Origin of the sequence: Cryobacterium sp. M15 (assembly GCF_002929675.1) — a bacterium.
In the GTDB taxonomy this organism is placed as follows: Bacteria; Actinomycetota; Actinomycetes; order Actinomycetales; family Microbacteriaceae; genus Cryobacterium; species Cryobacterium lyxosi.
Window position 1 is genome coordinate 56764 of the sequence record NZ_PJJW01000030.1, and the last position, 47944, is coordinate 104707.

A 47944-nucleotide genomic window follows, 5' to 3' on the forward strand; every position below is an offset into this window, starting at 1 on the left:
CTCGGTAGTGCCGTCGAGTTCGGCGCGGTAGCGCACGGTGAACTCGTCCATGCGCTTCGGGTCGTGCTTCCACCAGGTGCGGAGCTGGGGTGACGGCGCGATCTCTTTCAGCCACTCATCGAGGTCGGCGCTCTCCTTGGAGACACCGCGCGGCCAGAGTCGATCAACCAGCACCCGGCATCCATCAGAAGCGGATGCCGCCTCATACGCCCTCTTGATCCGCACCATGAAAACAGACTACTTTCTGGAGCGTTCCAGCGGGCGCTCGCTTTTCTCCCAGCCCCGGTGGGGCGCCCGCGAACCGGCGCCCCGAGGGTCGTCGCGGGAACGGTAGACAACGTAGGGGCGCACGAGGTAGCCGAGTGGCGCCGAGAACACGTGCACCAGTCGGGTGAACGGCCAGAGCAGGAACAGCGTCGTGGCCGTCAGCACGTGCAGTTGAAAGAAGAACGGCACGTCGCTCATCAGCGACGGATCGGGCTGCAGGCTATACAACGAGCGGATCCAGGGCGAAATCGACCCGCGATAGTCGTAGCCGCCGCCGAAGATTTGATACAGCACGGTCGCCGTGGTGCCGAACGTAATCGTACTGGCCAGGAACACGTACATGACTTTGTCCATTACCGTTGTGACCAGCAGCACCCGTTTGGTCAGGCGGCGGCGGTAGATCAAAATGGCGAGCCCGGCAACGGTGAGTACGGCGGCGAAGCTGCCCAGCCAGGTCGCACCGAGGTGATACATGTGCTCGGTCACGCCGAAGAATTCCAGCCACGGCTTGGGAATGAACAAGCCGACGACATGCCCGCCGATCACCATGAGAATGCCATAGTGAAACATGGGGGAACCCCAGCGCAGCAGGCGGTTCTCGTAGGTCTGACTGGACCGCGAGGTCCAGCCGAACTGGTCATAGCGGTAGCGCAACAGGTGGCCCACCACGAACACGCCCGTCGCGGCGTAGGGAAAAGCGACCCAGAGCAGGTAATCCCAGGCGGTCATACTCTCACATCTTCATTCGCGTGCGCGGAAAACGGCTTCAAATTGCCGAGGTAGGTCATGCCGACCGTCTCGGTCGGCGGCCCCTCATTGACCAGGTTGAGGTAGCGTTCGCGGGTCTCGTCGTCGATCACGGGCAACGACAGGCACACCGCCTCAACCAGGTGGGCGTAGGGACTGTTGAATTTCTCGAGCGCCGAGCGCAAAACCTCGATGCCGTCGCGGTGCGCGGCGAGCAGTTCCTGCGCGATCGGCGAATCGGAAAGCGCTGAGAATTCCAGCACCATCGGCAGGTAGTCGGGCAGTTCGTCGGCATCCACCTGCCAGCCCGCCGCCCGGTAGGCCTCGACGAACCGCACGAGTGCCATACCGCGGCGGCGGGTATCGCCGGCGGCGTAGTAGGTGAGGTACGGGCAGCATTTGCGTTTCAGGTCGAAGGTCGCGGTGAAGTGCGTTTCGAGCTCCTGCTGGCTGAGCGCGTTGACCGCCGTGAAAAAAGCCTGGAAGCTGCGGCGCAGCTCACCGGGCAGATCCGCAACGGATTCCTCCACCAGCGAAAACTGCGCCCGCCGTTCCGGCGCGGGGTAGTCGAGCAGAATCGACGCCGCCATGTGCGCGATCACTCCTTGCTCGGGCGTCAGTGGAACTGCCGCAATCGCTCGCGGAGCCGTCTTGGGCGCCCGAAAGCCGAAGTTCATCCGTGCGCCGAGGGTGCCGACGTTCACGCGGGGCTCCCGGCATCCGCGATCGGCGGGAACATGCCCTGGGGCGCTCCGTTACCGTTCCAGTTGAGCAGGTTGACCCGGCCCGGGGTGGTCGGCGCGGTCGCACTCGGGCGCCCGGTCATCTGGTTGTAGTTGTCGACCGTGGCACCGAGCGGCATACCCACGGTGTTGCCGTATGGGCCACTGTGCCCGGCGGATCCGGGCCCACCCATGCCGGGGCCGCCGTCGGTGTCGAGCGAGCAACCGAGCTCTTCAAGCTCACGCGCGGTCTCGACGTGGGCCTTGGGAATGACATAGCGGTCTTCGTACTTGGCGATTGCGAGCAGCCGATACATGGCCTGAATCGTCTCACCGGTCATGCCGACCGCGTTCGGAATGCGCTCGTCGGGCTCGTTGCCGAGGTTGATATCGCGCATATAGGCGCGCATCGCGGCGAGCTTGCGCAGCGACAGCTCCACCGGAACCACGTCTCCGGCCGAGAACAGCCCGGCGAGGTATTCCACCGGGATGCGCAGCTTGTCGATCGCGGCGAACAGGGTGCGGGCGTCTTCCCCGTCGCTGCCCGAGTTGCTGACGACATCGACCACGGGCGAGAGCGGGGGGATGTACCAGACCATGGGCATGGTGCGGTATTCCGGGTGCAGCGGCAGGGCGATCTCGTACTCGGAGATGAGCTTGTAAATAGGGCTGTTCTGGGCCGCTTCGATCCAGTCGTCAGCCATGCCCTCCGCCTGGGCAGCGGCGATGACGTCGGGGTCGAACGGGTCGAGAAAGCAGGCGCGCTGGGCGTCAAGCAGGTCCTGATCGTTTTCGATCGAGGCCGCGGCAAGCACCGCGTCGGCGTCATAGAGCATGAGGCCGAGGTAACGCAGGCGTCCGACACAGGTTTCGGAGCAGATGGTGGGCTTACCCTGCTCGATCAGTGGGTAGCAGAGCGTGCACTTCTCGGCCTTGCCCGTTTTGTGGTTGAAGTACACCTTCTTATAGGGGCAGGCGGAGACGCACATGCGCCAGCCGCGGCATCCGTCTTCATCCACGAGCACGATGCCGTCTTCTTCACGCTTGTACATGGCGCCGGAGGGGCAGGCCGCGACACAGGCGGGGTTGAGGCAGTGCTCGCAGATGCGCGGCAGGTAGAACATGAAGGTCTCTTCGAACTCCATCTTCACGTGCTCGCTCATCGTGGCGAGAATCGGGTCCTGCGCGGCGGTTTCCTGCGAGCCGCCCAGGTTGTCGTCCCAGTTGCCCGACCATTTGATGTCCATGTCCTGGCCGGTCAAAAGCGATTTCGGGCGGGCGACCGGGCTTTGCGTGCCGGCCGGGGCGGTGGTGAGCATGTCGTAGTCGTAGGTCCACGGCTCGTAGTAGTCGTCGATTTGCGGCAGGTTGGGGTTGTTGAAGATCTGCGAGAGCTTCTTCAGCCTCCCGCCGGCCTTCAGCTGCAGCCGGCCGCGCTTGTTGCGTACCCAGCCGCCCTTCCACTTCTCCTGGTTTTCGTACTCGCGCGGGTAGCCGATGCCGGGCCGCGTCTCCACGTTGTTGAACCAGGCGTACTCCACACCGGTGCGGTTGGTCCACACCTGCTTGCAGGTGACGGAGCAGGTGTGACACCCGATGCACTTGTCGAGGTTCATAATCATCGACATCTGGGCCATGACACGCATTAGTAGTCCACTTTCTGGCTGCGACGACGAATCACGGTGACCTCGTCGCGTTGGTTGCCGGTCGGGCCGAGGTAGTTGAAGGCGAAGGACAGCTGGGCGTAGCCGCCGATCAGGTGGCTGGGTTTCAAGAGGATGCGGGTCAGCGCGTTGTTGGTGCCGCCGCGCATACCGCTGGTTTCGGCGACCGGCACGTTGATGGTGCGGTCCTTCGCGTGGTACATGTACACCGTGCCTTCCGGCATGCGGTGAGAGACGATCGCCCGCGCCACGACGACGCCGTTGCGGTTGTACGACTCGATCCACTCGTTGTCGCGCACTCCGATCTTGTCGGCGTCCTGCGGGCTCATCCAGATCGTCGGCCCGCCGCGGGAGAGCGAGAGCATGAGCAGGTTGTCCTGGTATTCGGAGTGGATCGACCACTTCGAGTGCGGGGTCAGATAGCGCACGGCGACCTCCGCGTGACCTGCGGCCCCGGTCACCCCGGCACTGGAGACGCTCGTCGCGCCGACGATCGAATCGTCGAACAGGCGGTGCATGTCCAGCGGCGGCCGAAAGATGGGGAGCTGCTCGCCGAGCTCGATCATCCAGTCGTGGTCGAGGTAGAAATGCTGGCGACCGGTGAGGGTGTGCCAGGGCTTCAGGTGCTCGACGTTGATGGTGAAAGCACTGTAGCGGCGACCACCGTGCTCGGAACCCGACCACTCCGGGGAGGTAAGCACCGGAACGGGCGCTCCCTGCACATCCGGGTAGCTGAATCGGCGGCCCTCGTTGTCGCTGGCCAGTTGGGCGAGCTTGACGCCCGTGCGTTCCTCGAGCTGGCGAAAACCCTGGGTGCCGAGGCGGCCGTTGGTGGTGCCGGAGAGGGCGAGCACCATTTCGCAGGCGTGGATCGCCGTCGACAGGCGCGGGCGGCCGGCGGCTGGCCCGCTGGGCACCAGGCCGTTCTTCTTGCCGAGGTAGGCGACCTCCACGTCGGGGTTGAATTTCACCCCCTTGGTGACCATGCCTTCCGCGGCGGTGAGCGGCCCGAGCGCGCCGAGCTGTGCGGCGAAGGCCGGGTAGTCGCGTTCGACAACGACGAGCCTTGGCATGGTGACCCCGGGAATGAGCGGCTGGTCGTTCAGCACAATGCCGTGCGGCGTGGCCATGCCGTCCGGGGTGTCGTGTTGCAGCGGAGCGGCGACGAGGTCTTTCCGCACGCCGAGGTGCTTCACCGACATTTCGGAGATTTTCGCGGCGAGCACGTGAAAGATGTCGAAGTCGGTCTTGGCCTGCCATGGCGGCGCGATCGCCGGATTGAACGAGTGAATGAACGGATGCATGTCCGTCGTGGAGAGATCATTCTTCTCGTACCAGGTGGCCGGGGGCAACACCACGTCACTGTAGATAGTCGTCGACGTCATGCGGAAGTCGCTCGTGACCATCAGGTCGAGCTTGCCCTCCGGCGCGCTCTCATGCCATTTCATGGTCTTCGGCCGGCGAGCCGGCATCGATTCGACGGCGCGCACAGCGGAGGGCGCCCCGAGCAGGTGCTTGAGAAAATACTCGTTGCCCTTGCCGGAGGAGCCGAGCACGTTGGCCCGCCACACTACGAGCACGCGGGGAAAGTTCTCGGGGGCGTCGGGGTCTTCGCAGGAGAACTCGAGCGAGCCGTCCCGGAGCGAATCGACCACGTATTCCGCTGGCTCCTGGCCCGCGGCTGCGGCGTCGTCGACGAGGTCGAGCGAGTTGCGGTTGAACGTGGGGTAGCTGGGCATCCAGCCGCGTTTGGACGAATCGACCATGGTGTCCGCGGTGGTGCGTCCCGTGAATATGCCGGCACCGAGCGGGCTTGCCAGGGTGTCGGCGCTGAGTCCGTCGTAGCGCCACTGGTCGGTGGCGAGGTAGAAGAAACCGGTGCCGATCATCTGGCGCGGCGGCCGCACCCAGTCCAGGCCGAAGGCGTATTGACCGTATCCGGTGAGCGGGCGCACCTTCTCCTGGCCGACATAGTGGGCCCAGCCGCCGCCGTTGACGCCCTGGCAGCCGGTCATGGTGGTGAGCGCGAGAAAGGCGCGGTAGATGGTGTCGGAGTGGAACCAGTGGTTGGTACCGGCGCCCATCAGAATCATCGAACGACCCTGTGAATCCTCGGCATTCTGCGCGAACTCGCGACCGATGCGCGCGGCGGCCTGCCACGGCACCGAGGTGATCTCTTCCTGCCAGGCGGGGGTGCCGGGCGTCGACGCGTCGTCGTACCCGGTGGGCCACACGCCCGGCAGGCCGGGACGACCGACGGCGTACTGGGCGAGCAGCAGGTCGAACACGGTCGTCACGAGCACGCCGGCGACGAGGCGTACCGGTACGCCGCGGCGCACGATGCCGGCCGCTCCGGCGTGCTGTTCACCGGCATTGTCCGCGCCCGGCGTGACGTCGAAGCGGGGCAGGTCGATTGCGACGGTGGCACCGTCGTAATCGGGGGCATCCGCTATCGAGAGCAGCGGATCGCGACCCTCGAGGTCGAGGTTCCAGGTGCCCTTGTCGGCCTCGCTGAACCGGTGGCCGATCGAACCGTTCGGCACGAACGGTTCGGCGTTTTCATCGAGCATGACGGTTTTGAAGGCAGCACTCGACACCGATGCGTCGGTGCCGGGCAGCGCGTCGGCCGTCAAAAACTTGCCGGGGACCCAGGCGTCCTGGCGCGGGGTGAGCGCGATCAGGTAGGAGGAGTCGCTGAACTTCTTCATATAGTCAACGAAACGCGGAGTGCGGCGGTCGACCAGGAATTCCTTCAGTACGACGTGCCCCATGGCGAGCGCGAGGGCTCCGTCGGTGCCGGGGTGCACGGCGAGCCACTCGTCGGCGAACTTGGAGTTGTCGGCATAGTCGGGCGAGACCGTGATGACTTTCTGGCCGCGGTAACGGGCTTCCACCATGAAATGGGCATCCGGGGTGCGGGTAACGGGAACGTTGGAGCCCCACATGATCAGGTAGCTCGAGTTCCACCAGTCGGCCGATTCGGGGACGTCGGTCTGGTCACCGAACACCTGTGGGCTCGCTACCGGCAGGTCGGCGTACCAGTCGTAGAACGAGAGCATGGTGCCGCCGAGCAGCGAGATGAAGCGGTTGCCAACGCCCTGGGACACGATCGACATGGCCGGGATCGGGCTGAAACCGGCGACCCGGTCCGGGCCGTATTTCTTGATGGTGTGTACGTGTGCGGCGGCGACGATTTCGGCGGCCTCATCCCAGCTGGCACGCACCAGTCCGCCCTGCCCGCGGGCACTCTTATACTGGCGGGCGGTCTCGGGGTTACCGGTGATCTCCGCCCAGGCGAGCACCGGGTCGCCCAGTCGCGCCTTCGCTTCGCGATAGAGGTTCAGCAGCACACCGCGCACGTAGGGGTAGCGCACCCGGGTGGGCGAGTAGGTGTACCAGCTGAAGGCGGCGCCGCGGGGGCAGCCGCGGGGCTCGTATTCGGGGCTGTCCGGGCCGACACTGGGATAGTCGGTCTGTTGGGTTTCCCAGGTGATGATGCCGTCTTTGACGTACACCTTCCAGGAGCAGCTGCCGGTGCAGTTCACGCCGTGGGTGCTGCGCACTTCCTTGTCGTGCGTCCAGCGGTCACGGTAGAACGTGTCGGCGCCGCGACCGCCATCCTTGAAGACGCTGCGCAGGTCTTCGCTGGTTTCGCCGCGGCGCAGAAAACGGCCGAGCTTGATCAAAGAGTCGGCGACCGGGCCGTCGGTGCCGGGCTTGGTCGCGGCGCTGGTGGAAACTCTGGTGCTGGTGTTTGTGCGCTTTTTCACGGCTGTCCCTTACCTGCCGGGGAATGCCGCTGCGGCACTCACCCTCGAAATAAGCTTTGCCGCTGGGTAAAACGGCTACAACCGCGAAATACCGTGAATAATGCTTTGCCCCAGCTCACACGAGCCTGCCTCCGCTTTTTGGGCACTCTTTTCGCTCTCGCGGGCATCGGAAATGGCCACTACGTCGATCACGCAGAGGTGCGGGGCATCGATGAGGTTCAAGCCGACCGCTCGGAGTGGGCCGTCGGCCTGCTCCAGCACACCCTGAATCAAGCGGTAGTGCACGCCGCAGACCTCGGGATGGTCCTTGACCATTTCCGAGTACGGGCAGTCACGCAGGTTGAGTTGTTCACGGTTCGCGGCGATGCTCGCGTCGAAACCGGCCTGGTCGAGGTGGTCGTCGAGCGCATCGAGCTGCCGTTGCGCAGCCGCACCGGAGCAACCGGCGAACCCCTGGCCGGCGGGCAGCAGCGGCAGAATCCGTCGCAGCTGGTCGGCACGCTCCTGCGCGGCCGCGATTTTGCGGCTGCGGATCGACCCGAGCTCGGTACTGACCCCGTCCGCAGCGCTATAGAGCATTTTGGGACGACCCTTACTGTCGCGCGACTCGGGCGCGCAGGTGACGAAGCCCTCGTTGATCAGGCGGTCAAGGTGTTCGCGTGCGGTGTTGTGATGCAGGCCCGCGGCTTCGGCGAGGTCGTTCACGGTCATTGTTCCGCGGCTTTGCAACTGGTACAGCAGGTTCATGCGGCTGAGACTGGCGAGCGTTTTGTAACTCGGGGGTTGGGCGGCCATGATTCCATTATGGCCGCCAATCATGTGCGGCAGCAGAATCGGTCAGTTTCTCTCTTTCTTCCCGCAGATCCTTCCGCTGCACGGTGGAAAAAGAAAATATTCAGCACACAGCATTAGTCTGGTCAAACGAAGCACGCAGGAAGTGGGATCACATGGCGGCAAAAGCCCGCACGCGACCGGAGTCAACAGTTGAGTCCACGGGTGGTGAGCCCGCCGACACCCTGCGTGAGTATTACGAACAGATGTCGTTGGTGCGTGCCTTCGAGTTGCGCTCCAGCGAGATGTATGCCCGGGCCAAAATCGGTGGCTACTGCCACCTGAACCTCGGCGAAGAAGCTACGGTGGTCGGCCTGATGGCCGCCATCGAGGCCCGTGATTATCTGTTCACCGGCTACCGCGACCACGGCTATGCACTGCTGCGCGGACTCTCGCCCGAGCGGGTAATGGCCGAACTGTTCGGCAAAGTTACCGGCGTCTCGGGCGGACGCGGCGGTTCCATGCACCTGTTCGACGCCGAAACGCGCCTGTTTGGCGGCTACGGCATCGTCGGCGGGCAGATTCCCCCGGCGACCGGCGCCGCACTCGCTTTGAAAAATCAGGAAGTGGCCGGCCCCGACGCTGCGGCAGTGATGTGTCTGCTCGGTGACGGCACCACCAACATCGGCGCGTTCCACGAATCGCTCAACCTGGCCGGGCTGTGGAAACTTCCGATCGTCTACGTGATCGTCAACAACGGGCTGGGTATGGGCACAACGGTGGAGAAAGCATCCGCTGAGCCGGACCTGTATAAGCGCGGCGCGTCGTACCGTATGCCCGGAGTACGGGTCGACGGCGACGACGTTCTTGCCGTGCGCGACGCCGCCCGCGATGCACTGCGGCAGGCCCGCGAGTCGCGCCAACCGGTGCTGCTCGAGGTCATGTGTTACCGGTTGCGCGGCCATTCCGTGGTCGACCCGGCCCGCTACCGCTCGAGCGAAGACACGACCATCGCCCAGCAGTCCGACCCGGTACCGAGCTTTCGTGCCAAGCTGATCAGCGCCGGAGTGCTCAGCGAAACGGATGCCGCCGCCATCGACGAGGCCGCCGACGTGCGCGTGTCCGAGGCGGTCGTTTTCGCCGATGAGAGCCCCGAGCCCGACGTTGACGACCTGTTCAAATATGTATACGCGACCGCGGTGGCAAATATGCCAACCGCTTTGCCCGGAGAACCCGTTATGGACGCACTGTGAACACCGAAGTAGCAACCACCCGCACGATCACCTACCGCCAGGCGCTCAACGAGACTCTGCGCGCTGAGCTCGAGCGTGACGACAAGGTCTTCCTCATCGGTGAAGAGATCGGCGTCTTCGAGGGGTCGTATAAGATTACCGCCGGACTGCTTGAAGACTTCGGACCCGACCGGGTGATCGACGCCCCGATCGCCGAAGAGGGTTTCGTGGGGGCAGCCCTCGGGGCCGCGATGCTCGGAATGCGCCCGGTGGTCGAGATCATGACCATCAACTTCAGCCTCATCGCGATCGACCAGATCGTGAACCACGCAGCCAAGATGCGGTCGATGTTCGCCGGTCAGGTTTCCATTCCCCTGGTCATTCGCATGCCCGGCGGCGGTGGCCAGCAGCTGGCCGCGACCCACTCGCAGAACCTCGAGGTCTGGTACGCGCACATTCCGGGGCTCAAGGTCGTCGCCCCGTCGACCCCGGCCGATGCCAAGGCGCTCCTCACCGCTGCCATTCGCGATGACGACCCGGTGATTTTTCTGGAGAACCTTTCCCTCTACAGCGCCAAGGGGGAAGTTCCCACCGACGAGCAGGTCGCCGAGATCGGCAAGGCTGCCGTTGTCAAGACCGGCACCGACCTCACTATCGTGAGCTACTCGCGCGGCACCACGACGGCTCTCGAAGTGGCTCGCCAGCTCGAGACCGAGGGCCTGTCGATCGAGGTCGTCGACCTGCGCAGCCTGCGGCCGCTCGACCGCGACACCATTTGCGCCTCGGTGAAGAAGACCGGCCACGCCGTCGTCTTCGAAGACGACTGGCTCAGCTACGGCATCGGCGCCGAGATATCGGCGACCATCGGCGAGGGAGTCTTCGACTTTCTCGACGCCCCGGTGCGTCGCGTCGCCGCCGCCGAGGTGCCGTTACCCTACGCCAAATCCCTCGAGAAGGCTGCGCTGCCCAGCGCCGCCGATCTCGCCAGGGTCGTGCGCGAGGTACTCAATATTTCATCTACCCCGAACGACAAGTAGGAGCCGGCCATGCCCGACGTCATTATGCCCCGTCTCTCCGACACCATGGAGGAGGGTGAACTCAGCCGCTGGATGAAGCAGGTCGGCGATGAGATTCACAAGGGTGATGTGCTCGCCGAAATCGAGACCGATAAGGCCACGATGGACCTGGAAGCCTTCGACAACGGCATACTCGAGCAGCTGCTCGTCGTCGCCGGCGCGCTCGTACCGATCGGTGAACCGGTTGCGCGCATCGGCGACGGGAGCAACATCGTCACGGAAGGCGCTGCCCCGGCAACCCCGGCAGCACCAGCCGCGGCTGCCCCGGCAGCACCAGCCGCGGCTGCCCCGGCAGCACCAGCCGCGGCTGCCCCGGCAGCTCCAGTCGCGGTCGCTGCAGCAGCAACTCCCATAGTCATCCCCCCGGCGGATACGCCCACGCCAGCCACGCCCACGGCAACCCAGACGGGCGAACTGCGCACCTCGCCGCTGGCTCGCAAAATCGGCCGAGAGCACGGCATCGACCTGCACACCGTCGCGGGCACCGGGCCGCAGGGCCGTATCACGCGCACCGACGTCGACAGGGCGATCCTGGCCCAAGAGGCGGCAGCATCCGCTGTCCCGACGGCGCCTCCAGCCGCAGCACCAGCGGCGGCCGCACCGGTCGCAGCAGCACCGGCCGCGGCAGCACCGGCCGTCGTTTCGGCCGATTCCGTCTCCGTGCCGGTCAGCCGTATTCGCGCCGTCACGGCCCGCCGACTCACCGAGAGTCAGGCCGTTCCGCACTTCTTCCTCACCAGCGTCGTCAACGTTGAACGCCTGGTCGCGTTCCGCGCCGACGTCAATGAGTCGCTCGCCGCCCTCGGCACCAAGATCAGTCTGAACGACCTGTTCGTGCGCGCCAGCGCGGTCGCGCTGCGCGCGCACCCCGAAGTCAACGCGTCCTGGGGCGACGGCGTCATTCTGCGCCATAACCATGTCAACGTCGGCGTGGCCGTCGCGACCGACGATGGACTCCTCGTTCCCGTCGTCGTCGATGCCGATCAGAAGTCGCTCGGTGCCATCGCCGCCGAAACCCGCGCCCTGGCCGGCCTCGCCCGCGCCGGCAGCCTGTCCCTCGCCCAGATGTCGGGGGGAACTTTCACCATCAGCAACCTCGGCATGTTCGGCATCGACTCCTTCACCGCCGTATTGAACCCACCAGAGGCCGGCATCCTGGCAATCGGCGCGGCGAGCGACGTTCCCGCGGTACGGGACGGCGTTCTCGTGACGGTACCAACGGTGAAGATCACCCTGACCGTCGACCATCGAGTACTCGACGGCGCCGTCGCGGCGGCGTTCCTGCGCGATCTCACTAGCCTGCTTGAAGAACCGCTGCGCATCGTTCTCTAGCTTGCCCGCCCGCAAGATTAAAAGTACGAGACTACTCATAATTCCGGGTTAGTCTTATACGGTGGATTTCGACGAACGCACTCCCGCCTGGCATGCCGCGCTGGCGTCGCCGATTCGGCGCAGCGTGCTCCAGCTTCTGGTCGCCTCCAGCGAACCGCTCGATGCGGCCGCCGTCGCCGACCGGATGAACCTGCACGTCACCACGGCCAGGTTTCACCTCGACCAGCTTCTGGCCGCCAGGCTCATCGAACGAGAGGCCGTACGGTCCGGCCAGCGGGGCCGGCCGCGCATCCGCTTTTGTGCCGTGGCCGCCACGCGCACCGACACGCGCGACCAGCTCAGCCACGCGCTCGCCAGCGTGCTTGCCGAAGACGACGACGGCGGCCGGGCCCGGGCTATTCGGGCCGGTGAGAAGTGGTCGGAGGCCTTCACCGGCGGCCTCGCAGCATCGACCGAAGCGGGCGCCGCCCCGCTGGTCGAATTACTCGACCAGCTCGAATTCGCCCCCGAACTCGATGAGTCCACGCAATCGATCGCGCTCACGGCCTGCCCGTTTCGCGAAGCCGCCCGTGAAAACCCGGGCGTGGTCTGCGCCGTGCACCTCGGGCTCATCCAGCGGGTGGCGCGCACACTCGGCCACGACGACAGTGTGATCGAGCTGCGCCCCTTCGTCGGCCCGCACCTCTGCGTCGTCAACCTCGGCAGCAACTGGAATGCCGTTCCGGTCGAGTTGAGTTAGTCGCGGCTCGATCGCGGCTCAGTCGTCGACGGGGGTACGGACTGTTCCCCGCTTAACCTGGATCCACCGCGCACGTGGGATAGCACGCCCTCACAGCGCGGCCGCCCCCAGTCCCGCGCCCTCCGGTGCAGGGGCGTTCACCCGGTCGAGGTGGTCGATTCCGTCGGCCGTGATCCAGATCACCCGCGCCGTGGAGAGGTCGTAGAAGACGCCGGCAAGATGCACGCGCCCGCTCGCGACCGCCGGGCCAACAAGCGGATGCCGCCGCAAATTCTGCAGCTGAACGGCCACGTTCACCATGCCCAGCTGGTCGACCTCGCTGAAACCAGCATCTCGTGCCGCCCGCCCAACGGGATGTCCGTTGCGAAGGGCTTCGCGGCTGGGGCGCACATGATCGAGCCAGGCATCGAGGGCTCCCCGTTCGCGGCCGGCGCTCTCCTCGGCAGCCGCATCCGTAGCATCCGTAGCGTCCGTAGCGTCCGAATCATCCGTCGCGTCCGTCGCGTCCCTCGCCTGCTCATTGTGCGCGGCCGCCATGGCACCGCAGCCGGAATGGCCACACACCACAATTGAATTTACCGAGAGTTCGTCAAGACCGAAAGCGAGCGCCGCGTCGATGGAGGGTTCTGTACCGTGCGCGCATACGACGTTGCCAATGTTGCGCACCGTGAACAGGTCACCGGGGCCGCTGCTCGTGATCAGGTTGGGAATGATGCGGGAGTCCGCGCAGGTCAGAAACAAGGTGTCGGGATTCTGGGAGTCGGCCACCTCCTGCATGTGCGCTCGCACGCGAGCCGCATGGCGACGGTGATAGTCGTCGATGCCGTGGATCACCGGGTTCAGCGGATGCGGGTGCGCGTAGCTGTTGACTCCGCCGCGGTCACGGCCCTGCCAGGCCTTCCAGGGCGCGAAACCGAGGCGCGTCGTGGACGGTGCCGAGTTTCTGCGGGGCGGGAGTGCCGCCGCCAATTCGAGGGTTGCGGCGCCGCCCTCGTCGATCTGCACCGTGCCGCCGGTGCTCTCGTGTTGACGCTGCCAGGCGCTGAGCGTCTCGTAGGCCGGATGATCGAAGAAATCGACCTCCAGATCGATCGTGACGTGGGAGCCCGCTGGCACGGAGCTCAGAACGGAATTCAAGCGCGGGAGCGACATGAAACTGCACGACCCCTCGATCACGACCCGCCACAATTTTGATTCCGGAGGACCCGCTGGTTCGGCGTGGATGGAGGCCCGGACCACGCGCCACAAAACGAGGGCGGCTGCCAAGGCGAGTCCGATCATGACCCCCTCAAGCAGGTTGAGAAACACGACCCCGATCAGAGTGACGCAGTACACCAGCAGGTCGCCGGTGCGTCGGGCGGTCTTGAAGTTGGCCAGGCTCGCTAGCCGCACGCCCACGACGATCAGAAGTCCCGCGAGCACCGCCTGCGGAATCTGCTGGATCAGACCGGCGAACAGCAACGAGAAGACCAAAATCCACACGCCGTGCAAAATGGTGGACGTGCGCGACCGTGCACCCGCTTCCACGTTGGTAGCACTGCGCACGATGACCCCGGTGACGGGCAAACCGCCGATCGCACCGGAGACCATGTTCGCCGCCCCCTGCCCCAGAAGTTCGCGGTTGAAGTTGGTGCGCGGGCCGGTGTGCATCTTGTCGAGTGCCACCGCAGAAAGCAACGATTCGATGCTCGCGATCAGGGCGATAGACAGAACGCCCATCATGATCGCCTGCCAATTTCCCTCGGGAACCTCGGGAAAAGACAGGGCGTCGAGAATTGACCCGTCGAAGGTAACGCGTTCCACGTTGGCACCGAGCAGGACCGACAGGATCGTGACGCCGACCACGGCAACGAGCTGTCCTGGAACCCGGCGCACGGCTGGCGGAAGTCGTTTCCAGAGCACCAGGATGGCGATAACCAGGGCACCGAGGAGTATGGCCGGAAGATTCGCGGCCGCGAGCGCTGCGGGGAGGCTGGTCATGTTCGCGAGGGCTGAGCTGCTCGATTCGGAGCCGATCATGACGTGCAACTGTTGCAGCACGATGGTGATTCCGATGCCAGCGAGCATGGCGTGCACGACCACCGGGGAGACGGCCAGTGCCGCTCGGCCGATGCGACAGGAGCCAAAGAGAATCTGCACAAACCCGGCGGCGACGGTGATCGCGCCGGTCGCCTGCCACCCGAACTGGTCGATGAGGCCGGCGACGATCACGGTCAGCCCAGCGGCGGGGCCGCTGACCTGCAGCGGAGAACCGCCGAGGCTGCCCGCGACGATCCCGCCGACGGCGGCGGCAATCAGACCGGCCATGACCGGCGCCCCCGACGCCGCTGCGATGCCCAGCGAGAGGGGTACGGCTACGAGAAAGACGACGAACGACGCGGGAAAATTGAAACGCAGGTCGTTCGTCAGGAAACCGCGGATGCGCCCGCTGCGCGAAGTTCCGGGGGGCGAGGACGCTGAATGGGTGAAGTGTGTGGTCATGAAATAGTCCTTCGTTCGGAGAATATGCGTGCTGCATGGGTCCGGAGACAAACCATCGCGCCAGGCGCCGAGTCTTGGGGCGCCGATAGGCGGGTGTCGATAGGTCTCCGTGGACGCGCTGGTCTCAGTGAGCGCGCAACCAACCCGCTCTTGGGGGGCACGTGACAGGCGTGCACTGTTTTTGGGCAGGAATTGCGTCGCGGGGTGCTCTGCCGTGGGGATCTGCTCGACTTCTAGGTCTGGCTAATGCACAGTGCGGTAAGCGTGACCGGGCGAGGTGGGGCCTCCGGGTAGCGTATTGCTACCGACTGGCGAATGCGCGGCGCGAAAGACAACACTGTGAGGGCGCTGGTCTGGCGAATCAGCGCCCGAGGCAGAACGATGCCTCGCCCGTGCTCTGCCGCCGCGCAGGGATCCGCGTCGTTGACCTGGAGTGCCGGCGCGGCCGACTCTGTTCCGACGACCTGCACGGAGCTGATCGCCGAAGTGGCAGCGCTGTTACCCGAATCGGCCAGGAGCGCCCCGTCGAGGGAGTGTCCGAAGATCAACGAGATGGTCGCGCCGATAATGGCCAGCATCATCGTCATAATGCGGCGCAGGTCACCCGCCGCCTGAAGCGCAGGGGTCATCGGGTACCTCCTTATCGGCACCTCAGGTCGTTGACGACCCGCGACCGCGAGCCTTCCGACCGCTGAAAACTCAGGTGATCTGGAAGGTAAAAAGTAGCAAGGCAATCTCTGTTTAACCTGACTAGACGGTAAATCAGCGCTAGATGTTCACGCACTCGTCACGAAACCTTCAGGAGGCACGTCGCACGCGCCACACACCTGATGGACGGGCCTGACGAAGGCTCAGCGCGGCCAGAAAAGCGCAGCGCGGCCAGAAAAGCGCAGCGTGGCCAGAAAAGCGCAGCGCGGTAGGCGTCGGGAGCGTCGTGGGCGCACGTTCTGGTTCAGATCCTCACGTCGACCGGTGGTTTCAGGCCCGGGCCCGGCGCGGTCTTTGTTCGGGCGCCGGCGGCACGAACTTCGCGGCCACCACGTCGGCCATCGCGAGTGTGACCAGTCCCCGCTTGGTCTCCACCGAAACGGATGCCGCGCTGCGGCTCCGCAGAAAGCCCAGCGCGTCCGTGTACCCACCCGGAATTCTGGTGCGCACGACGACCCGAGTGCCGAGCGGTGCATCCGCGAGAAAAACGAAGGGGGAACTCATCGCATCAGGCTGTATTCTTCGACTCGCGCAGATTCTCCGGCGATGAGAATGATGTCGCCATCTTCGATCACGGTGTCGAGCGAGGTGTAGCTCCAGCCTGCGCCGGGGCGGTGAAACGCGGTGACGGTGATGCCGTAGCGGGCACGCACCTTGGCCTGGCCGAGGGGTACGCCGATGAGCGCCCGCGGCGGTGCAGTCTTGACCAGCGCAAAATTCTCGCCGATCTCGATATAGTCCTGCATGGCGCCGCGCACCAGATGCGCAACCCGCTTGCCCATATCTTTCTCCGGGTAGATGACATGGTTGACGCCGAGCTGGGTGAGGATCTCGCCGTGCGGGTCGCTGACCGCTTTGGCCCAGATGTTCGCGATGCCCAGCTTGAGCAGCAGCGAAGCGGTGAGAATGTTTGCCTGGATATCGCCGCCGATCGCCACGACCACGCTGGAGAAGTCGGGTACCGAGAGCTCCCGCAGGGTCGCCTCCTTGGTGGAGTCGGCACGCACCACGTGGGTGAGCAGTCTGTTGTGCATCTGTACCACCTCTTCGTCCCCGTCGATGCCGAGCACCTCGGTGCCACTGTTCATGAGTTCGATAGCGAGCGCGCTGCCAAACCGGCCGAGACCGATGACGACGACCGATTCAGCTTCGGCGAGGCGGGCGGGGTCGCGGTGCCCGAACAGTGAATATTTAGCCAATGATCGGCCTTTCCTTGGGAAGTTCGTAGGTGGTGCGGCGTTCGCGCAGGGCAATGGCCGACGCGAAGGTGATCGGGCCGAGGCGGCCGATGAACATAAGCAGAATCAGGATGACCTGCCCTCCCCATGGCAGCCCCGCGGTGATCCCGGTCGACAGTCCCACCGTCGCAAAAGCGGAGATCGCCTCGAACAGCAGCGCGTCCAGAGAGATGTCGGTCAGGAGCATGAGCGCCGCCGTCGCGGCAATGATGACGCCGACGGCGAGCAGGGAGATCGTGATCGCCTCACGGTGCACCGCCCGGGAAAGCCGCTTGCCGAACACGTTGACGGCGACCTGGCCGCGCACCTCGGTCCAGATAATGAAGAACAGGACGGCGAACGTCGTGATTTTAATGCCTCCGGCGGTTCCGGCGGGGCCGCCACCGATCAGCATCAGAACGTCCATCCCGAGCAGGGTGGCGGAGTCGAGCTGGCCGATGTCGATGCTATTGAAACCGGCGGTGCGGGTCTGCACCGATTGAAAGAAACCGACCAGGAGTTTGCCCGACCAGTCCAACGGACCGAGAGTATTCGGATTCGACCATTCAACGGCGGTGATATATGCCGTTCCGAGAATGAGTAGCGCGAGCGTACCCGAGACCACGATGCGGGTATTCATGGTCCAGGTTCGAATCGACCAGGCCTGCTGTAACCAGTGCCGCGGATCCCGCCCCTGCCGCCGCAGCTGACGCCGTAGCTGCACGATCACCGGAAAGCCGAGTCCACCGAGAATGACGGCGGCGGCAATCGGCAGGCAGATCCAGGCATCCGTTGCATACCCCATGAGATTGTCGCTGAACAGGGCGAACCCGGCATTGTTGAAGCTCGATACCGAGTGGAATACCCCCAGCCAGATGGCCCGGCCAACGGGCTCGCCGTAGCCGAGCATAAAGCGCAGCGCGAGCATCATCGCCACGGTGACCTCGATCGCGAGCGAGATACGCACGACACCGACCACCAGCCCCTTCACGTCAGCGAGACCGACGCTTTTGGTTTCGGCTGCGGCTGTGATGCGCGAGCGCAGGGAGAGCTTGCGAGCGATCGCGAGCCCGACGACCGAGGCAAAAGACATGATCCCGAACCCGCCGATTTGAATCAGCATCAGAATCACGACCTGACCGAACGGTGTCCAGTACACCGCCGTATCGACGACGGTCAGCCCGGTGACGCACACCGCGCTCGTCGCGGTGAACAGCGCCTCCAGAAACGATGCGCCGCCCGGCCCGACCCGGGCGTTCGGCAGCATCAACAGCGCTGTGCCGCCGAAAATGGTCAGGGCGAATCCGGAAACGACGACCTGCGCCGGATGCAGCCGGTGCCGCTTCGTTGTGTTGCCGCGTTCGCGGATGGCCCGTGAGTGCACGGACCAACTCTACGCTGGGCGCACTCCCCGCGGGGTACCCCTGATTCCGCGATGACGGACGGTACTCGCTTCAGGCGACTTCGTCTACCCCCCTGAAATAGCAACGAGATACTGGGCTGATGTGCGGGATACTCACTTTGAGGGGTGAAACGGAACACATGATGCGCGAGGGGTTCGAGCCGGCAGTCAGGCACGTTTTGCGGCCGCGTCGCAAGCTGGTCAAGCGGTCGATTATCGCTGCACTGTCGTTGCTGGTCCCCGTTCTGATCGTGCTGTACTGGCTCACCATCCCGCGCAATACCTGGATCTTTGTCGCCGCCGTTCAGTTCGGCCTGACCCTTCTCGGCGTGATCGCTGTATTCGGGGCCCGCAGAGTGTGCGTGACCGTTGCGGCTGGGCGCTTGGAAAGCCGCAACCTGCTGGGCCGGGTGACCAACTTTGGCACGGCCGAAATTGCCAGCGTCGTGCTCGTCGAGCTGTATCAGAGCGAGATGGTCGAGACCCTCTCGCACCTGTACCTGCTGGACTCCGCCGGTGACGTGCTGCTTCGCCTGCGGGGCCAGGTATGGCCCCGCTCCGGGCTGGAGAACATTAGCGACGCACTCGGGGTGAGAGTCGTGCGGCCGCCCGACCCGCTCACCGTGTCCGAGCTGGGGCGACTCCGCCCACGGCTGGTGCACCGCTGGACTCGACACGCCGCTCGGCTGGGAAACTCATCCCCTCGCGCGTCTGCGCGGCGAGTGCCGGCTCCGTTCGGCCGTCTAGTGCCCCCGGTCGGACACGATGTCGGCCATGCGCGCAAACGGTGACGTGGTGCGACGCCCGGCAAGCTCGGCTCGATCGGCCAGTGAATAGGCACGGTAGAGGGCGGTGACGGCGAGCCAACGCAACGGCTCGGGTTCCTAGTCTCGTGCCCGATGGTTGACCCACGGCAGATCCAGGAAACCGCTGTCGCACGAATGACGAACGAGGCGTCGAACGAGACCTTGCCGTTCTACCGGAGCTCCTGTGCCGCGTTGGTCATGACGTGAGGGTTTTCTGCCGCTTCCGCTGCCGTTCGAGTCGGCGGCGGGCGGCGAGTGCACGTTCGCCATCGAGTTTGGCGGCGACCGGAGCCCACAGCACGATAGCGACACCGGCGCCGAGTAATAAGCCACCGATGGTGTCCGTGAGCCAGTGCGCACCGAGATAGGTGCGGCTGAGCAGCATCACGATCGTATACACGGCGCCGGCGAGCACCACCCAGAGGCGCGGAAAGATGATGGCGAGGCACACCGCCATAGTTGCCGCATTGGCGACATGGCCGGAAGGAAACGACCCAAAATCGGAGGTGACCAGTATGTCTTCAGGGCGGGCCCGGCCAAAGACCTGTTTGAGCAGTTGCACGCCGACCGCACTCAGCACCGTGGCCCCGAGGTAGTACCCGGCCGCCCAGGGCCGCTTGATCAGCACGAGCACGAGGATTATGACCAGCGGCACGACGAAGACGCCGAATAGGCCGCCGCCGAGCGTGTTCATGAACAGCGACGGAACCTCCCAGACCGTCATGCGATGCTCGATGATCTCGCTCATCCACTCGGCGTCAACCTCGAGGGCGGCGCCGTTTGCCCGCACGACCACGACGAGACCGAGCAGGGCGGCCAACACCATAGCGGAGATGCCGCTGACGACGGGCCAGCGACGGGAAATGTGGCGAGCTGCGGGGTCTGCAGCGCGTTCCGGGTTAGTCATTCCGCCATCGTAGGTCAGCAGCCCGTTACCGCGCCCCCCATTTTGGACGGGGCCCGGGCCCGGGCCGTGGGCCCAGTTTATAAACTGGGCCCACGGTCACACCATGGGCCCGAGCGGCTAAGACTCGAAGGGACCCAAGACTCGAAGGGGCCCGAGCGAGCGCCTCGGGCTAGCGTTCGAGTGCTGGCACGCTTCTCGGGCGCACGATCAGCCAGAGCGCAAGAATTGAGATCACGGCGGTGACGCCCATGACGGATGCCATCGGTATCGCCGTGCCCACTCCGAGCAGTCCCACAATCGGCGAGATCAGTCCGGCCACACCGAAGTTCGCGGCGCCGAGCAACGACGCGGCGGTTCCGGCTTCGTGTCCGTGGGCGTTGAGCGCGATGACCTGCACGCTCGGCAGGGTGAAGCCACAGGCCGCGATGAAGAACCAGAGCGGCACCAGGATACCCCACAGCCCAATGCCGCCGAGGTCGAGCAGCACGATCGCACCAGCGGTGATCACCAGCACAACCGTGGAGACGGAAAGAATCCACTGCGGCCCGATGTTGGACCGGTGCATCAGGCGCGAGCTCAGCTGCACCCCGGTGACCACACCGAGGGAGTTGATGGCGAACAGCAGACCGTACTCCTGCGGACTGAACGCGTACACGTCTTGGAACAGAAACGGTGAGGCCGACAGGTAGGAGAACAACCCGGTGAAGGTCATCGCCCCGATGATCGCGACGCCCACGAAGGTGCGGTCGCTCAGTACCGCTTTGTAGCGTTGGCCGAGGGTGCTGTGGCCCGTCGCGTTGCGTTCGCTTTCGGGCAGGGTTTCAACGATCCAGAAGGCGACGGCCAGAATCACGATGACGCCGTAGGCGGCCAGTACCCAGAAGATTCCCCGCCAGCTCATGACGAGCAGCAGCTGCGATCCGATCACCGGTGCCAGCACCGGCGCGAGGCCGCTGACCAGCGCGAGACGGGAGAGCATCTTGACGAGCGGCTTGCCGCCGAACAGGTCCCGCACCATGGCCATGGCAACGACGGCGCCGGCCGCGGCGCCGAAGCCCTGCAGCACGCGGAAGATGGCGAGCACGATGATGTCGTTCGATAGGGCGGCGCCGACGCAGGCGAGAATGTGCACACCGGTAGCGAGCATGAGCGGGAGTCGCCGCCCGACCTTATCGCTCCAGGGGCCGACGACCAGCTGCCCGAAACCGAAACCGATCATGGTGCCGGTCAGGGTGAGCTGGATGACCGACGGCAGCACGCCGAATTCGTTTTCCAGGGTCGGAAAGGCCGGCAGATACAGGTCGATGGTAAACGGGCCGAGCGCCGTGAGCGCCCCGAGAATGAGTATGTAGACGATGCGCTGGCGCCGAGTCAGTTTGTCCCCGGGATGCGCGGCGGTGGAGGCAAGTTGCGCGGCGCTAATCACGGGGATGCTGGCAGTAATCACGAAAACGAATGTCCTTGGCTGGTCTAGAGAGGCTGGATGGCGGCGGGCGGCGCGATTTCGGGCGACACGGCCGCAGTGGCACTTCCGGCCGCCCTTACGCTAAGCGGGGACAGACCCGAACTATTCCCACTTTCGGACTGTGGATCGAGAAGCAGCGTTTCGAACGCCAGTTCGGCGGCACCGATCAGGAGCAGATTCGAGCCGAGAAGCGCGGGGGCGATCTGCACCTCGTCGAATGCAGTCCCCAGCGCCAGTGCGGCCACCGCGCCCGTCAGGCGCCCGGGGTCGACCACATAGAGCGCGGCGAGGAAGCCGCCCAGCACGATGAGTTCTGGGTTGAGGATGTTGACGGCGCCGGCTAAGGCCACGGCCAAGAAATCGACCTGCCGGTTCACTTCGGCGCGTACCGCGGGCGCGGTGGAGGCGAGCAGTGCGCCTTCGAGGTCGTCGGCATCCGTTTCCCCAGCGGGCAGGCCGAGCACGTCAAGGAGCGCGCCGCGGGTGACCTCGGCTTCGAGAGTGCCGGCGATACCGGCCGAGTCGGTGCGGCAGCCCGCGCTCACCCTGGTATGCCCGAATTCCCCCGCGTAGCCCGCCCGTCCGCCGGCCGCCACTCCCCCGACGACGAGGCCGCCACCGATGCCGCTCGAGCCGCCGTTGAGGTAGATGAGATCGGTCATTCCCTGCCCCGCACCGAAATAGCGTTCCGCCGTGACGCCGAGGCTCGCGTCGTTGGCGGCCACGACGGGCAGACCGGTGACCTCGGCGAGCAGGTCGCAGAGTGGTTCGTCGACCCAGCCGAGATGTGGAGCGTTGCGAACCAGACCGTCGTGTGCACGCACCAGGCCCGGCACAGCCACACCCATTCCGATTATGGAATACTCTCCGAACTCGCGCCGCAGGTCGGTGACAATACTCGCCGTGATAGCGACCGCCTCGGCGACCGTCGGCGTGGTTGGCGTGGCGAAGCGGATGCTCCGGTGCACGACTCCGCTGAGGGCGACCACTCCCACGGTGATCGCGTCGATTTCAGGATTCACCGCGATGGCCACAACGCGGTCGCTCGCCGCCACGATCGGGCTCGGGCGCCCGGCAAGTTTGGTGGGGTCGGGAGTGCGTTCCTCGACCAGGCCGCGTTCGACCAACTCTGCGACCAGCGCGCCGATGGTCGACCGGTTCAAACCGGTCAGGCGGGTCAGCTGGGCGCGCGACGCCGCGCCACCGCGGTGTACGAGGCGCAGAATGATCGACAGGTTATGCCTGCGCACATCATCATGGTTGTTACCCTGCATGGCGTCCATTGCTCTCGGCTTCCCGCTCGCTTTTTCGGTCAGAAGTCAGGTTACTGCGCCGGATGAGCTCGATGGATGATACGTTGCCAATGTCAACAAATCATCGAGGGCGCTGGCAGATACGAGGCGCCAGACAGGGACGTCATGGAGTTTCGATACCTCGGCAACAGCGGATTGAAAGTTTCGGAGATTACCTACGGCAACTGGCTCACCCACGGGTCCCAGATCGAGAATGACACGGCAACGGCCTGCGTGCGAGCGGCCCTGGATGCCGGAATCAGCTCGTTCGACACCGCAGACGTCTACGCGAACACCATCGCCGAGCAGGTATTGGGCGATGCCCTGCGCGGCGAACGCCGCCAGTCCCTCGAAATCTTCACCAAGGTCTTCGGGCCGACCGGTCCCAAGGGACACAACGACACCGGCCTCTCTCGTAAGCACATCCTCGAGTCGATCGATGGCTCGCTCACGCGGCTGCAAACGGAGTACGTCGACCTCTACCAGGCACACCGGTACGACGTGGAAACCCCGCTCGAAGAGACGATGCAGGCCTTCGCCGACGTCGTACGCCAGGGCAAGGCCCTGTACATCGGAGTGAGCGAGTGGAACGCCGAGCAGTTGCGCGCCGGCCACGCCCTCGCCACTGACCTCGGCATTCAGCTCATCTCCAACCAGCCGCAGTATTCGATGCTGTGGCGTGTGATTGAATCCGAAGTGGTTCCGGCCTCCGAAGAACTCGGCGTCTCGCAGATCGTCTGGTCCCCGGTGGCTCAGGGCGTGCTCACCGGCAAGTACCTGCCGGGTCAGGCTCCCTTGGAAGGCAGCCGGGCAACGGATGCCCAGGGCGGCGCCAACATGATCAAACGTTGGATGGATGAGCCGGTGCTCACCGGCGTGCAGAAATTGCGCCCGATCGCCGACGAACTCGGACTGAGCATGGCGCAACTCGCTCTCGCCTGGGTGCTGGCGAATAAGAACGTTGCATCCGCCATCATGGGCGCGTCCCGCCCCGAGCAGGTCGCCGACAACGCGAAGGCCGCCGGTGTGCACCTCGACGCTGATGTGCTCACAAGGATCGATGCGGCCGTTCGCGACCTGGCCGAGTTCGACCCGCGCAAGACCACCTCGCCGGAGCAGCGCGAGGTATGAGCCAGCCGCATCCGCTTGTGAGACTGAGGGAGTGTTCATGAGAATTGCCGTCACCGGTGGTAGTGGCAAGCTCGGCCGTAGCGTGGTTACGCGCCTGGCGAGCGAGGGGCATGAGGTCACCAATCTCGACCAGTCGGGAGTTCGCGGTTCCGGATTCACCCGGATCGACCTGACCGATTATGGCCAGGTCGTCGACGTGATGTTCGGCATCGACGACCGCACAGACGGGTTTGACGCGCTCGTGCATCTGGGCGCAATCCCGGCCCCCGGCCTGTTGCCCGACGTGGCCACGTTCCACAACAACATGCTCGCAACCTTCAACGTCTTCCAGGCCGCCCGCCGGGCCGGAATCAAGACGATCGTCTATGCCTCGAGTGAGACGACCCTCGGACTGCCATTCGACATCGACCCGCCCTACATTCCCGTCGACGAGGAGTACCCGGCCCGCCCGGAGAGCACGTATTCGCTGGTCAAGCATCTCGAGGAGCAGATGGCTATCCAGCTCGTGCGCTGGGATCCGCGGCTGAGCATCACGGCGCTGCGCTTCTCCAATGTGATGGACGAAGACGACTACGCGGCATTCCCCGCATTCGACGATGACGCCACCCTGCGCAAGTGGAACCTGTGGGGCTACATCGACGGTCGCGACGGCGCCCAAGCCGTGCTGCGCGCGCTCGAACAGGCCCAGCCGGGTTTCGAGACGTTCATCATCGCCGCCGCCGACACGGTGATGAGCCGGTCGAGCGCGAGCCTGGCCGCCGAGGTCTTCCCGAACGTCACCGTGACGAAGACGGTGGGCGAACACGAGACCCTGCTGTCGATCGACAAGGCGAAACGGATGCTCGGCTTCGCCCCCGAGCACAGCTGGCGCGACCACGCGTAGTTCGCCGCGGCAGCAACGCGACCTACCAGTTGCTCGGCACAGCGCCTTCGGGAACGAGATCCGGCCGCTCGACCGTGCTGGCCAACTCAATGACCGTGTGGTCGTGGCCAGCCCGCACTACGGCGCTCATGATCTCCACGACGTGAAAAACCCCCCGGGTACCAGAGCTCATGCCCGGCGTGGTCCAGAAAGCCGATGCCGCCACCGGCATTCCGATGCGGCCACCGTCGAGCAGTGCCCGGGCGATCTGCACGCCCGTGCCCAGCACGGTATCGGGAGCCGATCCCACCCGCAGCCCGCATTCGTCGGCGAGCGTGAGCACCGGGGCAGCTTGGCCGGGATTGAGCGCCAGGGGCTTCTCTCCGTAGACGTGCTTGCCGGCGGCCGGCGCTCGCAAGGCGACCGCTGCATGGACCGCGGGAATGGTGGATGACGGTAGCGCCGATGACGGTCTTCATCTCCCAGCCGTCGTCATTTGAGGGCGATCGCTGACCAAGAGACCGGGGGCAGTGTCACGGTCAGCGCACCGTCCGTGAGAACAGCACCGGCGAGCGAGCGCAAGCCGACCCGCGTCTGATCAGCCAGCGTGTTCTTGGCATACGCATCTGCATCGTGCAGGCTGACCGCCTCATCGATAACGGATGCGCCCAGCTCGGCCACATCGATGGTCACCTGCAGCGACTCGGTCTGGCTGCGGTTCACCAGGAACACCGCAGCCCGGCCGCTTTCCTCGTCAAAGGTCGCCACGGAATCCACCAGCGGAGCCGCGCCGTAAACGGCAGTCTCATATATGCCGACGTCGATTCGGGGCCGCAACACCTCGCCGCGGGCCAGCCGCGACGTGACCGAAAATGGGAAGAACGTGGTTTGACGCCAGGATGCCCCACCCGGTTCCGTCATGATCGGCGCAATCACGTTCACCAGTTGAGCCAGCGATGCCGACCCGACCCGGTCGTGATTCTTCAGCAACGTGATCAGCAGGTTGCCCAGCACCACGGCATCCGCTACCGAATAGGTGTCTTCGAGCTGACGCGGCGCAACGCGCCACTCATCGTTGACTTCCTCAGAGGCCCGGTGTTCGTCGAGGTACCAGATGTTCCACTCGTCGAACGAGATCTTGATCGTCTTGTTGCTGTGCAGCTTGTTCTTCACGTGATCGCCCGTCGACACGACGGTGTCGATGAAATACTGCATATCCAGCGACGACGCGAGATACGAACCCAGGTCCCCATTGCGCTCCTGATAGTAGGCGTGCGCGGAGATATAGTCGACGTGCTCGTAGCTGTGCTCGAGGACGGTGCGCTCCCAGTCACCAAAAGTCGGCATCGTTGACCCCGAGGACCCACAAACCACGAGCTCCAGGTTCTTGTCGGCGGCCTTCAGCGCCTGCGCCGTGCGGGCGGCCAACTTGCCGTAATCATCGGCCGACAGATAGCCGGTCTGCCACGGGCCATCCATCTCATTGCCCAGGCACCACATACGAATGTCGTGCGGTTCGCTCGTACCGTTGACAATGCGCTGGTCGCTGAGCGCGGTGCCAGACGGATGATTGGCGTACTCCAGCAGATCCAGCGCATTTTCGATGCCCCGCGTGCCGAGATTGACGGCCATCATGAGCTCGGAGCCCGTCAGCTTGCACCAACGCGCGAACTCGTCCAGGCCGACCTGATTGGTTTCGAGTGAATGCCAGGCCAGGTCCCGGCGCACCGGGCGCTCGTCCTTGGGCCCGACGCCGTCTTCCCAGCGGTAGCCGGAGACGAAATTCCCGCCGGGATAGCGCATGGTCGATGACCCCAGCTCCTTGACCAAATCAATCACATCCAGCCGAAACCCATCGTCATTGGCGCTTGCGTGACCGGGCTCGTAGATGCCGTCATAGACACACCGGCCCAGGTGCTCGACAAAGGAGCCGAAGATGCGGCGATTGATCGGGGCGACGAGCATCGTGCGGTCGATGGCAATCCGTGCCTGGGGCATTGGTGCGTACTGCCTTGATTCGTGAGGTGGATGGAGGGGAGCTTTTTCGTCGTTCATGTTCAGGCCGACACCGATGATCGCACCAGCGCGTCTTGACGAACATCCACCATGCGCAGATCCGCCGCGGTGACCTCATGAACATCGCCGGTGATCGCAACGGTGGCCCGGGCCGTTGACACGCCGGGGATGCGTCGCACCCGTGCTGTTTTCTCGCTGACGATCGCGCCGTTGGTGGCCTCTTCTGCCCGCGCACCATCCGAGGCGGCCGAGTGCGAAGCGAACCACACCTCGACATCGCCGGGTTCGACGACCTTGACCATGCGCCGGTCGCTGAAAGCGAATCGACTCGCCGGGACCGAGAAAGTCAACCGCACGGACTCCCCCGCATCGAGTTCCACGCGGGAGTAGCCGAGCATTTGCACCACCGGCCGGGCTACCGTGCCGTGCACGTCGTGCCCGTACAGCTGCACTGTCTCGGAGCCACAAACGGCGCCGGTGTTGGACACCGTCACCGCAGCCGTGAAGACGCCGCCGGCCGCCACGGCAGTATCGACGTCGAGGTCAAAATAGTCGAAGGAAGTGTACGACAGACCGAATCCGAAGGGGAATAGCGGCGTCGAATCGGTCGCGGTGACGTCGGACGGCCCGCCCAGAATCGGGTGCAGATATGAATACGGCTGCGCGCCGACCGAGCGCGGCATCGAAACCGGCAGGCGCCCCGACGGATTCACCCGGCCCATGATGATGTCGGTAATTGCCAGACCGCCGCCCTCACCGGGAAAGAATGCCTGGAGTACGGCAGCCGGGGCTGTGCTCGCACCCTCGACAGCCCACCCGATCGCGTACGGCCGCCCGGTCAAAAGCACCATGATGACCGGTGTTCCGGTCGCGATCACGGCCTCGACCAGTTGGCGTTGAAGGCCGGGCAGCTCCAGAGATTCGGAGTCATTGCCCTCGCCGACGGTGCCACGACCAAAGAGGCCCGCCTGGTCGCCCACGACGACGATGGCCAGTTCGCACGACGACGCAGCGTCCACGGAGGCAGCGAAGCCGGAGTCGTCGTCGCCCTCGACGGCGCAACCTGCAGCGTAGACGAATTCCGGCACGGCGAGGCCGGCCGTTTCGAACGCACCGGGGAGCGAGTCCAGAACCGTCGGGATCTCGAAGCCGAGTGGCAGATCGGGATAGCCGGAGAGCACATGGTTCGCAAAGGAGTAACAACCCTGAAGGGCCTCGGCCCGGTGGGCGTTGGGACCGATGACCGCTACCTTCGAGAGCGGTCGTGCCCGCCGTTCCAGCGGCAGTACGCCGTCGTTCGACAGCAGCACGACGGATTCCTCGGCGAGTCTGCGGGCCAGCTCTTTATGGCGCGGCGAGTCAAGGTCGATGTCCGTCGGCGGCTCACCCTCGAAGGCGTCCTCATCGAGAAGCCCCAATTCTTCCTTCTGCGCGAGAGCACGCAACACCGCGCGGTCGACATAGGCCACATCGAACTTTCCCGCACGGATGCGATCAGCCAGGGGCTGCAGGTAGGCGTCGCCGGTTGGCAGTTCGATGTCGATGCCCGCTTCGAGCGCCAGCGCCGCTGCTTCGCCCCGATCGGCCGCGACGGCATGCATGACCTCAAGGAAAGCCACTGCGAAGTAGTCGGCGACGACAACGCCGTTGAATCCGATTTTGTGGCGAAGTACACCGGTGAGGTAGTCGGCATTGGCCGCCATCGGAATTCCATCGACGTTGGTATACGAATTCATGACGGACTTCGCGCCGCCGTCGAGGATCGCCATCTCGAACGGCGGCAGGAAGACGTCTGCGATCTCTCGTGGGCCGGCGTGTACCGGCGCATGATTACGACCGGCGCGCGATGCGGAGTATCCGAGGAAGTGTTTCAACGTCGCGTGCACCCCAGCTCCCTGAAGGCCGCGCACGTACGCCGTACCGACGGTGCCGACGAGATACGGGTCCTCTCCGATGCACTCATCGACCCGACCCCAGCGGGGATCACGGATCACGTCGAGCACGGGGGCGAGACCCTGGTGAATGCCCAGTTCTTTCATCGAGTCGCCGATGACGCCGGCCATCTCCTGCACCAGCGCTGGGTCGAACGAGGCGCCCCAGGCGAGCGGCGTCGGGAAGGTGGCCGCCTTCCATGCGGCGAGTCCGGTCAGGCATTCTTCGTGCACGAGCGCGGGGATTCCCAGTCGCGTCTCACGCTTGAGGCGGCGCTGCTCACCCCACAGCCAGGCGGCGCGTTCCGCCGGCTCAACGGGGCGTGTGCCATAGACGCGGGTGTAGTGCCCGATGCCATGCCTGGTCACCTCGGCGAGGTCGGTAGACGCCTTCTGCCCCGCAGCCATCTCGCCCTGCATGGGCGCGACGACGCCGCTCTGGTCCAGCCAGTAGCCAACGATCTGGGCGAGCTTCTCTTCGAGGGTCATCCGAGCATGGAGCGCGCGTACGCGTTCAGACACGTCGGGCATAGCTAAGACTGTTTCAGTCACGAATTCATCACTTTCATTCAGGGTCAAATATGCGGTTAGTCCACCGCGCGCAAGCAGCACTTCACGGCCCGCACTGCGCGTACGGCTCAGCCCTTGACCGCCCCGGTCAATCCGCCGACGATGCGGCGCTCGAACAGTGTGAAGAAAATGAGCGCCGGGATCATAGAGAGGGAGGTGAAAGCCAGGACGCTCGCCGTGTCCACCGAATACTGCGAGGCGAACGCCTGCACACCCAGCGGCAGGGTGTACGTCGATTGGTCGCTCAGGATGAACAACGGCAGTAAGTAGCTGTTCCAGCTGGCGACGAAGGCGAGGATACCGGTGGTCACGACGCCAGGAATCGACAATGGCACGACCATGCGAAAGAAGAAGCCGAGGCGGCTCGCACCGTCGATCGACGCGGCCTCCTCAATCTCATCTGGAATCGCTTTGAGGAACGGCACCAGGATAATGACGGTCACTGGCAGGCCGAACGCAATTTGCGGCAGGATCACACCGGCCAGGCTGTTCATCAGTCCCAGGTCCTTGACCAGGATGTAAAGCGGCGTGATTGCAACGGTCATCGGAAACATAAGCCCGGCCGCGAACAGGGAGTACATCGCCGCGCGCCCCTGGAAGTGGTAGCGAGCAAGTACAAAGCTGACCATCACACCGAGTACCACTACGCCGATCGTCGTCGTGATGCCGACGATGGCCGAGTTGCCGATCTGCTGCCAGAAGGTCGTACTCGACAAGACGTTGAGATAGTTATCGAAACGCCACGGGGTCGGAAACCCTGCGGGCGACGAGGTGATCTGGGAATTGTCGCGGAAGCCCCCGGTCACGATGTAGAGAACCGGACCCAGGCTCAGGGCAATGAACAGGAAGGCGATGAAGTAGGTGACGGGGTTGCCCCACTTCTGGCGTTCGCGAGTGCCGCGTACCTCGGGCAGTTCCTCCTCGAGCATTGGCCTCACACTCGACGTTGCGGACATTATTTCTGCCTCTCGGTGAGCGCGCCAGCCGTGTCGCGTCGCAATACGAAGCGCTGATAGGTCAGCGCAATGACGAGTGAGATCAGGAACATGACGACCGCGACGGCGCTGCCGTAGCCGAAGTTGCCCGACGTGCGACCATTCGCGACCATATATGTCGCCATGGTGGATGTTCCCGCTGTCGAAGCGACGTACTGGCCCCAGATGATGAAGACGAGATCGAATAACTGGAGCGACCCGATGATCGAAAGGAATGCCCAGATTCGCAGTGTCGGGCCGAGCAGTGGCAGGGTGATGTGGCGCTGCACCTGCCAGTAGGTCGCCCCGTCAATCGACGCCGCCTCAAAAAGCTCCTCGGGGATGCTCTGAAGTCCGGCGAGGAACAGGATGACCGCAAAGCCGACGTACTTCCAGGTGATGATGACCATCAGCGACCAAATGGCGATCTTGGGATCCGAGAGCCAGTCGACCCTGAACGTACCCAGCCCGACAGCGGCCAGGAGGTCGTTCACCGCGCCATTGGTCTGGAGCATCAGTCCCCACCCGATGCCGACGATAACCTCCGAGATGATGTACGGCACGAAGATCAGAACTCGTATAAGGGATCGTCCTCGGATCTTCTGGTTGAGCAGCAGTGCAAGGAAGATCGCGATCGGCAGCTGGAAAACCAGTGACAGCACGACGATGATGCCGTTGTGGAGCACCACTTCGTGGAATGCGCTGTCTGCGAAGATGATGAGGTAGTTGCCCCAGCCGACGAAGTCGGTTGCCGGCCCATAGCCCTTCCAGCGAAAGAAGCCATAGTAAGCGGCCAGGATGACGGGAAAAATCACGAAGCCGACGAAGACGATGATTGCCGGCCCGGAGAGGATCGTGATCTCCAGGCGCTTACGCCAGTCTGCCGTTTTTCGCGTAGGGCGCGGTGTGGCCGGGGACGACGCACGAGGTGCGCCATCCCCAACCTTCCCCGTGCCCGGCATCGGCCGCTCGTCGGTCAACGACGCGGCGCCTGCGGACTCTTTTCTCATGGGTTCGAGTTATCCCTTGGCTGCTGCCGCGTTGACGCCTGAGACGAGGTCCGCTGCCCCACCCTTGCCGGCAAGCATGTCGACGACGCCGGTGTTCAGCGCGGTACCGACATTCTGGCCGAACAGGGTATCCAGCCATACCGTCACGTACGGTGCATCGTTGTAGGCCTTCAGAATGGATTGCAATGCGGGATCAGCCACGACGCTCTGGGCATCCGTATTAGCCGGAAGCGTGTGGAATGCGTTTGCGTACCCTTCCTGCTGTTGCTTCTGCATGAAGAAGTTGAGGAAATCGGTGCACTCCTGCTTGGGAGCTTGTGCTGAGCAGGTGAATCCGTCCACGCCGCCCATCATCGCGCCCGGCGTACCGTCGCCGCCTGTCACCTCGGGGAAGGGGAACCAGCCGAGGTCGGGTAGCGGCTTCTGGTCAGGGGTCAGGCTGGCGATCACACCCGGGTTCCAGGCACCCATGAGTTCCATCGCTGCCTCATGATTGGCCAGGAGGCCAGCCGAGCTGCCCGCTCCCTGCTGCGCCGAGGTGGTGAGGAAGCCTTGGTTGAACGGCTCGGTCTTCACAAATGTTTGCATGTTCTCACTTGCCTGCAGCCAGCACGAGTCGTCGAACGTCTTGGTCTTGGCGGCCTCGTTCATGGCGTCCTGCGAGCACGCTCGCTGGGCGAAGAAGTAGTACCAGTGCGCAGCGGGCCAGGCGTCCTTCGCGCCCACGGCGATCGGCGCAACACCGGTGGCCTTGAGCTTGTCCACCGCAGCATCAAGCTCATCCAACGTCGTTGGCACGGCATCGATGCCGGCCTCCGCGAAGAGGTCTTTGCTGTAGAAGATGCCACCAGGGAGCACCGCGGTCGGCATGCCGTAGATCTTGCCGTCAACCGCGAACGCGCTGAGCACGCCTTCGGGGACTGCCGCTTTGGTGACGTCGTCAATGGAATCGGTGATGTCCATGGCCTGTCCGGCCGCTACAACGTCTGCCAGCTTGCCGCCGCCGCGTGCCATGAAGATGTCCGGGGCATCGCCGGAGTTCAGCGCGGTCTGGAGCTTTCCATCCATCTCCTCGTTCTGGACGGACTGCATCTCGATAGTGACCTTCGGGTTCGCCGCTTCGAACTCGCTGATCGTCTTTTCCCAGTAGGCCTTGCCTTCTCCGGTCGTTGAGTTCTGCCAGAAAGTCAGGGCGACGCTGTCCCCCTGACCGCTGTCGCCGCCACTGGCGCAACCGGAGGCGAGTAGTGCGGTACTCGCGGCCAGCGCGAGAATACCCGCGAATCGGTTTTTCCTCTTCATTGTGGAATCTCCTTAATAGTGATGACCGACATACGTTACTTACCTGCTGCATACAGCGCTTCTCAGGATGGATCCGGCGTTGTCAATCGATATCGATATCGATTTCGATAACGTTTTTTACTTCGACGACAGCCCTCAAAGAGACTCTGCCGAAAGTGACTTTGCGGCCGGGCCGATGTCCATCGGCGACCACGATCACCTTGGGACCGCGACAGTCCTGGGCGGCAAAGCCACCAGGTACACGCCCGGATGGATGTGCCCCGTGCGTTCCGAATCGAGTGCTGCTGAACGTGAACTGCTGCCTTATGAGGTATTCAAGCGGCGTTCCGCAGTACCTCGCGCAGCGCCTCGTACTGCGGCTTGGGATTGGAATGCAAGTCGAATATCAGCCCGGCACCCTGCCCGGTGAACCAGCCTGGGATCCACGAGTTCGCGTCCGAGACGCCCCACGCTGTAAAGGAGTTGCACGCCTCGACGGCCAGGCAGGCCTCAAGGGTGCGCGCCCAATAGTCCACCTGCTGGGCGCCCTCCGCGGCGTCCGCCGGTGTGTTGGTGTAGGTACCGTTCGGCTTCTGGGTCACGAAGGTGCGCACATCCACCTCGGTCAGTGCGACCTCGATGCCCTGGTCAGCGAACCGCTGCAGGTTGCTCTGCAGGTCGGGGAAGCCGTACTGGGTGTCCAGGTGGCCCTGGAAGCCAACGCCCTGGATCGGCACGTCGTCGGCCAGCAGTTCCTGGACGAACGCGTACGCGGCGTTGCTCTTGGGACCCGTGAACTCGAGGTTGTAGTCGTTGTAGAACAGGAGGGCCGCGGAGTCGGCCTCGTGCGCCCAGCGGAACACGTCGGCGACGTACTGCTCGCCGGGCAGGCCCAGCTCCTCGTACGCCTGGTACCAAAGCGTCTCGCGGAAGCTCCCCGCGGCATCGTCGTTGAAGATTTCGTTGACGACGTCCCACTGCTGGATGTCGCCGGCGAAGTGCTCGGCGACGGTCCGGACATGGTTTTCAAGAATCGCGCGCAACTCCTCAGGGCTGAAGTGGCCGGTCGTGAGCCAGGTCGGCAGCTGGTTGTGCCATACGAGCGTGTGCCCGCGGACGACCTGGCCGTTGGCCTCAGCGTTGGCGATGAGCGCCTCCGCCGCCGCCCAGTCGTACACGCCGGGTGCCGGGTTGATGGCCTCCCACTTCATGACATTCTCGGCCGTCACGCTGGAATACTGGGTGTTGACGATGTTGCGATACTTGCCGTTCTTCGCCAGCAGGTCCGCGTTCACGGCGACGCCGAACTCAATGCCGGCCTCTTCGGCGAGGCCACGCAGGGTGTCCTGACCGATGACGCCCGAGTGCTGCGACGCACTCGGGTCCGCCGGCGGCGCGGGGGCAGCGAACGCCCCGGTGGGGACGACCACCAGCGAAGCCAGTGCCAGGGCGGCGACGGTGATGAGATGGGTAGTGCGCACTATATGCTCCTTTGCATAGGCAGCCGGTGGCACTGTTTGGATATCGTTATCCACCGGTCAGGTGAAGGCTAGCAGGGTATGTTTTGCGGGTCAACAAATTCTCACGGCGGCAGTGAGTCGGGTGTGTCACACCGCGCTGTACCCTGAGCATTATGAACAGCGATGTCAACCGATCCCCCCCGCTCGGGCGAGTAACAATCGCCGACGTCGCTCGCGAAGCCGGCGTTTCCGTGCCGACGGTGTCAAAGGTTGTCAATGGGCGCTACGGCGTCGCGCCCGCGACCTTCAAGCGAGTGACCGAAGTCGTCGCCGCACTCGGCTATGAGACCTCGCTCGTGGCGGCGAGTTTGCGGCGACAGCGCACCAACGTGATCGGAATCCTCGTCCCCGAATTCGAGTCGTTCTCGGCCGAACTCCTCAAGGGCATCTCGACGGCTGCCACCGGGACCGGCTATGAGTTGCTCGCGTATTCGGCCCTCGCTCCGGGCGGTATCAGTGCTGGCTGGGAACGCCGATCCCTATCCCGCCTGGCCGGCACGCTCATCGACGGCGCCATCATCGTCACGCCGACGTTGCTCATGCCGACGACCTCGATCCCTGTCGTTGCTATTGACCCGCATGACGGGCCGGGCGGACCTTCCACGATCGACTCGGACAATATCGGTGGCGCCCGGGTCGCCACCGGACACCTCATCGAGTTGGGACACCGCCGCATTGCCCATATCCGCGGGCGCAGCGACCTCGCATCGGCCCAGTTGCGTGAGGCCGGCTACCGCGAGTCTCTGGAGAACGCCGGCATACCGTTCGACTCAACGCTTGTCTGCGACGGTGAATACCAGGCTGCCTTGACAGCCACGGCGGCCCGCGAATTACTGATGCGTCCGGATCGACCGACCGCGGTGTTCGCCGCCAACGATATGTCCGCGCTCGGCGTGCTGGACGCGGCACGCGAACTCGGACTTCGGGTACCGGAGGACGTTTCCGTCATCGGGTTCGACGACGTTCCCGAAGCCGCGAGCTCGAAGCCGCCGCTGACGACCATGGCCCAGCCGCTGCTCGACATGGGAGCACAGGCCCTGCGCATGCTCGTGAAGTTGCTCGACGGCGAGGACATACCCAACCATGTCCAGCTGCCCGCTGAACTCGTGGTCCGGGCGAGCACTGGCCCCGCGCCAATCGGATTCTAACTTTTCATTGGACACATAGCTAGATATGTTCGGCGGGACAACATTCGATTCCAGAAAGTGACTCTGCAATGATGCGCTCCACTGCTTTCTCGGCGACCTCGGCACCCACCCATCGGATCTGCCAATCCGTCGTGACCGTGACGGATGCCTCGGGTGCTCCCCTGGCGCACGCCGAGGTCGTCGTCTCGCAGGTAAGCCACGCCTTTGGTTTTGGCAATATCGGATTCGATTTTCTCGGCCTTGCAAACGGCGAGCCCGACGAGATCGGCACCGAGAGCCTGGCCGAGCTGTATGCCGACCTCTTCAACACGGCAACACTCCCGTTTTACTGGGGCCGCTTCGAGCCCGTGCGCGGGGCACCGGACACCGCTCGGCTGCAACAAGCCGCTCGTTGGTTCCGCCAGCGTGGCGTGACCCTCAAGGGGCATCCGCTCGTCTGGCACACGGTGCAACCCGACTGGCTGCTCGGCCTGACCCTGCAGGAGGTCGAGCGGCTGCAGCGCGAACGCATCCGCCGCGATGTTGCCGACTTCGAGGGGCTCATCGACACCTGGGACGCCATCAACGAAGTCCTCATCATGCCCGTGTTCGCTAACGGCGACAACGGCATCACGCCGCTGGCTCGCGCCCGGGGGCGCGTTGCGATGATCCGCATGGCGTTCGAAGAGGCGCGGGCGGCCAATCCCCATGCCAGGCTGCTGCTCAATGACTTCGATCTCTCAAGCGCCTATGAGGACCTCATTGAGGAGGTTTTGGAAGCCGGCATCGAGATCGATGCCCTCGGGCTGCAGACCCACATGCATCAGGGGTATTGGGGCGAGGACGTCATGCTCGAGATGGTCGACCGCTTCGCCCGGTTCGGTCTGCCGCTGCACCTGACCGAGTCATCGCTTGTCTCAGGCCACCTCATGCCGGCCGACATCGTGGACCTGAACGACTACGAGATTCCCGAGTGGCCATCCACTCCCGAGGGCGAAGCGCGTCAAGCGGACGAGCTCGTACAACACTACCGCTCGCTCGTGTCGCACCCCTCTGTCGAGGCCATCACCTACTGGGGCATCACCGACGCGGGCGCCTGGCTCGGCGCACCGATCGGGCTGGTGCGTGCCGACGGCACTCCAAAGCCGTCATACCAAGCGTTGCACGGGCTGGTCAAGGGCGAGTGGTGGTTGGCTCCCACGACCGTGGTGACCGACGCGGAGGGTAGGGTTACGGTCAAGGGATTCTCCGGCGAATACCAGCTCAGTTCTGGTGTCAGCTTCGCTGCTGGGGCACAGCCCACCCGGTTCACTCTCCGTTCACAGGAACAACAAATTCGCGTCACCCGTCCATCGATCGGCTAATCTCTCGGCGCTGGTCCGGCTGCGATCGGACCAATCACGTCCTTCACTATGAGGGGTTCCGAGTGCGTGGATCCATGTAGTCTGCGGAATCGTGTTTTCGTGAATTGGCCACGCTCGCAGACGCGCGATCAGCCCCCGAACACCGTTCGCTCCAGAAAGTCGTTACGAAACTTGCCCGTCGGGTCGAGCCGATCAGCAAGGGCTCGAAAATCGTCGAGCCGGGGGAAGCTGGCCGCGAGCGTCTCGGCATCCGTCTGAAAGAGCTTGCCCCAGTGCGGCCGAACGGCAAACGGGGCCAGTGCTGCTTCGAGCGCTGGCAGCAGCGCTTCAACGGCGGCCTGCTCGGGCTTCCAGGTGAAGTGCAGTGCCACGCCGGCCCGTTCGAAGTTCGGGCTGAGCCAGAGGTCGTCGGCCGCGATGCTGCGAATCTCGCTGACCAGCAGCAGCGGCGCGATCCGGTCGGAGAGAGTGCGCATCGCCTCGATTGCTGCGACGGCATGCTCGCGCGGCACGTGGTATTCGCTCTGCAACTCCTCGCCATTGCTCGGGGTGAAGGCCAGGCGAAAGTGCGCGAGTCGCTCCGACCACGGCCCGGCGACGCCGAGCTGCTCCGTGCAGTTGACCGCTGAAATACCGGGCAGCGGATGCCGCCCCAGAGTCGCCGCCGTTCCCCCGAAGAACTCGCCCGCGCCCGTAAAGTCGCCGCCGCGGCTTTTCACCCAGGCCTGATCCACATTTTCGCCGAGCCAGTTGGTGAACAGGCTCACGCTGTAGGCGCTGCCCATCACGGCATCGAAATGCTGCAGCACCGCGCTCCACGGCAGGTTCTCGTAGACGAACTGTTGCACCTCAAACGTCGGCTGAATATCGAGCGTGACCCGGGTGACGATGCCGAGGGCGCCGAGCGCCACCACCATGCCGGCGAAGTCGGGAGTCGACCGATCAACCCGCAGCAGCTCCCCGGAGCCCGTGACGATCTCCAGGGCCGACACCGCGGTTGCGAGGCTGCCGTTGTAGTCGCCCGAGCCGTGCGTGCCGGTAGCGATAGCACCGGCCACGCTGATATGCGGCAACGACGCGAGGTTGTGCAGGGCGTAGCCCTGCCGCTGCAGCTCGACGGCGAGCGTGCCGTAGGTCGTGCCGCCGGAAACCTCGACGCTCAGCCGGGTCGGGTCGATGAAAATGGCATCGTCGACGCGGTCGAGTGCGACCAGCATGCCGGGGGAATCCGCGATCGCATTGAAGGAGTGGCGCGAACCGAGGGCACGCACCCGGGTGGCCGCGGCGACGAGTTGCTGCACCTCGTCGATGCTCTTCGGGTGCGCGACGGGTGCCGCGTAGCGGTAGTTACCGGCCCAATTGCGTTCGCTTACCTGGTTCATTCGAACCACCTCATCGTATTTGGTGTTCAGGACAACATACCAGTCCAGTCAGGTCACCTTGGCACCATTGCACTCGAATTCTGGAGCTGCGTGGCTGCGGCGAATTCAATGTCCGGCTATTGACGACTTCATCCATCCCCGGTATATGTTTGAGTAATCAACAAATCATCGACGAAGCTGAATCGGAAGCAGTGATATGACCCTGAGTGACGTGAGCCTGACCCCCACCCGCGACGACAAGTTCTCCTTCGGCCTCTGGACCGTCGGCTATAACGGCAGTGATCCGTTCGGTGGCCCGACGCGTCCCAAGCTCGACGTCGTCGATGCCGTCACCAACCTGGCCGAGCTCGGTGCCTACGGCCTGACTTTTCACGACGACGACCTGTTCGACTTCGGCTCGACGGATGCCGCGCGCCAGTCCCAGATCGACCGCCTCAAGCAGGCGCTCGCCGACACCGGCCTGATCGTGCCGATGGTCACCACCAACCTGTTCAGCGCACCGGTCTTCAAGGACGGCGGCTTCACCTCCAACGACCGCGCGGTCCGCCGGTTCGCCCTCCGCAAGGTGCTCCGCAACATCGACCTTGCTGCCGAGCTCGGCGCCAAGACCTTCGTCATGTGGGGCGGCCGCGAGGGCGCCGAGTATGACGCGGCCAAGGACATCCGTTCGGCGCTCGAGCGGTACCGCGAAGCCGTGAACCTGCTCGGTGACTACGTCACCGACAAGGGCTACGACATCCGCTTCGCCATTGAGCCCAAGCCCAACGAACCGCGCGGCGATATTCTGCTGCCGACGGTCGGCCACGCGATGGCGTTCATTGAAACCCTCGAGCGTCCCGAAATGGTCGGAGTGAACCCCGAGGTCGGGCACGAGCAGATGGCGGGGCTCAACTTCGCCGCCGGCATCGCCCAGGCGCTGTACCAGGGCAAGCTGTTCCACATCGACCTCAACGGTCAGCGCGGCATCAAGTATGACCAGGACCTCGTCTTCGGCCACGGCGACCTGCAGAACGCCTTCGCGCTCGTCGACCTGCTCGAAAACGGCGGCCCGAGCGGCGGCCAGGCCTATACCGGGCCGCGCCACTTCGACTACAAGCCGAGCCGTACCGAAGACGTCGCGGGGGTGTGGACGTCGGCCGCGGCCAACATGCGCACCTACCTGCTGCTCAAGCAGCGCGCGGCGGCGTTCCGCGCCGATCCCGAGGTGCAGGCGGCCCTCGCCGCGTCGAAGGTGCCTGACCTGTCGAACAACACCCTCGCATCCGGCGAAAGCTACGACGACCTGCTCGCCGACCGCAGTGCCTACGAAGACTTCGACACCGACGCGTACTTCGGTGGCAAGGGCTTCGGCTTCGTGCATCTGCAGCAGCTCGCCCTCGAACACCTGCTCGGCGCGCGCTAGCCCCACCGCACCCAAGCAGCTCATTCAGGCGATCCGCACGCATTCACCCCGCCCAGCCCCGAAAAATCGGGGCTGGGCAGCACTGGCACCCCCACTTTCCTGAATCAGCCGCCTGCGCGGCGCATAACTCCTGCAAATCGGCGACAGACCGCCCAGTCACCCGCGCGAATACGCGGAAGTCGGTCGGTGGTCGCTCATATTGCAGGAGTTATGCCTCGTGACCCCTGCACGGGACGGGTCAGAACGCTGGCGTCAGAGGGCGAGTGACACGACCATGGCCTCGATGCGCTCGGGCGAGAGCGCGTGGTGGATGGCCAGCATGCTCGCACCCAGGATGGCGGCATTGGGCCCGGCGCTGGACTGGGTAATCTGCAGGTGCTGGGTAGCGAGCGGGTTGGAGCGCGAGTAAACGATCTCCCGCACGCCCGCGATCAGGTGTTCGCCGGCCTGTGCCATCGACCCGCCGAGCACGATGACCGAGGGATTGATCAGGTTGACACACATGGTGAGCACCTCCCCCATATCCCGTCCGGCCTGACGCACGGCCCGAATAGCCTCGAGGTTGCCCTGCTTCACGAGGTCGACCACGTGCTGGCTCGTTGTCACCGGCAGCCCCTGGGCGACCAGCAATCGCGTGAGCGCCGCCCCGGAGGCCACGGCTTCGAGGCAGCCATCATTGCCGCAGCGGCACGGCACGCCCACGCCGCGGGCGATCTGCACGTGCCCGAGGTCGCCGGCAATGCCCTGCGCGCCGCGCTGCAGGTAGCCGCCCGAGATGACGCCGGCGCCAATGCCGGTGGCGACCTTCATGAAGATGAGGTGGTCCGTGCCCGACCAGGCGAATTCTCGTTCGCCGAGCGCCATGAGGTTCACGTCGTTGTCGACGAGCACGGGAACCTGAAAGTGCTGTTGCAGCCAGCCGGGAACATCGAAGCGGTCCCAGCCCGGCATGATCGGCGGGTTGATCGGCCGGCCGCTGGTGTGCTCAACCGGGCCGGGCAGGCCCACGCCGATCGCGAGCAGGTCGGCCGTTGACCGCCTGCTGTCGCTGAACAGTCGCGCACCGGCCTCGATGACCCAGTTCAACACGATCTCGGGCCCGTCCGAGATTTCCAGAAAGGTCGAGTCCTGCACGAGGCTTCTTCCACCCAGGTCGCTCAGGGCGATCCGAATATGGCTCGCGCCGATGTCCACGGCCAGCACGAACTTGTTGCCCGATTGCAGGGCAAACTGCGATGAGGGTCGGCCACCAGTGGAGGTGGCGTTGCCGGCCGGGCCGACGAGACCGAGGCGCGTGAGCGCGTCGACGCGCAGGGCAACGGTGGAGCGGGCCAGTCCGGAGAGGTCGGCTAGTTCCGTGCGCGTTCGCGGCTGACCATCGCGCAACACCTGAAAAAGGTCACTCGCGCCGGCCGGACCGAGGGCGTTGACGTGACTTATGTCGACCATCAGGCAATTCAATCATACTAATCATTCGAACTTCGATACTTTCCGAGCGGATGCCGCCGCGGCGGCCTCGCAGGTCACCGCAGCACTACGACGGCTCCGTTCACCGCGGGTCAGCGCCAGGGCAGCGCCGGGGACCCCGATCGGGGTGCCGGGTACGGCACGCCGGCCGCTGGCCGGGTGCGCCCTGTCTTCAGCAGCGACTGGTAGGTCACCGGCTGTCCGGCCACGGCGTACCCCAACAGGGCGTGGAAAAGCTGACCGCGACTAGTGGAGTGACGGCGATTAAACCGAAACACCCACTCGTCGACGTAGGCGGGCAAGTGCTCGGCGCTGACGGCGCCCTGCCGCGGCCCCATCAACCAGTGATTCGCCTGGAACACCACCCGGCGCACGGCGGGAAGCACCTCGCGAGTGGCGAAACCCGGCGCCACGGTCGGTCGGGCCAGGTGCAGGTACCGGTCCCGAATGAGCGCCGGAAAGGCCGACCAGTCGTGGGTCACGACGCGGCTGCCGGGCTCGATGGAATCCAGCATGAAGGCGGCCAGCTGCGCGGTCCCGGCGCTCGGGATTCGCGCTACATGGGTACGACCCAGACCGTCGGCACCTACTTCGACAGCAACCGCGAACAGCACACGGCCCAGGGAACCGCGACCGGGGACCGACCCGCCAAGGTAGGACACGTCGACCTCCACGTTGCCGCGCAGGCGTTCCCGGCCCGGTTGCACCATGACCGAACGGAAGCGGTGCAGCATGGCCCAGGCGGTCTGCAACGAGCCGAGCTCGGACTCCCGGTGCAGCTGGGTCGCCGACAGCCCGGCCTTGCTGTTCACGAGCAGCCACGCGGCGCTGAACCACACCATGAGCTCGGTGCGGGTGCCGTGAAAAATAGTTCCAGCCGTCACGGAAATTCGTTTGCCGCAGCCCGCGCACCGCCATCGCTGGTGCGCCTCCCGCCAGCCGTGCTGGTGCGCACAGTTCGGGCACTGGAATCCGTGCGGCCATCGCAACCAGTCGAGATAGTCGAGGCACTTCCACTGTTCATCGAACCACAGGCGCAGGTCGGCATACGAGTTCGGGTAGGCAGGTTGTGCCGGCTTTGGCATACCCCCCACACTAGGGCACCCAACGCGAAACCCCATGAGGTCAAAAATAAGGGGGTTTGTAGTTCGGTGCCGTCGGGTGTTCCCCCGGTGCAGCCTCCCGAGCCGGACATGAATTTCTGTGACGGCACCGAGCGGTAAATAGATGCTGGTTCTTCCGGTTATTCAAACACCGAAGTATTCCCATACCGTGGCGACACCGGCCCGCTCACCTGAGAGTTGCGCCCTGATCTCAACGAGGAGAACCAGATATGCGAACGAAGCACGGACTTCGACTGACTGCAGGGGCGGCGATGGCCACCCTTGTAGTCGCTGCCCTCACCGCGACGCCGGCACTAGCGGCCCCGGGGGACCAAGCGCCCCCGGGTACACCCGGCACCCCCACCCCGGCAGCTCCCGCGGACTCGAGCTTTCAGAAGGTCACCCTCGACGCCACGCCGGGCGAGCCGCTCGACCTGGCTGTGCTGCCCAATAACGACGTGCTGCACACCACCCGCGCCGGTGACATCTGGCTCAACGACGCGCAAACCGGACTCAACACCCTCGCCGCGTCACTCGAGGTGTACCAGCACGACGAAGAGGGGCTGCAGAGCATCGCCCTGGACCCGAAGTTCGGCACGACAGGAAATAACTGGATCTACCTGTACTACTCCGCACCGCTGAATACTCCGGTCGACGACCCCGCAACCGTTGGCGTGAACGAGGGCGACGCCCCGATCACCGGCTCGGCGCAGGACTTCGCCCCGTTCAAGGGATCGATCACCCTGTCGCGGTTCCAGTTCGACGGTGCCGTCTTCGACCTTGCGAGCGAGCAGAAGATCCTCGATGTCGACGTGGATCGCGGCATCTGCTGCCACGTGGGCGGAGACATCGTCTTCGACGCGGCCGGCAACCTCTACCTCTCCACCGGCGACGATTCGAACCCGTTCTCCTCCGACGGCTTCGTACCGATCGACGAGCGAATTGAGAGCAATCCCGCATTCGACGCCCAGCGCAGTGCAGCCAACACGAATGACCTGCGCGGCAAGATTCTGCGCATCACCCCGGGTGCCGAGGGCGGCTACACGATACCAAACGGCAACCTGTTCGCCCCGGGCACCGATCTCACCCGCCCGGAAATCTACGTGATGGGCATGCGCAACCCGTTCCGCATCGAGCTCAACCAGAAGACCGGCGAGCTGTACGTTGGCGACTACTCCCCGGATTCCCGGACCGCCGATCCCCTGCGCGGCCCGGCCGGTACTGGCAAGTGGACGAGTATCACCGAAGCGGCAAACTACGGCTGGCCATACTGCGCCACCGCCGAGCTGCCGTATGTGGACTTCGACTTCGCCACCGGCGTCTCCGGCGAAACATTTGACTGCGCAGCTCCCGTGAACGACTCGCCACGCAACACCGGCCTGCGGGAGTTGCCTCCCGTTGCCCAGCCCGAAGTTTGGTACGGCTACGGGTTGTCCGCCGAGTTCCCGGAGCTCGAGACCGGTGGTATCGGTCCGATGGCCGGCCCCGCGTATGACTTCGACAAAAAGGCGTCGAAGGGTAAGGCATCCGTTGCCTGGCCCGAGTACTACGACGGCATGTCGATGATGTACGAGTGGACTCGCGACTACATCAAGGGTATGACCCTCACCGACGGTGAGCTGACGAAGATCGAAGCCGTCGTGGATTCGATCATCGTCGACAACCCGATCGACATGGAGTTCGGCCCCAACGGCGCACTCTACGTTCTCGAATACGGCGACGGGTACTTCGCGCAGAACCCCGACGCGCAGCTCTCGCGCATCGACTTCGTCGGCGAAATGGGCAACCGCTCGCCCCTCCCTATGGCCTCGGCCACGCCGACCACTGGCGCCTCACCGCTCACCGTGGAGTTCTCCAGTGCAGGCACCACCGATCCCGAAGGCGACAAGCTCAGCTACGCCTGGGACTTCGAGTCCGACGGGGTCGTCGACTCCCTCGAGCAGCACCCCACCCATACCTACGAGACGGATGGCGCCTTCACGGCTTCACTGCAGGTGACGGATTCCGGTGGCAAGGATCGAGGACGCTACGCCTCAGCAGAGGTGGAGATCGAGGTGGGCAACCAGGCTCCGGTCGTGACCTTCGTCACCCCCGCAGTGGGCCAGGACTTCCAATTCGGCGACACGGTGGCCTACGAAGTCCTGGTCACCGATGACCAGCCGGTGGACTGCTCGCTCGTGACCGTGACCTACATTCTGGGCCACGACTCGCACGGCCACCCGATCACCACCGCAGGCGGCTGCTCGGGAACCATCACCACCACGGTCCCCTCCGGCCACAACCCGGAGACCGATGACCTGTCCGGGGTCTTCAACGCCTCATACACGGATGCCGGCGGCGACTCCTCAGGACCGCTCACCGGCAGCGCCGAGGTTGCGCTGCGCTCGAACTAGTTCTGCCTCAGAAAAAACTACCCACGAAAGGTACTCACATGTGTTTTGGATTTGACGGAGCGAACGAACTCAACAAATCGCTCGACGGCAGGAAGAATCTCAACCGCCGCAACTTTTTGCGCGGCGCACTGACGGCGGGAGCGGGTGCCGGCCTCGCCGTCGCCGGCGCAAGCTCGGCCATGGCGGCCCCGGGCCTGAGCTCTGCCACAGCGGGCCCGGGAGGCAAGCCGGGTCAGGGGCGCAAGGTTCCGCCGGGGCTGATCAGCATCCAGCTGTACACGCTTCGGTCGATCATGAGGGGCGACGGCGTTGATGCTACCTTCGAAGCGCTCGCGGACTACGGGTATACCAAGGTAGAACTTGCCGGTCTTTACGGCCGCACCCCGGCGGCCATGCGCGCCTACCTCGACGAACTCGGCATCACGCCGAGCTCAAGCCACGACGGTATCAGCAGCTCGCCGGCGGCGTTGCAGTCCAAGATCGCCGGCGCAGTGACGCTGGGGCAGACATACCTGAATGTTCCCTATTTGGCCTCGAGCGTGGCCGACGACTGGCGCCTGTGGGCTGACCAGATGAACGCCGAGGCATCCGTTGCCCAGGCTGCGGGGATCAAGTACGGGTACCACAACCACGCCCACGAGTTCACGACCGACCTCGGTGGCGGGCTCACCCCGTGGGACATCTTAACGACCCGGCTCGACCCGAAACTCGTGCACCTCGAGGTGGACCTGTATTGGGCCGTGACGGGTGGTGTCGGTGTCGGAGCTGCTGACCCGGTGCAGTTCGCGATCGACGTGATCAAGGATGCCCCGCAGAAGGTGCTCGAATACCACGTGAAGGACCGCGATGTGGCCGGTGGATTCGCCGACCTCGGCACCGGCACGATCGACTTCGCCCGCATCTTCGACGCCCACCCGGTGAAGCTGTATGCGGTCGAGAACGACCAGCCTGACGTGACCCCGCTGCAGAGCGCAGAAGTGGGTTACAACTACCTGCGGAACGTGCGCTTCTAGCCGCCACACACGACAACGGCGCCCCTGCGAGGGGGCGCCGTTGTCGTGTGTGCTCGGCGTTAATACGTGCTCGGTGGGTCAGCCGTTCACCGGGGCGCCCTGTTTCAGGCCGGCGAGCTGCAGGAGAAGGTCACGCACCTCGGTGGCGGCGATGCTGCCCCTGGCGGCCGCCGGGTCGGAGCAGAGCAGCACGGGACCGTCGGCAGCACGCTCCGGCAGGCGCCCGTGAGAACCGCGTACGCAGGAGGGATCCAGCGGCACGACGTCCATGGCGTAGCGCAACCCCACCTTCTTTTTTGCGAGGTTACGGGCGGCGCGCAGTTTGACGAAACGGTCGTCGGGGTCGAAAAACAGTTCGGCGGGGTCGTAGCCGGGCTTCTTGTGAATCTCCACTCCCCGCGCGAAGTCGGGCGCCAGGGCGTCGTCGAGCCAGTAATAGTAGGTGAACCAGGCCTGTTTCTGCGCGATGGCCACGAGCTCGCCGCTCCGCTCGTGGTCGAGGCCGTAGCGGGCCTGTCCTTCAGTGTCGAGTACCTCATCCACGCCCGGCAGCGCTTCGAGCAGCACGCGCACGCGCGGCACATCGGCGACGTCCTGCACGTAGACGTGCGCGAGCTGGTGGTCGGCGACCGCGAAGGCGCGGGAAGTCCAGGGGTCGAGCAGCTCACCGCTCGCATTGGTGTGCACCTCGAGCAGGCCTTCGCGGCGCAGCATGCGGTTCACGTCGACCGGCTGGTCGACGTTCGTGATGCCGTATTCGCTGAGTACCACGATGGTCACGCCGAGCCGGGTGGCGTCGTCGAGCAGCGGCGCCAGCACCGAGTCGAGTTCGCGCGCAGCTTCTACGGAACGCGGGTCGTCGGGGCCGAAGCGTTGCAGGTCGTAGTCGAGGTGCGGCACGTAGACGAGGGTGAGGTCGTGGTCGGGCAGCACGTGGCGGGCCGCGCCCACGATCCAGCGCGAGGAGGCCAGGCCCGCGGTCGGCCCCCAGTAAGTGAAGAGTGGAAACGCTCCGAGCTTGGCCACGAGTGCGTCGTGCAGTTCGGGTGGACGGATGTAGGCATCCGGGCTCTTGCGTCCGTCGGCGTGATAGACGGGGCGCGGGGTGATCGTGACGTCGGTTGTGGCGCCCATGGCGTACCACCAGCACACGTTCGCCACCCGGTAGCCGGGATTCGTGCGGCGGGCCGTCTCCCAGACCTTCTCGCCACCGACCAGCCGATTGTGCTGGCGCCAGAGGTTGACCTCACCGATATCGCGCAGGTACCAGCCGTTGCCCACGATCCCGTGTTCGGCCGGCGTGAGCCCGGTGAGAAAGGTGGACTGCGCCGAGCACGTCACGGCTGGCAGTACAGTGCCGAGCTCGGCCGAAAAGCCGCTGGCCGCGACGCCCTGCAGGTGCGGCATCACCATGAGCAGCCGCGGGGTGAGCCCGGCGACATCGATGACGAGCACCGGAGTGGGCCCGTTCGGCGTCTCGGCTGGAGGGCTGGTCATGCGCGGGCGCCCCGCATGATGGAGTTGCCGGCGAATTCGGCCGGCACCGCAGCATCCGTGGTGTCGCTTTGTTCATCGAGGTCGAGGCGACCACTCTGACCGAAGAACTCCACCGGATTGCGCCAGAGGATGCGGTCGACGTCATCGTCGTCGAAACCGGCGGCGAGCATGGCCTCACCCGTGCGGCGCGTGGTGAGGGGGTCGCTGCGCCCCCAGTCGGCGGCCGAGTTGACGAGCACGCGGTCGAGTCCTACGTCTTTCAGCACGGCGACCATGCGGGTGGGATCCATCTTGGTGTCGGGGTAGATACTGAAGCCCATCCAGCAGCCGGAATCGACGACCTCGTGCACGGTGACCTCGTTGAGGTGGTCGACGACGACCATGCCGGGTGCAATGCCACTCTCCCGCACCACATCGAGGGTGCGGCGGGTGCCGGCAACCTTGTCGCGATGCGGGGTGTGCACGAGCGCGGGGAGTTCGTGGGCCACGGCGAGCGCGAGCTGGGCGGCGAAGGCACGGTCTTCCTGCGGGGTCATCGAGTCATACCCGAGTTCGCCGACGGCAACGACGCCGTCTTTCTCGAGGTAGCGCGGCAAGATGTCGAGCACGCCGGCCAGGCGCGGGTCACCGGCCTCCTTGGGGTTGAGCCCGATCGTGCAGAAGTGGCGGATACCGAACTGGCTGGCTCGGAACGGTTCCCAGCCGACAAGAGCGTCGAAGTAATCGATGAACGACGCGACACTCGACCGCGGCTGGCCGAGCCAGAAGGCCGGCTCGACGACCGCGCGCACCCCCGCCGCGTACATGGCCTCGTAGTCGGTGGTCGTGCGGGAACTCATGTGAATGTGCGGGTCCATGATGCGCATGTGTGGTCCTTATTCCTTATGGATGTGGTTGGCGGTCAGCAGTTCGCTGAGCAGGGCCATCGGGAGGTCCGTACGGTCCAGGCACTCGGGAAACGCGGCGACCACGGCGGCGATATCGGCGGGAATATCGCGACCGGCTGCGTTGCGTTCGTGGGCGAGGTCGACGAGCATCCGGGCGAGTTCGGCATCCTGGCGTGTGGTGAGATTCGCGATCACGAGCAAGGGAATACCCATGAAGACGCACTTGACGACGGCGTGGCGGTACGCCTCGAGGCCGAGGTGGTGCGCGCCATACGGTTGCAGGGCAGCGGCGATCAGGCGCACATCATTGGTACGGAGCGCGTCTTCGACGAGTGTCAGGAGTTTCGAACCGATGCCAGTGCCAGTGCCAGTGCCAGTGCCAGTGCCAGTGCCAGTGCCAGTGCCAGTGCCAGTGC

General features: G+C 64.8%; 38 protein-coding genes and 1 pseudogene (1 of these 39 cut by a window edge). 12 read left to right on the forward strand and 27 right to left on the reverse strand.

The features are described from left to right. From CXY83_RS03510 to CXY83_RS03535, 6 genes are all read right to left on the reverse strand, one after another. Nucleotides 1-228, reverse strand: the 5' portion of a protein-coding gene (locus CXY83_RS03510) for a DUF488 domain-containing protein (RefSeq protein WP_104196018.1). 126 nt of this gene lie to the left of the window's left edge; the window shows 228 of its 354 coding nt (coding positions 1-228); it begins with the start codon at nucleotides 226-228; the stop codon falls past the left edge of the window. A 9-nt stretch (nucleotides 229-237) separates the two neighbouring features. After that, entirely contained in the window at nucleotides 238-996 is a 759-nt protein-coding gene (gene narI, locus CXY83_RS03515; RefSeq protein WP_104196019.1) for a respiratory nitrate reductase subunit gamma, read from the reverse strand. Next, entirely contained in the window at nucleotides 993-1718 is a 726-nt protein-coding gene (gene narJ, locus CXY83_RS03520) for a nitrate reductase molybdenum cofactor assembly chaperone (protein WP_233200548.1), read from the reverse strand. The genes narI and narJ overlap by 4 nt, the downstream gene beginning before the upstream one ends. Further along, nucleotides 1715-3382, reverse strand: a complete 1668-nt coding sequence (gene narH, locus CXY83_RS03525) for a nitrate reductase subunit beta (protein ID WP_104196020.1) — start codon at nucleotides 3380-3382, stop codon at nucleotides 1715-1717. Before narH ends, narJ begins: the two co-directional genes overlap by 4 nt. Then, a complete protein-coding gene (locus CXY83_RS03530; protein WP_104196021.1) occupies nucleotides 3382-7170 on the reverse strand; it encodes a nitrate reductase subunit alpha in 3789 nt (1262 codons plus the stop codon). Before CXY83_RS03530 ends, narH begins: the two co-directional genes overlap by 1 nt. Nucleotides 7171-7245: 75 nt before the next feature. Then, nucleotides 7246-7965, reverse strand: coding sequence for a metalloregulator ArsR/SmtB family transcription factor (locus tag CXY83_RS03535; protein ID WP_158251821.1), 720 nt, complete (start codon nucleotides 7963-7965; stop codon nucleotides 7246-7248). Between the two features lie 152 nt (nucleotides 7966-8117). On the opposite strand from CXY83_RS03535, the gene pdhA reads away from it, so the two are divergent. The 4 genes from pdhA (at nucleotide 8118) to CXY83_RS03555 (ending at nucleotide 12320) form a co-directional block, all read left to right on the forward strand. Further along, a complete protein-coding gene (gene pdhA / locus CXY83_RS03540) occupies nucleotides 8118-9194 on the forward strand; it encodes a pyruvate dehydrogenase (acetyl-transferring) E1 component subunit alpha (RefSeq protein ID WP_104196023.1) in 1077 nt (358 codons plus the stop codon). After that, nucleotides 9191-10210 (forward strand): alpha-ketoacid dehydrogenase subunit beta, encoded by a 1020-nt coding sequence (locus tag CXY83_RS03545; protein WP_233200549.1) that lies wholly within the window; start codon nucleotides 9191-9193, stop codon nucleotides 10208-10210. Before pdhA ends, CXY83_RS03545 begins: the two co-directional genes overlap by 4 nt. Nucleotides 10211-10219: 9 nt before the next feature. After that, nucleotides 10220-11581, forward strand: a complete 1362-nt coding sequence (locus tag CXY83_RS03550; protein WP_199184868.1) for a dihydrolipoamide acetyltransferase family protein — start codon at nucleotides 10220-10222, stop codon at nucleotides 11579-11581. A gap of 61 nt (nucleotides 11582-11642) precedes the next feature. Then, nucleotides 11643-12320, forward strand: a complete 678-nt coding sequence (locus CXY83_RS03555; RefSeq protein ID WP_104196024.1) for a metalloregulator ArsR/SmtB family transcription factor — start codon at nucleotides 11643-11645, stop codon at nucleotides 12318-12320. A gap of 90 nt (nucleotides 12321-12410) precedes the next feature. On the opposite strand, the gene CXY83_RS03560 is transcribed toward CXY83_RS03555, so the two are convergent. The 5 genes from CXY83_RS03560 to CXY83_RS03580 all read right to left on the reverse strand — a co-directional run bounded on the left by CXY83_RS03560 (nucleotide 12411) and on the right by CXY83_RS03580 (nucleotide 18110). Next, entirely contained in the window at nucleotides 12411-14801 is a 2391-nt protein-coding gene (locus tag CXY83_RS03560) for a bifunctional SulP family inorganic anion transporter/carbonic anhydrase (RefSeq protein WP_104196025.1), read from the reverse strand. Between the two features lie 233 nt (nucleotides 14802-15034). Beyond that, nucleotides 15035-15430, reverse strand: coding sequence for a hypothetical protein (locus CXY83_RS03565; protein WP_104196026.1), 396 nt, complete (start codon nucleotides 15428-15430; stop codon nucleotides 15035-15037). 349 nt (nucleotides 15431-15779) lie between these two features. Beyond that, nucleotides 15780-16013, reverse strand: a complete 234-nt coding sequence (locus tag CXY83_RS03570; RefSeq protein ID WP_104196027.1) for a ferrous iron transport protein A — start codon at nucleotides 16011-16013, stop codon at nucleotides 15780-15782. Beyond that, a complete protein-coding gene (locus tag CXY83_RS03575; protein WP_104196028.1) occupies nucleotides 16010-16708 on the reverse strand; it encodes a TrkA family potassium uptake protein in 699 nt (232 codons plus the stop codon). The genes CXY83_RS03570 and CXY83_RS03575 overlap by 4 nt, the downstream gene beginning before the upstream one ends. Continuing rightward, entirely contained in the window at nucleotides 16701-18110 is a 1410-nt protein-coding gene (locus tag CXY83_RS03580) for a TrkH family potassium uptake protein (protein WP_233200550.1), read from the reverse strand. The genes CXY83_RS03575 and CXY83_RS03580 overlap by 8 nt, the downstream gene beginning before the upstream one ends. A gap of 158 nt (nucleotides 18111-18268) precedes the next feature. Here CXY83_RS03580 and CXY83_RS03585 point away from each other — a divergent pair, with 158 nt between their 5' ends. Beyond that, a complete protein-coding gene (locus tag CXY83_RS03585) occupies nucleotides 18269-18919 on the forward strand; it encodes a hypothetical protein (protein ID WP_104196029.1) in 651 nt (216 codons plus the stop codon). A 211-nt stretch (nucleotides 18920-19130) separates the two neighbouring features. Here CXY83_RS03585 and CXY83_RS03595 read toward each other — a convergent pair whose 3' ends face one another. The 3 genes from CXY83_RS03595 to CXY83_RS03605 all read right to left on the reverse strand — a co-directional run bounded on the left by CXY83_RS03595 (nucleotide 19131) and on the right by CXY83_RS03605 (nucleotide 22589). Further along, on the reverse strand, nucleotides 19131-19841 hold the full coding sequence (locus CXY83_RS03595; protein ID WP_233200551.1) for a phosphatase PAP2 family protein: 711 nt from the start codon (nucleotides 19839-19841) through the stop codon (nucleotides 19131-19133). A 169-nt stretch (nucleotides 19842-20010) separates the two neighbouring features. Beyond that, nucleotides 20011-21288, reverse strand: coding sequence for a multidrug effflux MFS transporter (locus CXY83_RS03600; RefSeq protein ID WP_233200552.1), 1278 nt, complete (start codon nucleotides 21286-21288; stop codon nucleotides 20011-20013). 23 nt (nucleotides 21289-21311) lie between these two features. After that, nucleotides 21312-22589: an ROK family transcriptional regulator gene (locus CXY83_RS03605; protein WP_104196030.1), complete on the reverse strand. Its 1278-nt coding sequence runs from the start codon at nucleotides 22587-22589 to the stop codon at nucleotides 21312-21314. A gap of 135 nt (nucleotides 22590-22724) precedes the next feature. On the opposite strand from CXY83_RS03605, the gene CXY83_RS03610 reads away from it, so the two are divergent. Together CXY83_RS03610 and CXY83_RS03615 are read left to right on the forward strand one after the other, a co-directional pair. Continuing rightward, nucleotides 22725-23729 carry an aldo/keto reductase family protein gene (locus CXY83_RS03610; RefSeq protein ID WP_104196031.1) on the forward strand — a complete coding sequence of 335 codons (1005 nt, stop codon included), beginning with the start codon at nucleotides 22725-22727 and terminating at the stop codon, nucleotides 23727-23729. Between the two features lie 37 nt (nucleotides 23730-23766). Next, entirely contained in the window at nucleotides 23767-24612 is an 846-nt protein-coding gene (locus CXY83_RS03615) for an NAD(P)-dependent oxidoreductase (RefSeq protein WP_104196057.1), read from the forward strand. Between the two features lie 155 nt (nucleotides 24613-24767). Here the strand turns inward: CXY83_RS03615 and CXY83_RS18515 are convergent. The 7 genes and pseudogenes from CXY83_RS18515 to CXY83_RS03650 form a co-directional block, all read right to left on the reverse strand. Next, nucleotides 24768-25039: pseudogene (locus CXY83_RS18515) on the reverse strand (Gfo/Idh/MocA family oxidoreductase); the annotation flags it as partial. 44 nt (nucleotides 25040-25083) lie between these two features. Continuing rightward, entirely contained in the window at nucleotides 25084-26589 is a 1506-nt protein-coding gene (locus CXY83_RS03625) for an alpha-N-arabinofuranosidase (protein WP_104196032.1), read from the reverse strand. Nucleotides 26590-26648: 59 nt separating this feature from the next. After that, nucleotides 26649-29069, reverse strand: coding sequence for a glycoside hydrolase family 3 N-terminal domain-containing protein (locus tag CXY83_RS03630; RefSeq protein ID WP_104196033.1), 2421 nt, complete (start codon nucleotides 29067-29069; stop codon nucleotides 26649-26651). 107 nt (nucleotides 29070-29176) lie between these two features. Then, nucleotides 29177-30064 carry a carbohydrate ABC transporter permease gene (locus CXY83_RS03635; protein WP_104196034.1) on the reverse strand — a complete coding sequence of 296 codons (888 nt, stop codon included), beginning with the start codon at nucleotides 30062-30064 and terminating at the stop codon, nucleotides 29177-29179. Next, entirely contained in the window at nucleotides 30064-31044 is a 981-nt protein-coding gene (locus tag CXY83_RS03640) for a carbohydrate ABC transporter permease (protein WP_104196058.1), read from the reverse strand. The genes CXY83_RS03635 and CXY83_RS03640 overlap by 1 nt, the downstream gene beginning before the upstream one ends. A 57-nt stretch (nucleotides 31045-31101) precedes the next feature. Continuing rightward, nucleotides 31102-32394 carry an extracellular solute-binding protein gene (locus CXY83_RS03645; RefSeq protein WP_104196035.1) on the reverse strand — a complete coding sequence of 431 codons (1293 nt, stop codon included), beginning with the start codon at nucleotides 32392-32394 and terminating at the stop codon, nucleotides 31102-31104. Between the two features lie 314 nt (nucleotides 32395-32708). Next, nucleotides 32709-33854 (reverse strand): endo-1,4-beta-xylanase, encoded by a 1146-nt coding sequence (locus CXY83_RS03650; protein ID WP_104196036.1) that lies wholly within the window; start codon nucleotides 33852-33854, stop codon nucleotides 32709-32711. Nucleotides 33855-34006: 152 nt separating this feature from the next. Between CXY83_RS03650 and CXY83_RS03655 the strand changes: the two genes are divergently transcribed. Then, the gene (locus CXY83_RS03655) at nucleotides 34007-35041 is read left to right on the forward strand and encodes a LacI family DNA-binding transcriptional regulator (protein WP_104196037.1); all 1035 of its coding nucleotides are present in this window, start codon (nucleotides 34007-34009) and stop codon (nucleotides 35039-35041) included. A 68-nt stretch (nucleotides 35042-35109) separates the two neighbouring features. Beyond that, on the forward strand, nucleotides 35110-36384 hold the full coding sequence (locus CXY83_RS03660) for an endo-1,4-beta-xylanase (protein ID WP_198416495.1): 1275 nt from the start codon (nucleotides 35110-35112) through the stop codon (nucleotides 36382-36384). Between the two features lie 128 nt (nucleotides 36385-36512). Here the strand turns inward: CXY83_RS03660 and CXY83_RS03665 are convergent, their stop codons facing one another. Beyond that, complete coding sequence (locus tag CXY83_RS03665) at nucleotides 36513-37766, reverse strand: FAD-binding protein (protein WP_104196038.1); 1254 nt, start codon at nucleotides 37764-37766, stop codon at nucleotides 36513-36515. Nucleotides 37767-37962: 196 nt separating this feature from the next. Here CXY83_RS03665 and xylA point away from each other — a divergent pair, with 196 nt between their 5' ends. Further along, on the forward strand, nucleotides 37963-39168 hold the full coding sequence (gene xylA, locus CXY83_RS03670) for a xylose isomerase (protein WP_104196039.1): 1206 nt from the start codon (nucleotides 37963-37965) through the stop codon (nucleotides 39166-39168). A 252-nt stretch (nucleotides 39169-39420) separates the two neighbouring features. Here xylA and CXY83_RS03675 read toward each other — a convergent pair whose 3' ends face one another. Both CXY83_RS03675 and CXY83_RS03680 read right to left on the reverse strand, forming a co-directional pair. Beyond that, the gene (locus tag CXY83_RS03675; RefSeq protein ID WP_199184869.1) at nucleotides 39421-40617 is read right to left on the reverse strand and encodes an ROK family transcriptional regulator; all 1197 of its coding nucleotides are present in this window, start codon (nucleotides 40615-40617) and stop codon (nucleotides 39421-39423) included. A 110-nt stretch (nucleotides 40618-40727) separates the two neighbouring features. Then, nucleotides 40728-41720: an IS1595 family transposase gene (locus tag CXY83_RS03680; RefSeq protein ID WP_158251822.1), complete on the reverse strand. Its 993-nt coding sequence runs from the start codon at nucleotides 41718-41720 to the stop codon at nucleotides 40728-40730. A 290-nt stretch (nucleotides 41721-42010) separates the two neighbouring features. Here CXY83_RS03680 and CXY83_RS03685 point away from each other — a divergent pair, with 290 nt between their 5' ends. Both CXY83_RS03685 and CXY83_RS03690 read left to right on the forward strand, forming a co-directional pair. Next, nucleotides 42011-44131 carry a PQQ-dependent sugar dehydrogenase gene (locus tag CXY83_RS03685; protein ID WP_199184870.1) on the forward strand — a complete coding sequence of 707 codons (2121 nt, stop codon included), beginning with the start codon at nucleotides 42011-42013 and terminating at the stop codon, nucleotides 44129-44131. 38 nt (nucleotides 44132-44169) lie between these two features. Further along, a complete protein-coding gene (locus tag CXY83_RS03690; protein WP_104196042.1) occupies nucleotides 44170-45144 on the forward strand; it encodes a sugar phosphate isomerase/epimerase in 975 nt (324 codons plus the stop codon). Between the two features lie 78 nt (nucleotides 45145-45222). Here the strand turns inward: CXY83_RS03690 and CXY83_RS03695 are convergent, their stop codons facing one another. The 3 genes from CXY83_RS03695 to CXY83_RS03705 all read right to left on the reverse strand — a co-directional run. Then, nucleotides 45223-46641 carry an alkaline phosphatase family protein gene (locus tag CXY83_RS03695; protein ID WP_104196043.1) on the reverse strand — a complete coding sequence of 473 codons (1419 nt, stop codon included), beginning with the start codon at nucleotides 46639-46641 and terminating at the stop codon, nucleotides 45223-45225. Further along, the gene (locus CXY83_RS03700; protein WP_104196044.1) at nucleotides 46638-47507 is read right to left on the reverse strand and encodes a TatD family hydrolase; all 870 of its coding nucleotides are present in this window, start codon (nucleotides 47505-47507) and stop codon (nucleotides 46638-46640) included. Before CXY83_RS03700 ends, CXY83_RS03695 begins: the two co-directional genes overlap by 4 nt. 9 nt (nucleotides 47508-47516) lie before the next feature. Next, on the reverse strand, nucleotides 47517-47944 hold a 428-nt coding region (locus CXY83_RS03705; protein ID WP_199184871.1), incomplete at its 5' end, for an EboA domain-containing protein.

Coding starts and splice junctions, on each gene's coding strand:
- CXY83_RS03565 (WP_104196026.1), bottom strand. CDS start 15,430: ATGACCCCTGCGCTTCAGGCGGCGGGTGACCTGCGCCGCATTATGACG.
- CXY83_RS03700 (WP_104196044.1), bottom strand. CDS start 47,507: ATGCGCATCATGGACCCGCACATTCACATGAGTTCCCGCACGACCACC.
- CXY83_RS03665 (WP_104196038.1), bottom strand. CDS start 37,766: ATGAACCAGGTAAGCGAACGCAATTGGGCCGGTAACTACCGCTACGCG.
- CXY83_RS03585 (WP_104196029.1), top strand. CDS start 18,269: ATGATGCGCGAGGGGTTCGAGCCGGCAGTCAGGCACGTTTTGCGGCCG.
- CXY83_RS03570 (WP_104196027.1), bottom strand. CDS start 16,013: ATGAGTTCCCCCTTCGTTTTTCTCGCGGATGCACCGCTCGGCACTCGG.
- CXY83_RS03645 (WP_104196035.1), bottom strand. CDS start 32,394: ATGAAGAGGAAAAACCGATTCGCGGGTATTCTCGCGCTGGCCGCGAGT.
- CXY83_RS03640 (WP_104196058.1), bottom strand. CDS start 31,044: ATGCCGGGCACGGGGAAGGTTGGGGATGGCGCACCTCGTGCGTCGTCC.
- CXY83_RS03560 (WP_104196025.1), bottom strand. CDS start 14,801: ATGACCACACACTTCACCCATTCAGCGTCCTCGCCCCCCGGAACTTCG.
- CXY83_RS03655 (WP_104196037.1), top strand. CDS start 34,007: ATGAACAGCGATGTCAACCGATCCCCCCCGCTCGGGCGAGTAACAATC.
- CXY83_RS03610 (WP_104196031.1), top strand. CDS start 22,725: ATGGAGTTTCGATACCTCGGCAACAGCGGATTGAAAGTTTCGGAGATT.
- pdhA (WP_104196023.1), top strand. CDS start 8,118: ATGGCGGCAAAAGCCCGCACGCGACCGGAGTCAACAGTTGAGTCCACG.
- CXY83_RS03635 (WP_104196034.1), bottom strand. CDS start 30,064: ATGTCCGCAACGTCGAGTGTGAGGCCAATGCTCGAGGAGGAACTGCCC.
- CXY83_RS03535 (WP_158251821.1), bottom strand. CDS start 7,965: ATGGCCGCCCAACCCCCGAGTTACAAAACGCTCGCCAGTCTCAGCCGC.
- CXY83_RS03675 (WP_199184869.1), bottom strand. CDS start 40,617: ATGGTCGACATAAGTCACGTCAACGCCCTCGGTCCGGCCGGCGCGAGT.
- CXY83_RS03595 (WP_233200551.1), bottom strand. CDS start 19,841: ATGACTAACCCGGAACGCGCTGCAGACCCCGCAGCTCGCCACATTTCC.
- CXY83_RS03695 (WP_104196043.1), bottom strand. CDS start 46,641: ATGACCAGCCCTCCAGCCGAGACGCCGAACGGGCCCACTCCGGTGCTC.
- CXY83_RS03605 (WP_104196030.1), bottom strand. CDS start 22,589: ATGGACGCCATGCAGGGTAACAACCATGATGATGTGCGCAGGCATAAC.
- CXY83_RS03680 (WP_158251822.1), bottom strand. CDS start 41,720: ATGCCAAAGCCGGCACAACCTGCCTACCCGAACTCGTATGCCGACCTG.
- narH (WP_104196020.1), bottom strand. CDS start 3,382: ATGCGTGTCATGGCCCAGATGTCGATGATTATGAACCTCGACAAGTGC.
- xylA (WP_104196039.1), top strand. CDS start 37,963: ATGACCCTGAGTGACGTGAGCCTGACCCCCACCCGCGACGACAAGTTC.
- CXY83_RS03660 (WP_198416495.1), top strand. CDS start 35,110: ATGATGCGCTCCACTGCTTTCTCGGCGACCTCGGCACCCACCCATCGG.
- narI (WP_104196019.1), bottom strand. CDS start 996: ATGACCGCCTGGGATTACCTGCTCTGGGTCGCTTTTCCCTACGCCGCG.
- CXY83_RS03685 (WP_199184870.1), top strand. CDS start 42,011: ATGGCCACCCTTGTAGTCGCTGCCCTCACCGCGACGCCGGCACTAGCG.
- CXY83_RS03690 (WP_104196042.1), top strand. CDS start 44,170: ATGTGTTTTGGATTTGACGGAGCGAACGAACTCAACAAATCGCTCGAC.
- CXY83_RS03630 (WP_104196033.1), bottom strand. CDS start 29,069: ATGCCCGACGTGTCTGAACGCGTACGCGCGCTCCATGCTCGGATGACC.
- CXY83_RS03550 (WP_199184868.1), top strand. CDS start 10,220: ATGCCCGACGTCATTATGCCCCGTCTCTCCGACACCATGGAGGAGGGT.
- CXY83_RS03615 (WP_104196057.1), top strand. CDS start 23,767: ATGAGAATTGCCGTCACCGGTGGTAGTGGCAAGCTCGGCCGTAGCGTG.
- CXY83_RS03625 (WP_104196032.1), bottom strand. CDS start 26,589: ATGCCCCAGGCACGGATTGCCATCGACCGCACGATGCTCGTCGCCCCG.